The sequence below is a fragment of the Pseudoalteromonas sp. SG43-3 genome (genome assembly GCF_014164385.1).
GTDB lineage: Bacteria > Pseudomonadota > Gammaproteobacteria > Enterobacterales > Alteromonadaceae > Pseudoalteromonas > Pseudoalteromonas distincta.
The window spans coordinates 1-44,785 of record NZ_JACJFC010000030.1 but is presented as its reverse complement, the minus strand read 5'-3'; the positions used below and the strand labels follow the sequence as shown (position 1 = coordinate 44,785).

39 protein-coding genes and 1 pseudogene are annotated in these 44,785 nt (G+C 38.1%); 28 read left to right on the top strand and 12 right to left on the bottom strand.

Annotation, left to right across the window (positions count from 1 at the left end; all coding sequences use genetic code 11):
- The 4 genes and pseudogenes from H5157_RS19290 to H5157_RS19275 all read left to right on the top strand — a co-directional run.
- Positions 1-130, top strand: a pseudogene (locus tag H5157_RS19290) (elongation factor Tu); the annotation flags it as partial.
- Between the two features lie 787 nt (positions 131-917).
- The gene (locus H5157_RS19285) at positions 918-1,469 is read left to right on the top strand and encodes an AHH domain-containing protein (protein ID WP_259399375.1); all 552 of its coding nucleotides are present in this window, start codon (positions 918-920) and stop codon (positions 1,467-1,469) included.
- Positions 1,469-2,056, top strand: a complete 588-nt coding sequence (locus H5157_RS19280; protein ID WP_182725318.1) for a hypothetical protein — start codon at positions 1,469-1,471, stop codon at positions 2,054-2,056. Before H5157_RS19285 ends, H5157_RS19280 begins: the two co-directional genes overlap by 1 nt.
- Before the next feature lie 263 nt (positions 2,057-2,319).
- Positions 2,320-2,475 (top strand): winged helix-turn-helix domain-containing protein, encoded by a 156-nt coding sequence (locus tag H5157_RS19275; RefSeq protein ID WP_240915919.1) that lies wholly within the window; start codon positions 2,320-2,322, stop codon positions 2,473-2,475.
- A gap of 82 nt (positions 2,476-2,557) precedes the next feature.
- On the opposite strand, the gene H5157_RS19270 is transcribed toward H5157_RS19275, so the two are convergent.
- The 4 genes from H5157_RS19270 to H5157_RS20980 all read right to left on the bottom strand — a co-directional run bounded on the left by H5157_RS19270 (position 2,558) and on the right by H5157_RS20980 (position 6,127).
- Positions 2,558-2,815, bottom strand: a complete 258-nt coding sequence (locus H5157_RS19270) for a helix-turn-helix domain-containing protein (RefSeq protein ID WP_165724394.1) — start codon at positions 2,813-2,815, stop codon at positions 2,558-2,560.
- A gap of 623 nt (positions 2,816-3,438) precedes the next feature.
- On the bottom strand, positions 3,439-4,452 hold the full coding sequence (locus H5157_RS19265; protein WP_182725317.1) for a virulence RhuM family protein: 1,014 nt from the start codon (positions 4,450-4,452) through the stop codon (positions 3,439-3,441).
- Positions 4,453-4,686: 234 nt separating this feature from the next.
- A complete protein-coding gene (locus tag H5157_RS19260) occupies positions 4,687-5,631 on the bottom strand; it encodes a hypothetical protein (RefSeq protein WP_182725316.1) in 945 nt (314 codons plus the stop codon).
- Positions 5,632-5,992: 361 nt separating this feature from the next.
- A complete protein-coding gene (locus H5157_RS20980; protein WP_259399374.1) occupies positions 5,993-6,127 on the bottom strand; it encodes a hypothetical protein in 135 nt (44 codons plus the stop codon).
- A gap of 249 nt (positions 6,128-6,376) precedes the next feature.
- On the opposite strand from H5157_RS20980, the gene H5157_RS19255 reads away from it, so the two are divergent.
- The 5 genes from H5157_RS19255 (at position 6,377) to H5157_RS19235 (ending at position 11,303) form a co-directional block, all read left to right on the top strand.
- Complete coding sequence (locus H5157_RS19255) at positions 6,377-6,871, top strand: hypothetical protein (RefSeq protein ID WP_182725315.1); 495 nt, start codon at positions 6,377-6,379, stop codon at positions 6,869-6,871.
- The gene (locus H5157_RS19250) at positions 6,777-8,345 is read left to right on the top strand and encodes a hypothetical protein (protein ID WP_182725314.1); all 1,569 of its coding nucleotides are present in this window, start codon (positions 6,777-6,779) and stop codon (positions 8,343-8,345) included. The genes H5157_RS19255 and H5157_RS19250 overlap by 95 nt, the downstream gene beginning before the upstream one ends.
- 250 nt (positions 8,346-8,595) lie before the next feature.
- Positions 8,596-9,255, top strand: coding sequence for an OST-HTH/LOTUS domain-containing protein (locus H5157_RS19245; RefSeq protein ID WP_182725313.1), 660 nt, complete (start codon positions 8,596-8,598; stop codon positions 9,253-9,255).
- 212 nt (positions 9,256-9,467) lie between these two features.
- Entirely contained in the window at positions 9,468-10,139 is a 672-nt protein-coding gene (locus H5157_RS19240) for an amino acid adenylation (RefSeq protein WP_182725312.1), read from the top strand.
- 492 nt (positions 10,140-10,631) lie between these two features.
- Positions 10,632-11,303, top strand: a complete 672-nt coding sequence (locus tag H5157_RS19235) for an inovirus Gp2 family protein (protein ID WP_182725311.1) — start codon at positions 10,632-10,634, stop codon at positions 11,301-11,303.
- A 53-nt stretch (positions 11,304-11,356) separates the two neighbouring features.
- On the opposite strand, the gene H5157_RS19230 is transcribed toward H5157_RS19235, so the two are convergent.
- The 4 genes from H5157_RS19230 to radC all read right to left on the bottom strand — a co-directional run bounded on the left by H5157_RS19230 (position 11,357) and on the right by radC (position 14,530).
- Entirely contained in the window at positions 11,357-12,817 is a 1,461-nt protein-coding gene (locus tag H5157_RS19230; RefSeq protein WP_182725310.1) for an ATP-dependent RecD-like DNA helicase, read from the bottom strand.
- 118 nt (positions 12,818-12,935) lie between these two features.
- Positions 12,936-13,496, bottom strand: coding sequence for a tyrosine-type recombinase/integrase (locus H5157_RS19225; protein ID WP_182725309.1), 561 nt, complete (start codon positions 13,494-13,496; stop codon positions 12,936-12,938).
- Positions 13,497-13,562: 66 nt separating this feature from the next.
- Positions 13,563-13,982, bottom strand: a complete 420-nt coding sequence (locus H5157_RS19220; RefSeq protein ID WP_182725308.1) for a DUF2787 domain-containing protein — start codon at positions 13,980-13,982, stop codon at positions 13,563-13,565.
- A gap of 71 nt (positions 13,983-14,053) precedes the next feature.
- Positions 14,054-14,530 (bottom strand): DNA repair protein RadC, encoded by a 477-nt coding sequence (gene radC, locus H5157_RS19215; protein WP_036957230.1) that lies wholly within the window; start codon positions 14,528-14,530, stop codon positions 14,054-14,056.
- Between the two features lie 187 nt (positions 14,531-14,717).
- On the opposite strand from radC, the gene H5157_RS19210 reads away from it, so the two are divergent.
- From H5157_RS19210 to H5157_RS20820, 5 genes are all read left to right on the top strand, one after another.
- Positions 14,718-14,942, top strand: coding sequence for an AlpA family transcriptional regulator (locus H5157_RS19210; RefSeq protein ID WP_182725307.1), 225 nt, complete (start codon positions 14,718-14,720; stop codon positions 14,940-14,942).
- The gene (locus H5157_RS19205) at positions 14,939-15,733 is read left to right on the top strand and encodes a hypothetical protein (protein WP_182725306.1); all 795 of its coding nucleotides are present in this window, start codon (positions 14,939-14,941) and stop codon (positions 15,731-15,733) included. Before H5157_RS19210 ends, H5157_RS19205 begins: the two co-directional genes overlap by 4 nt.
- A gap of 141 nt (positions 15,734-15,874) precedes the next feature.
- Positions 15,875-16,063, top strand: coding sequence for an AlpA family transcriptional regulator (locus H5157_RS19200; RefSeq protein WP_036957223.1), 189 nt, complete (start codon positions 15,875-15,877; stop codon positions 16,061-16,063).
- Positions 16,063-16,704 carry an inovirus-type Gp2 protein gene (locus H5157_RS19195; RefSeq protein WP_182725305.1) on the top strand — a complete coding sequence of 214 codons (642 nt, stop codon included), beginning with the start codon at positions 16,063-16,065 and terminating at the stop codon, positions 16,702-16,704. Before H5157_RS19200 ends, H5157_RS19195 begins: the two co-directional genes overlap by 1 nt.
- Positions 16,705-16,966: 262 nt before the next feature.
- The gene (locus H5157_RS20820) at positions 16,967-17,164 is read left to right on the top strand and encodes a hypothetical protein (RefSeq protein WP_220496889.1); all 198 of its coding nucleotides are present in this window, start codon (positions 16,967-16,969) and stop codon (positions 17,162-17,164) included.
- A 66-nt stretch (positions 17,165-17,230) separates the two neighbouring features.
- Here H5157_RS20820 and H5157_RS19185 read toward each other — a convergent pair whose 3' ends face one another.
- The gene (locus H5157_RS19185) at positions 17,231-18,889 is read right to left on the bottom strand and encodes a TIGR04141 family sporadically distributed protein (protein ID WP_182725304.1); all 1,659 of its coding nucleotides are present in this window, start codon (positions 18,887-18,889) and stop codon (positions 17,231-17,233) included.
- A 195-nt stretch (positions 18,890-19,084) separates the two neighbouring features.
- Here H5157_RS19185 and H5157_RS19180 point away from each other — a divergent pair, with 195 nt between their 5' ends.
- From H5157_RS19180 to H5157_RS19130, 11 genes are all read left to right on the top strand, one after another.
- Positions 19,085-20,602: a hypothetical protein gene (locus tag H5157_RS19180; protein WP_182725303.1), complete on the top strand. Its 1,518-nt coding sequence runs from the start codon at positions 19,085-19,087 to the stop codon at positions 20,600-20,602.
- Positions 20,592-21,005, top strand: a complete 414-nt coding sequence (locus tag H5157_RS19175; RefSeq protein WP_182725302.1) for a hypothetical protein — start codon at positions 20,592-20,594, stop codon at positions 21,003-21,005. Before H5157_RS19180 ends, H5157_RS19175 begins: the two co-directional genes overlap by 11 nt.
- Positions 21,006-21,095: 90 nt before the next feature.
- On the top strand, positions 21,096-23,222 hold the full coding sequence (locus H5157_RS19170) for a class I SAM-dependent DNA methyltransferase (protein WP_182725301.1): 2,127 nt from the start codon (positions 21,096-21,098) through the stop codon (positions 23,220-23,222).
- Complete coding sequence (locus tag H5157_RS19165; RefSeq protein WP_182725300.1) at positions 23,222-24,775, top strand: restriction endonuclease subunit S; 1,554 nt, start codon at positions 23,222-23,224, stop codon at positions 24,773-24,775. The genes H5157_RS19170 and H5157_RS19165 overlap by 1 nt, the downstream gene beginning before the upstream one ends.
- Positions 24,775-26,118, top strand: coding sequence for a hypothetical protein (locus H5157_RS19160; protein WP_182725299.1), 1,344 nt, complete (start codon positions 24,775-24,777; stop codon positions 26,116-26,118). The genes H5157_RS19165 and H5157_RS19160 overlap by 1 nt, the downstream gene beginning before the upstream one ends.
- A complete protein-coding gene (locus H5157_RS19155) occupies positions 26,118-30,443 on the top strand; it encodes a hypothetical protein (RefSeq protein ID WP_182725298.1) in 4,326 nt (1,441 codons plus the stop codon). Before H5157_RS19160 ends, H5157_RS19155 begins: the two co-directional genes overlap by 1 nt.
- Positions 30,444-30,556: 113 nt before the next feature.
- Entirely contained in the window at positions 30,557-31,270 is a 714-nt protein-coding gene (locus H5157_RS19150; protein WP_182725297.1) for a hypothetical protein, read from the top strand.
- Positions 31,267-32,400, top strand: a complete 1,134-nt coding sequence (locus H5157_RS19145) for a hypothetical protein (RefSeq protein WP_182725296.1) — start codon at positions 31,267-31,269, stop codon at positions 32,398-32,400. The genes H5157_RS19150 and H5157_RS19145 overlap by 4 nt, the downstream gene beginning before the upstream one ends.
- 2 nt (positions 32,401-32,402) lie before the next feature.
- Entirely contained in the window at positions 32,403-34,088 is a 1,686-nt protein-coding gene (locus tag H5157_RS19140; protein ID WP_182725295.1) for an ATP-binding protein, read from the top strand.
- A complete protein-coding gene (locus H5157_RS19135) occupies positions 34,081-34,656 on the top strand; it encodes a hypothetical protein (protein ID WP_182725294.1) in 576 nt (191 codons plus the stop codon). The genes H5157_RS19140 and H5157_RS19135 overlap by 8 nt, the downstream gene beginning before the upstream one ends.
- Positions 34,656-36,185 carry a serine/threonine-protein kinase gene (locus H5157_RS19130; protein WP_182725293.1) on the top strand — a complete coding sequence of 510 codons (1,530 nt, stop codon included), beginning with the start codon at positions 34,656-34,658 and terminating at the stop codon, positions 36,183-36,185. Before H5157_RS19135 ends, H5157_RS19130 begins: the two co-directional genes overlap by 1 nt.
- 111 nt (positions 36,186-36,296) lie before the next feature.
- Here the strand turns inward: H5157_RS19130 and H5157_RS19125 are convergent, their stop codons facing one another.
- The 3 genes from H5157_RS19125 to H5157_RS19115 all read right to left on the bottom strand — a co-directional run bounded on the left by H5157_RS19125 (position 36,297) and on the right by H5157_RS19115 (position 42,333).
- Positions 36,297-39,935, bottom strand: coding sequence for an AAA family ATPase (locus H5157_RS19125; protein WP_182725292.1), 3,639 nt, complete (start codon positions 39,933-39,935; stop codon positions 36,297-36,299).
- Between the two features lie 113 nt (positions 39,936-40,048).
- Complete coding sequence (locus H5157_RS19120) at positions 40,049-41,275, bottom strand: site-specific integrase (protein WP_182725291.1); 1,227 nt, start codon at positions 41,273-41,275, stop codon at positions 40,049-40,051.
- 197 nt (positions 41,276-41,472) lie between these two features.
- Complete coding sequence (locus H5157_RS19115; RefSeq protein WP_182725290.1) at positions 41,473-42,333, bottom strand: YicC/YloC family endoribonuclease; 861 nt, start codon at positions 42,331-42,333, stop codon at positions 41,473-41,475.
- 179 nt (positions 42,334-42,512) lie between these two features.
- Between H5157_RS19115 and rph the strand changes: the two genes are divergently transcribed.
- The 3 genes from rph to H5157_RS19100 are packed head-to-tail and all read left to right on the top strand — an operon-like array spanning position 42,513 to position 44,326.
- Positions 42,513-43,226, top strand: a complete 714-nt coding sequence (rph, locus tag H5157_RS19110; RefSeq protein WP_002958890.1) for a ribonuclease PH — start codon at positions 42,513-42,515, stop codon at positions 43,224-43,226.
- Between the two features lie 18 nt (positions 43,227-43,244).
- On the top strand, positions 43,245-43,889 hold the full coding sequence (gene pyrE / locus H5157_RS19105) for an orotate phosphoribosyltransferase (RefSeq protein WP_002958891.1): 645 nt from the start codon (positions 43,245-43,247) through the stop codon (positions 43,887-43,889).
- Between the two features lie 56 nt (positions 43,890-43,945).
- Complete coding sequence (locus tag H5157_RS19100) at positions 43,946-44,326, top strand: diacylglycerol kinase (protein WP_182725289.1); 381 nt, start codon at positions 43,946-43,948, stop codon at positions 44,324-44,326.
- Positions 44,327-44,785: the final 459 nt, after the last annotated feature.

The following is a 44,785-nucleotide window of genomic DNA, read 5'->3' as shown; positions in this document are numbered from 1 at the left end:
GCCTGGTGATAACATCAAGATGACAGTAACTCTAATCGCACCAATCGCGATGGATGAAGGTCTTCGTTTTGCTATCCGTGAAGGTGGTCGTACTGTAGGTGCTGGTGTTGTAGCAACTATCGTAGCGTAATTATTAGCCTAGCTAATTATTACCAAAAAGCCCGAGCTTAGTCTCGGGCTTTTTAATGTCTAAAATAAAGTACGATTTAATACCAATACGCTTAATTAAGTGATCTATTTTGAGGATGGAAAAACGTGTGGATAGCTAGGCAAAAAATTCGCTATTTAGTTGTTCTAATTGAGAATTTTTTAACACAGGTAGCGACACGTTTAGCCCCGCAAAATGATTAAGTATTATTACGGATTGGTATAAGATGCCGCTTTAACCTTAGGTGAAGATACTTGGTAACAATACTCAAAGTATTATTAGTGGTATTACTAAAAACCCGAGCTAAGCTCGGGTTTTGATAAGTTATGAATGTGTCATACTTAGCTGAAAACTATTCAACATTTTGAATTTGAATATGGAGTCGCTATTTAAATTTCATTATTATCAATGACTTAGTGATGATTGAAAGTGTTTATGTTGTATTTGGTAACCGCTATAGTAACCACTTGGAATAGGTTTCTGATAAATAGAGATTATTTTACTAAAGAGGAAATAAGCTTAAATCAGTACCGAATAATATACATAAAAATTGATTAACTGTTTAGTTTTTGTATTATACACCCAATCATAATCAAATAATCAAGGAAGAGTGTTTTATGAAACCGCTGCACGCATATCCTCATCCCGAGAGACCTCAAAACCCTTCACCATTAGAAATGGCTATTTATAACTATGAGTTAAAAGCTAAAGAGTTCCATAACAAGCGAATAGCTCAAAAAGGGCGACGAGTGAAGAGCTTAAAAATAAGATGGCTCGTGATTTTAATCATTTGCAAAAAGAGAAAGAGAGAATTACTGCTCATGCTCGCTTACAAACAGATTTAAAAGAATACCGTGAGCTAAGTGCAAGTTCTACAGTTACACAATTAAAACAAGAAAAGCATCACCCAACACAAAAGCTTGCTCGTCACTTGGCTGCAATAGGGGAACCTAAACCAACTAAGCTGCACGAGGCTCATCATATTATTTGTGGCACAGGGCAATACCAATCAGCGAATATGTTACAAACAAGGCTTAACCTTCATCTGCATGGAGTTGGTATTAACGATCCAATCAACGGTGTATGGTTAATTAATTTTGAAAAAAATAAAGAGCAAAATTGGGATAGCCCAGCTTCGCCACCTCATCGAAAGCTACACAGATATAACTATGAGACATGGATTAATACTAACTTTGGTAATGCGGCTACGCCTAAAGCTTTATTTTTGAATAGATTGAGAACCGTTAAAGTTAAAATAAAAACGGGTACTGTACCTGCAGGTTTACTTGAACCAAAAAATGAAAATTGGAAGGCTTTATAGTGACTGTATATCAAATTAAAAACGAAGCTTACACATACGACGTAATCGACTTTGATATTGTTGAGCTCTCAGAAACAATTTCGAAAAATAACGACCTTGATACAGATACTGTACTAAGGATGTTTATGTCATCCTCACTAAATAATATCGAATTTAGCCCTCTATGGCCTCAAGGGTTAAATTTTGACTATTTTGGTAAAGCTAAAAAGCAAGACTATGACATATCGCGGCTAGGTCATTTTTTAATAATGAAGATGCCAGTATATGAGTTGTTAAAAGAGCGCTTAGCAAATTTTGGAGAGTTTTTACCCGTTAAAGCTGAAGGCAACAACATGATATTGTTTAACTTGCTTACCTTCGGGCAAGAGCAAAAAGACATGTGTTTAACCAAATACGAAGATGGCTTCGAAGACGGTTTAGAGTTACTTACCTTTGAGCAAGACGATATACAAAATAAACTGCTATTTAAATCTAAGCTGGAAGGTGCTCAAAAAATTTATTGTACTGATGAGTTTAAAAATATTATCCAAAGTAACAACCTTAAAGGTTTAGTATTTGACGAAGACTTATTAGACCCGTTTGTTTAGTATCGCTCAACACAAAGGCGAATATATTAAGTAGCCAAAGAATCATTAATTGTGAATACAATACTTTCAGACTCTTTATAAAATAACACTCCTCCCGCTACCCGTAAGCTCAGCGCCCTGCGAGGGGGTAATTGTTTATAAAGCACAGTAAAGCTGCTTACATAACCTTTGCCCCATAATTTTAATTTGTATATTATCTCAACTAATAAGAACAATGGATTAGCTTTATAGTAACAAACTAATACGGCTTGGCAGGGAATAGTATGTCGTTACCAGATTACCAATCATTCATGACCCTATTACTGCAATGCTTAGCTAACGGTGAAACAGTAAAGCTCAAAGAGATTGAAGCACACGTTTATCAAAGCATAGGCTTATTTGTAGAGCAGCTTAAACTGCGCATTCCTAGCGGCAAGTAAACTTATGCCTACCACCGCTTAAGTTGGGCTAAAACTTACCTTGTTAAAGCAGGTTTATTTGGAAGCTGTGGTGTGCCACTCATTAGCCATCCTCCGAGAATATATCTTCAATGGTATCCCAGTCTGGTAGAGAGTGTTGTTTTGAGGTAACTTCAAATTGTAAATCAACTGCATCAAGCAGTCGCTCAAATATATCGAATGAACCCATAAAGCGACCGTTCTCAATCTCGGAAATCGTCGTTTTATTAATTCCCGCGATCTCTGATAGCTTTTGTTGCTTGTAGCCTAAAGCTTTCCTGCTAGTACTTATTTGTTTGCCAATATCTGCTCTACTCGACATATATTCACTTATTTGATGTTAGCTATATAGCTAATAAAAATTATCAATATTTCACAGGCATTGCATTATTTATATAAGACGGTTTAGCTTAAAAAACCAAACCGCCAACCGTTGACGGTTACTACCAATTAAACTTAAAGGCTTTATTAATAGGTAAAAACTGTTTTTTTGCTTCTTTACTTTTATCTTTAAACCAGTCATTAAATAGGTCATTCATTGTTATAATAATGTCTGTCCCTGCCTTACCTCTTTCAGCAAGCGGATCTATACCATTTTTAATTTTTTGTTTTGGTTTCTTTTACATTAATTGAGTTGTATGAAAATGGCTATCAAGGATTTTAAAAGTGGTTACGGTGATATCAAGTAGTTTGGTAACCACTTGGACACGTACAATAGGGGGCTAGTATGAACGGTAGAAAACAAAAAGCCTATAAAAATATAGGCTTATTAATGAGTTATAAACAAGTTGAAACAGGCTAAAACGCTATTCTATGTTTTGGATCTGAATATTTTTATATTTAACTTAGTTCTTATTTATCAAGTGATTGTGAACTTATTTTGCCGGAATATAGAGTGGTACTCACCAATTAACTCACCACTGTAATTTAAAGCGCTTTGGTGAACTATTTTTTCTGAGTTAACTGCTTTTCTTTATTAACTAACTCATCAAAATCGCTGACTTCATTTGTCAGTTCAACCCTGCGTATTTCGACAAATTTCTCGTATTCATTTTCAGCAAGTTGCTGTGCGACCTTGTGGGAAATTTTTCCTGCGTTAGTTAATACATTTTGATCGTTAAACTCTAAAAATGCATCCAGCTTAGTCGCCCACTGGGCCATTGTCATAGGAACTTTTTTCTTAGCTTGTAAGTCAGCAAAGTCTAAGTACATTGTGACAATTTGATTTAACTCACTCAACTCTTCTTGCGTTAAATAGTTTTTAGCGACCGATACATCTTTTTTAGTAACTCGTGCACAGCCCCAAGACTTGAGGCCCATATTTGGTAGCTCGCTATTAGCACGTTCTTTAACTAGTTCAGCAGCCGTATGTCCATGTATTGCCCAATGAAGCTTATTTTGAACAGTGGCGAAGAAGCTTTGACTTTCAGGAGCATTTTTATTGTAATCACTTGCAGTAGCGTAAATATCAGTGATTTTTTGATAAAATCTGCGTTCTGAAGCACGTATATCGCGAATGCGTTCAAGTAATTCATCAAAGTAGTCTGAACTAAGATCTTTATCAGGGTTTTTAAGGCGTTCGTCATCCATAGCGAACCCTTTAATTAAATACTCTTTTAGTACTTGATTAGCCCACTGCCTAAACTGTGTACCTCGTGACGAACGAACTCTGTAACCAACAGAAAGTACCGCCTCTAAATTGTAATGATCTAGCAGCCTTTCCACTTCCCTTGAGCCTTCCAGGGCAACTGTCCGGAATTTCCGGATAGTTGAAGTGGGGTCTAACTCACCTTCATCGTAAATATTATTGATATGTTCACTGATTGTTTTATTTGAACGCTCAAATAGATCTGCAATTTGTTTCTGCGTTAACCAAAGCGAGTCCTCTTGCATACGAATTTGTAGGCGAGCTTTACCGTCATTAGACGTAAACATTGCAAGAGGTGGGTGCTGGGTCATTCGACTTCCATTAATTAATAAATAAAACAAACTTTTATAAAAAGTTTTTTACAGAAAGCACAGAGCCTTCTACTTAAAAATATTAGCTTACTATAATGACTCTTATGCTGAAATTAGCTAGCAAATTAAATTAACACTTAATCAAATATTATGAACCGCAATTTGATTGTCATTGCCTTGGTAGTCACAACTTTCTGAATCCGCATTGTCACCCACCAATTAACCCACCAGTGGTTATTCTTCTGACAGCGCCAGCTCTTCTAATATCTTTTTAAGAGGTTTGCCCTTGGCTTTAGCAAGAGCTTTCAAGCTATCATAGATCTCCCTTTTGACCTTAATGTTAACTAATTTTTCAGACTGTTGCCTTCTAAATTCTTTTTGCTTCCATGCCTTATCGATTCTTGAAATAAGTTGCGTTTGTGAGGGAAGCTCCTTTTGCTTGGGGTTCTGAGCTATATCCGGCCTTACTTTGTTTAACTTTATATCCCAAGTATAAACAGTGGCAAAAACACAATAATAAATTTCTTCTTGTGTCATTGGCTGAAAATGAAGTGGCTCATATTGATGTTCACACAAATATCGCCATGTATCCTCATGTCTAACTGCATTTTTTTTATTCAACCAATCAATTCGAGAGTGGTAAGCTATTACAGCGCTCCAGTTGGTTTTCAGATCCTCGATATATTTTAACTTATCTAACCTTGATGACTTAAAGTCTCTAAATATTTCTTCTTTTACTGCATTTAAGCATTCGATTGGACTAGATGGCTTATAAGTAGAAGCGCTATATTTTGTAGCTATAAAGTGAACTTGCAAATAAGACCAAGACCAGTACCACATTTCTGGCTGCAAAGAATCTAGCCAAGAGAGTTGTTCTTTGTTTATAAACGAATCTCTCAATGCCTCCTGCAAAGACATAATGATCTCTTTAAATTGAATCTGTGGGATGTTCCATTCGTTATTCAAAAAGTTGACTACAAATTCTTTTTTTAAATAAAAATCTAAAGGATATTGAACCCTCATTTCTTCGGGGTAATTAACGCTATTGAATGGTTGACACTTATTGGAAAGGAGATAAAACGCAAACTCAGTAGCATCATTATTGCCTGAAAGCTCACGTTTAAGGCTTTTAACTTTTAACTTAGTTCGAGCATCATCCCAATTATTATCTGCAGTCATACTTCTCTTTCTCAAGCGTAAAAAGATATCTTAATAAACCACCTTACCATGAAGTAAAAGAAGTGTAAAACTATGGTTTTATCACGAGAATTATGTAGTAATAACGTAATGTAAAAGCAATTGAAATCTATGATTTTAGAGGGCTCATGTGTTTTTTATGTAAAGTATTTTATTTAATAATATACTTTTGAAATATGTTAGCTTTAATTCATGAAAATAGCGGTGAGTATAATCACCGCTTTGAGTGGAAAATTACTTACCTTTAGGTGGATTGTTTCCCCTTCCAGGCCCTGAAGGATTTCCTGTACGGCTTGGCCAGTTAGGATTTTGTCCCATTTCTACATATTTAGTTAAGTTCATTTTATTCTCCTAAGTAATCATCGTTGTTTGGGTTATGACCGTCAGCCCAGTCGTCCATATCAGCATCATTGTTTGGGTTGTTAATGTCAGACCAAAGGTCTAGTTCGTCGTTAGACATGTCATGAGTATTTGGCATGTTAAATTCCTCTTTAAGTGGAATTAAAAATTCCGGATTAATTATTCAAATAGCTCAACTATTTGCCGGTCCTATTGGACCTATCGATTTTCTCGATAAGTGGAATATTAGAAGCTGAGGTAGTCGTAAAACATGAAACTAATTGTCCCCCCTCTTTTTTAATTGTTATTGGGGGAGGGACAAGATGTTTCATGGTAGAGTTAATTTCTTAAAGGAATAATTGGGAAAAATTAACAAGTAAGGAAGCTTATGAACACCATCCCATCAATTGAATCAATTTTATTACAAGTACATCAAAGCCTCGAATTGCCTCCTTACACAAGTAAGCAAAAAGCTTCTTTCGCACAACTTAAACGGCCCTTAAGTAGACATTTTGAACAGATGAATGAAATACTTGATGGTATCTATCGCGCACTTGAAATTCATAACGATGAATCAGCCTGTGCAGATCTAAGTAACCATATTGTTAATTTCGCATTATTTCAGAAGGCGCTAGAGCTGAAAACTTGGACCTTTAATGCAGATGCAAAGCAGGTTATTTGGCAGCTAGTTAGCCACTCATATGTTCCTGGTATTGCGAGATTTATGGCGTTTTGGAATTTAGATGATATAACTGACAAAGGAATGCCTGGGGGGGCGTTTCTGGTATTTGCCAACAGAAACAGAAGATCGCTTGAGAGTAATGATGCCTGTAGAGCAAGTTTGTGTTTGGCTTCTCGACTTAATTGGTATTCCATTAGATAAAATACGAGAAAACCCCTTAAATAATACCGACCCTGATAATTTAATTCGGAATATATACAATTGGAAGAGTGGTAAAGTCCCGCGATTTGAAACGATTAAAAACAGCTTTTCAGACGCGAGCGATATAGAGTTCGCGGGTTGTTTATTCATTAATAGCTCAGCTGAAATTGAGGTTCAACTAAAAACAGTTACCAATTTTATAAAGTTTAAGCATCTATCTTCGAAAGATTTAATCCGTGAAATCCCCATTAGAAACCCAAGTGAGATTGATAAAATCATTCAAGGTAATGGCGACTTAGAAAATACCAAAAAATTCATCAGCTTGATGGCTGTTCGATATGCTCAACCAACGTTTAAAACTATCAGACAACGAATGCATATTGCTAAAGCAGTGCAAGATGGCTACAAGCGCTTACTTAAATACCTTTGCCCAGATGTTTCACCAACAACCCCGAACCTTGAACAAAACAAAGTATTACAACTTTGCCACATCTATAAATATATCTATAACTTAACTATTGAAGCGCATCGCTTAAATCACGGAGAGTTAGCCGAAAATGAGTGGTTTGACAGCAAACTGTCAAAAATAGATAAAAACGGTTTGTTTCTATCTATAGCGCCATCAAGATTTTCAAGTTCGTCCTCCTTACTTGGGGAAGTACTGACCAGACGGTTTAAGGATATAAAAGCAAGTGATCCGTTAATGGATCTTTTTGATGAAAATAAGGATACGGCGATTGATTTATTTAAGTATAAAGTAGATGAGCAAGCGAGATGGGCCAGTGAAACAATAGCTATCGGTGTGCTGAAAAAAAATATTATTAAAGGCTCACCGTGGAGAGCATTTCAAAAAGAAGACAGTTACTGGGTATTGACGCAAGTTATTCAGAGTTTAGCCCATAACCCTAAAGCTTTTGATGCAGGGCTTAATCGTTTAAAAGAAGTAGCAACTAGTCCTCTTGAGAAGGCGGGAGTTATTCAGCTTGAGCTTAACTATTTAGTCGACATGGATAAAAATAAGCGCCCTAAGGATATCCAAGAAAGAATAGAGTGTTTGTTTGCAGAAATAGAAAAAAATGAAGGGTATCAAATATGGCAAGCACCAGCATTGGCAGCCAAAGCCAAACACTGCATAGCCTTAAATGAGTTTAAGTCAGCAAGTCGCCTTTTTAAGAGGGCATTAGATGCTTGCAGTGAGAGGAGTTATGGTTATTTAAGAGGTTTTATAGCCCGAGATACTTTGGCTACCTTACTGCAAATTGAGAAGCTTAACGAAAATAATCATGAACGATATTTACGTGAAATGATGGCCAACGATGTTTTTGAATTAACAACCCCTTTTGTAGAGATAAAACTTGAAGCCGTTGCACATGACTTGGATATTCACTTTTGGTCAGAACTATATAAGCCTTATCGAGGGATTAAAAACTTGAATCTTCGAAAGCATGTTTGTGACAGTGATATTCAACGATAAAATTTTAAGTCGACAGTACAATTCATTGTTAGCGCTAAGATTAAAAATCGAATAATGATAAAGGATTAACATACTTGAAAAACGAAAAGTTTGTAGATGATGTTTTAAGAAAAGTCGGAAGGAACGTTGTTCTGTTTCAACAACTTGAAAGGCTGCTTAAGTTTGTTGTTGCTAATGGTAACTTAGCTGGCTTTTCAAGTGAGATCAAAACACTAAAACAAGACCAAGAAAAAAAGTTCATAAGCAAACTTTGGGGACCCTGGTTGGGCAATATGTTGAAAACTCAAATCCTGACTCAAATGCACAATCATCTGAACCAGAAGATTTAGATGAAGCATATATATCATTCAGTTTCAGAATTGAGTGTGATGAAGATTATTATAAAAGCCAAAAAGAAACTCTTGCTCAATTAGTCTGTGATCGAAATGACCTTATTCATCACCTATTGCCTCGCTTTGATATGAATTCTGCTGAAAGTTGCGAAGCACTAGGCCAAGAACTTGATGATCAGGCGGAAACGATTAGGCTAGAGATTAACAATGTACAATCCATTGCTAAGGCTTTGCATAAAGGCCGTGAGGAATTAGGTTCTTACTTACAATCTGAGCAAGGCAGAAAAGAGCTTGAGCTATCGTTTATAAGGCAAAGTCGTTTAGTACTGATGCTTGGTGATATTGCTACCCAGATGAGCCGAGAAGATGGATGGGCTCTAATAAGCACCGCTGGAAATATCGTTAAACAACATGCCCCAGAAGAGCTGGTGGGTATGAAAGAAAAATATGGCTATAACTCATTAATGAAACTAATCCAGGCAAGTGAGTTATTTGACCTTTATGAAGAGGTTACTCCGAAAGGAGGACGTAGAATTTTATATAGGTTAAAAGCTAGTTGGGAGATTTCTTCGATTTAAAGGCGTTTTTTAAGTAGTCTTTTTGATGTATTACGGTGAAAAGACAACTTCAGGCGGCTAATTACACTAGAGGCCTTGATATATCTGGCTTCGTAAGGGCTCATTATATCAATAAAGGACCTTTCACACCGAAGGGCATTTAATTGTACTCAATTATCATTTTTACTTTAGAATATTAGCCATAATCAAACAAGCGTCTTATCATCAATCTCATGCAGTTACTCTACTCAACAAGCAAAGCTCTGGATAAGTGGTTAAAAGCCGAACTGCCTACCTTAGAGGGAACTCAGAAGGGGCGAAATACCATAGTATCTGATGCCAATACATTTAGTTGGCAACTGCATCTTATTGATAATAGCTACAGGTCATCTCACAAGACCGTTATAGCAACAGAAGCACATAGCCGCTTTACCTGCTTTCTTCCCGTATACGCTCCACTGAGCCTGGCTGAATTGAATCAACAGTTATCAATGCAATGGCAACAGTTATTAGTCGAAATGATAAGAGCCAATCAACTCCTACCCAATAGTGATGCGGTTTTATTACTAAGTCAGTTAGATGAGCTGAAATTTGATATTCGCTGGGCTAAGAATACTGATTTAAGCATAAATGGTCATATTACCGATGCCGCCTTATGGGTAACGCAAACACTAGAAGAGCAAAGGTTAGATGCTATGCCATTAGCACTAGCAGATGATTTAGCTATATACCTTAATGGGCAAGTTAAACGTATCAAACAACGTAAAGAAAAATTTATCCCTTTAGATAGGCTCTTTGAGTATTGTCAAAGCATGACTCAACATGATGATGTTATAGCGCCTGAGATTAAGTCAAACGATGCTTTACCTGCAAATGTTCTAAAGTTTAGTGATTATAAAAAATAACTCAGAAATATATTTTCCTATCAATAGTTTATTGAATTTAGCTTTATTATTTAATTGATATTTATAGGGTAGACTTTAAGAGTCTACCTAATGGTTTATTGTTAATATTTAAAAAAGAAATAATGATGGTTTCATTGCATGAAACGCTATTAAAGACTTTTCACCCCCAAACCCCCATTAAGACATCATGAGCAGTTTTCATATAATAGGAAAAAAATGTAAAAAGTTAGGAGGGTCAACACCTTCTAGCCAGCAAGGTTGATACTTCTTTTGCTATTAATGATTTAGCACACAAGTAAATCGAACTTTGTATTTGTTATCAGAGTAATCTGCAATCAGTAAAACCATTTAAACACGGGAATTTAATTTTCTTCACAATAGTTATGACCTGAACTCAAAAACAACTAACTGTCTGATTGTTAATATATAACACTTCTCTTAAATATTACCCAAAGGTTACTTCTAATGATAATTAATCAATAGGAGTCAATCATGACTAAATACTCAAACAATCGAAATCTAACTATTCACGATGAACCTAAGTTTAATAACTGGGATGTACTAACCAATTACCAGTTAAGCCAAGAGTATCTTGGTAAAATACAAAACGTATTAAATAACTCATTACAACAATACCCTAGAACCTTTGTGGTCCGAGTCGATTTGCACTTACCTAAAGTTATGTCCTGTCCTGATTACCCTTCAGGTTTTAGCACTGAAGCTATTACTCGATTTATTGAATCGTTAAAATCTCAACTTAAAGCACATCAAGAACGAAGCAGGCGTGAGCACAAGCGAGTTCATCCTAATACTCTGCGTTTCATCTGGGCTAAAGAGCAATGCGAATCAGTGATGCCTCATTACCATTTAGCGCTATTGCTAAATAATGATGCTTACTACACATTAGGTGACTACAAAACTGTTCAAGACAACCTAGCCGGTAGGATATATACAGCATGGGCAAGGGCCTTAAATATTGAATCAGCAAAGGCAATGGGCCTGGTGCATTTTCCTGAACGTAACCCTACATATCATTTGAATGCTAATTCATGTGATTTTGCAGATAGTTTCAACAGTATTTTCATTCGTGTTAGCTATTTAGCTAAGTTTCATACCAAGCATTTTGGTGATAGAACAAAAAATTTTTCATGTAGTTGGCGATGACTAATTAAGAGAGGGATAACCCCTCTCTTATGCTGACTTGATATTTAGTTGATTTATTGACTGATGTACAGCTTATCTGATGTTCTTGTAATCGCAGTGTATAGCCAACGATAATCCTTAGTTATTTTACCATGGTGATAAGCATCAACAAAAACATGTTGCCACTCGCTACCCTGAGCCTTATGGCAGGTAATAGCATAACCAAACTTGAGATGAAGAAAATTTAAATAAGGGTCATCCTTTTTTAATTCTTGGTAATCATCACCTTGCGGCTTGTAATAAGTGAAAAATCGTTCGTTAAAATCTGCACGTAAAGCTTGATATAAAACCCCCTCTAACCTAGGAGTTGGCTCATACATCAAATTTAACAGAACTTTATGCTCAAGAAGAAAAGGTTTTCCGTAGTCATCTCTAAACTCGATTGACAAGTCCACAAATTGCAATTCGATTGGCGTGACCAAAATCCCACTAGGCAATTTCTCCTGAACGTTAATGCACCTGCATTCAACCGCAGAGAGAACTTTAATTACGCGACCAAATTCACCATTAGATATAAATGTATCCCCAGCATAGTAGTTGTTTGTACACATTACCTTTTCATTTACCTGAATAGGAGCCCTAGGAAAAAACAACCTAGCCCTAATATCACATACATAGTCATAAACCTTCTTGTTAGTGCGAGCGATAATAGTCAGGTTATCAGTGTTCTCAACCTTTCCGTCACAAAGGTCAAAATATTTATCAATAAAACTAACGCTTGGTAGGCGGCACACGTCTTGGGAAGAAACATCAAATTCAAAGTCAATATAGTCCTCAAACTCCATAGCATCTCGCAAAGTTTGAGCATTTTTCATTACGCCTGATTCAGATTTTTGTCTGACAACTTGTGTTAGTTCAAACGACCGACATGCAAGTCTATAAACGCAATTGAGAACATTTTCACTAAGTGCTGGAGAGTAAAAATTTCTAACAGGAGGTAGCTGCGCGTTATCGCCTATAAAAATGACTTTTCTTTGAGGGTTATTTTTAAAGTCAATATACTGTATCAAATCTTGCAATAAGTACCCTGAACCAAATTTTCCTATATGAGAAGCGCTAAACTTATCTGAAATCATTGATGACTCATCAACAATATAGATGGTATCAGGCTCATCACTGTTGGCGTTAAGGTAGGAGAAACTATCAGGCTTCTTCTCAAGGTATTCATCTATTGGTTCCTCGTCTTTTTCATAGAATTTGTAGATAATCCTATGAATGGTTGTAGCTTTGAATTTAGTCTTATTGGCAATTACTTTTGCCGCCTTACCTGTTGGGGCAATAATCACAAACTCCTTACCCAGCCAACTTAAGTATCGTGTAACTCCTGCCATAACGTAAGACTTGCCTGTCCCTGCATAACCTTTCAATAAAAAAACGGGCGCATAACGGGCCTCCAAGAAAGACTCCAACTCCGTAAGTAATTCCTGTTGGTCATTGGTTAGTTCCTGACCATTAAAGTGATTTAAAATTGACATGCAATTCTCCTGGTTAATTCAATCAGAAAAATTGTGTATTAATTAATTTTTGGATTAATTGCGGTTTACTCGCCGCCAGAATGCCAGTGGATATTAAAAAAAATAGAGGCCGAAGCCCCTAGATTTCAAGCTCAACAAAATCGGTATCTATAACTTCCTGGTCGATGCCTATATAACGCAATGTTACGCCTTCAGAGCTATGCCTGAGCATCTTCATTACTCGGGCAATATCATTAGTTTTCTTGTATAAATGAAAGCCACGTGACTTGCGCATGGAATGGGTACCTAACCTAATGCCTAACTCTTCACCCACTAGCATAAAGGCTTTAGTGACAGACCTCCTATTCAGTGGTTTAGGCTTTCGGTTGATAGATTGCCGATTTCGAAAGGATTGAAATAAATAGATGTGGTTGCGGTGCTTCAACTGAATGTTGTTAATTAAAAGCTGCGCTTTGTCATTTAACTTTATTTCAGCTCGCTTGCCAGTTTTCCCCTCGAAGATGATTAAACGACCATCTCTGATATCAGTAAATTTAATTGATAGTAAATCTGATATCCGTAATGCCAAGTTAAGGCCAATGTTCCAAATATCTGCCATCTGTTTTGAACACCGTATTTCAAGCAAGTGGCTTATAAGGCGAACCTTGTCCAGGTCTTTTATTGCTTCAACTTCTGCCATAATGTTAACTCCTCACATAAAAACGCCAGCATCATTTAAAGTAATAATGCTGGCGCTATAGGTTGCTTAATCAAAGCTCACGCTTACCTGGTAACAATCATTGATGTAGTACTCAATAAAATTGTTAACAAACAGGGTAAGTAGTTCTTTGGCATTTCTGTTTTGCAGCCAGCCAATAAACAAATTGAACACTTGCTTATTAATAAAACAGACATCAATTTCTTTAACCAGCTCGGGGAAAGGTCTTCCCTGGTACGAAAAGTCTGTTATATAAACGAGTTGCCATAACTCATTTTGTTTCTCCATACGTATTTCAACCGGATGATATCCACCAGCATCAGCAGAGTAATCGGGGTCCCGAAAATTAAGTGTAATAGCGTTAAAGGCATTGTTCGGTACAGAACTGTCAGCTAGTGATTGGTTAATCAGTTGATATAATTTTGCAGGTACAGGAAAACCCTGCACCTCATTAAAGTTCAGTTTCATGGTGTTGATCTCTTAAGTTGTATGCCAGGGCTCGTCCGGCATTAAAGAATTAATTTGAGGAAGTAAGAAGACTAAAGCAGTCCACGTTCGGCAAATGACGTTGCACCATTACCAACAACAATGTGATCAAGCACCTGAACATCTATTAAGGCTAAGGCATCTTTTAATCGTTTAGTTATGGCAATGTCAGCTTGTGACGGCTCTAGCTCGCCAGATGGATGATTATGCGCAAAGATCACAGCGGCACCATTTTGATGTAATACTTCTTTCACTACTTCTCGTGGGTAAACGCTAGCGGCGTTAATGGTGCCAAAGAATAGCTCCTTGTACTCAATCAACTTGTGCTGACTATTAAGCACCAAAATCGCGAATACCTCCTTTTCATATCTACCCAGTTTAAACTGTAAAAAGTCGAGAGTTGCTTGGCTACTAGTAAACGCTTCGCCAGACATATACTTGCTCTGCAATATCTCAGCAGCTTTTTCCAGTACCTGTTCAGCTGTCATGGGTTCTTCGGTGATGTATTTAATTGATAGGTCATTAGGCATAACACACTCCTTTAATGATTCGTTGATCTATGCCTTTTAGTAATATGTGTTTGATTATTTTTGGAATCGATAAATTGGCCTTGCAGACCTAGAGTAAACACATCAGGACGTCTACGAACAAAAATTACATAACATGCTCTTTTGATGAGTGAGTACAACTCGCAAAAATTCAAATGAGGATAATGCAATGCAAACAAGATTAATTAGATTAAAAGAAGTCATGGCGCTAACAGGCTTAAGCCGTTCAGGAATTTACAAATATATCAGTGAAGATAGATTTCCAGAAAATGTCAGCCTTGGCGGTCGAGCTGTAGCTTGGGTAGAAAGTGAAATTCAGCAGTGGATTGACAATGTTATCGGCCGTCGTGACGACAATCGATTAACAGGCTACGACATGGAGACTGAACTATGATTTTTTCAGATAAATATAGCGGTAATAAAAATGAATTAGTAAAGAGTGATAAGTATAAAGAATTCAGTTTAATTCAGAGTGAAGTTGAATACACAACGCGTTCACTAGGACTAATTTATGATATGTATTGCAGATGGCTTAACACTAATCACGGGATTTATTTGGTAAAGGCTAACCTGTCTATTCCTGATGATTCTGATGAATGTAGCGAGTCAGTAATAGACTACTTATTTCATATGGTTCAAGGAAACATCAAACATCGAAATGTACGTTCTGACAATTCGATAGGTTTGATATGGAAAACTTATCGCAAAAATTTTTCAACAATTCATGAAGGGTACTTTTTGATATCAATGACTGAGGCTGAATATGATAAGCCACGAGATAAGAAGATGTCCTTATTTTCATTGGATGTTTTTAACTCTGTTGGAGATACCATGTCTCAACTTAAAGCGAAATTTGATAAAGAGTTTGATTTGGAACCTGATAAAAAAATAGGACTGTATTTTGAGTTCTTATTTAACAATAACGGGAAAGGTGGGTTATTTCATGATTCAAGCTTTGAAGTACATGAACAAGGCTTTGCTACGCTTTGTGAAATAGCTCAACTTTCAATAGATAAACCAGATACTGAGTTTCCTCTATTGAGAACTAGGTATGGTTATAGCCCAGTTCACTGGCATTTTGGTAATGATTCTCTTGAACCATTTGTCGCTCAAACTCAACGAGCTAAACCATTCTTAGATAGTGACTGGGGAGAGTACAAGGTTAACAGCCAACAACTTTGGTGAGCTTAGTAACGCCAGGTTTATTCCTGGCGTTATTCGATTAAGTAAAACATATCACATAGACATCTACGAACAAAAAATACGCAACTCGCTTCTCTATTGATTAAAGGCAACAAAGCCGAAAACAACCAATAGGAAATTAACATGGCGAGTGAATACATCAGATTACCAGAAGTTTTATATCTAACAGGATTAAAACGAACCAGCATATATAAGCTAATGAAAAATAATGCCTTCCCCCAGGCGACTTCGTTTGGGGCAAGACGTATTGCATGGAAGCGTAGTGATATCCAAAACTGGATTGAGAGCAAAATCCAAGCGAGGAAATCATAATGAGCAGCAAAAAAAGTGCAGTGGCAAAGCGTCTAGAGCGGGGGTATTACAAAAGCTACTCAGTTGATATCGATTCGGGAGAGCTGTCTATCCCCCTGTTACAAAAGTTAACCGCTGGCTTTGAAAACTCCATCCGACGATTACCAAATTGTTATGTATTCAGGTTTAAGTTAAGGGTTCCTAAAGCCTATCAACAAGATGCGAATAAAAAATTAAACAAATGGTTTTATTATTTATCTAAAAAAATCTCAGTATCTGAGGCCATAAATATGATTTGGGCAAAAGATATGTCTGATGACGGCTCAGTATTTTATCATATAGCGCTCTTTTTTAGGGCACCAAGAAATGCAACTGAACAGGGGGCACTTAACGCAAAAGCGTTTTTTACAAAGACAATAAAAGCAACATGGCCACATATTTTATTTATCAGCGACTCTAATGCTGATTCGTTGTGTTCATTCACAACCGCAAACATAATTCCACTAAACCCTGGCAAGAAGTCTTACAACCAAGACGCTCGTTACTGCTTCTTCATTTTAAGCAAGCTAGCAAGAAAGTCTCGCTACCCTACTAACAATCTTGACGATGTATTTGGCATCAAGTACAGCAGAAATCCGAATAAACGAAGGAGCCAAAGTTAAAAACGACGCTTATCAGCCATACAGTGAATTACATTAAGGACCTGTATGGCTCATTCTCACATCAACTCAATAGACGTTGGCATTTTGACCATAAACAAGAAATACAATTCTCTAGTGCGAGACCCGCTGAAATTGTAAAGTAAATGGCAACCCCCACCAGCTGTATTCAAACAACTTAACGACGAATTTATGCTTCATCCTAGATGCGGCCGTAGAACCAGAAACAGCAATATGTAATAACTACTTTACCGTTGTGGTGTAAGTGCCCGCAAGCACCGATACACGCGTTTTTCATGAAAGCGTGGCTGGTGGCAAAGTTAGGTTTATTAAAGTTAGGCTCAAATTCCAACAAATTGGCAAAGAGCAAGATGCAGCACCATCTCCCAGTATGGTGTGTGTAATGGGGCTAAAAGTTAAAGCTAACATGAGAACAGTAAGCAAAGAGCAGCTGGCAAAATAAACTAGAGGCGGCTTAACTGAATTTGGAAATAATAAACATTCAGCTAGGCCATTTTGCCCGCCTAAATTAAGCCGCGTTTTTTAACTTAGGCCCCTGCTGAGAGGCTTTAATCTTGACTTTAGCCTTTTTCGTTGAAGCCACATCTATATGAGCGAGTGCAACTTCATAACCTAACAACTGTAACCTTTTATAAGCATTCTTTAAGTTTACCTTTGAAAAGAACGGCAATTTTGTTGGTAAAGCAGCAATGTCATATATAGCGTAAACCACACGATAATTACTGGCTGTAGGCATAATTACTGGATCCGTTAACGGCATAACCCCCGGGTGTTTTGTATATAGTTTTTTACGTGCCTCTTCACTACTTCTAAAAATTTCAGCAGACACCACCCCTTGGCTGAAAAGGTGGCTTAATGTGGCTGAAGACGTGTAGTGTTTTACGTGTATTAAATCAGTTAATTTATCATGTCCATTTTTTTGATGAACTAAATCACAAAACTCAAAACGACTTTGCCCACCGCCGATATAGATGTTTTTAGTATCCATACACTTAATGTTAGCATTATTATCTGCCACATCTTTGTTGTAAGCTCCTTCAGAATCATGGTTGTATTCTGGTAAGCTAACCATATAGGTAGGTATGCTTTCCATTACCGCATTGATTTCTTTTACAAAATCAATGTTTATTTCATACCAAACACCAGCTCGCAATTCATAATGCTTATTCTTATAAATAACCTCACAGTAAATGCACTCGTAACCAGACCAAGTTTTAAGCGTTGTATGGTCTTCATCTTTAGCGTATATCTTGTAGCCAGTTAACAAGTGACTCACATTTAATACTTTTTCTTTCGACATTACGTAATTCAAATAGCGACCTAAACATAAAAGATCAGAGCGTTCTTTGTTTCTTGAGCCATAGCTAAACCCAACCACTTGATCTGATTCATATATTTCAGGTGCTAGTAACGCAAGATTGTCACCTATTACCGGACCACATGTGTGGAAATTATCCAACAGTTGCACTAATTCATTGTCTAGCGCGGTTGTGGTTGATGACTCAGTGACTTCACGTATATTCTCAACCCATTTAAACTCAGCAGGCAATGCTGCCTTATATTTCTGATAAGCACTCAACAAAAGCTTAGGTAGATCAGATAACTTACCTTTAAAGTTAACCTTTAGCGCCTTACGACGACCGCTCACTCGAGAACCAAACACCTTTTCATTACTTAGCCCTTCGATAGCTGACAGGAAATCTTCATCTATATCTATCGGAAAATCAGACACCTCAGCACCCAAACCGCTTTGAATGCGGTTATTAAGCGGCGTGCTTTTGTTTGAAGCGGTATCAATACCTCGGATATTTTTCGCTTCAATTAAGTTTAAAGCAGTTTTAAGACCGAAATCAGGCACCATATAGCTAGTTTCTATCATGTGATAGCCCTTGCCGAAAGCAATCAAATAGGTATTCCCTGCATGACTCAACTGTAAAACAGCTCCGGTTGATTGGTTGGTACCAAAATCTAGCCCCTTTAACTCTTTATTGGCAGTAAAGAGTTGTGCAAAGGTCGGTGGATTTGACGTCGGTATTTGTAAATGTAACGTACTTGTCGTCCCCTCAATCTCAACGGGGTAACTTTTGGCGTTGAGTAAATTAAGAATACTCGTATCTGCTTTAACGTCATTTTTTAACAGGTAAATCGAAAGTGGTGTAGTAGGCATATTGGCTCTCCTTATAAGTTAGTTCATCGCTCTTGACTCGCATTTATGTACTGCAGATTGAATATTAATCTAATTGCTTATATTTTGTCAAGTTTAAATCAAGTTAAATCGCTTTGCACTCGCATTTTAATATATTTGACTGATTGGTTTGTGTGTATTACAGTATGGAAAATAGAGGTGAACTGTGGAGAAAATATGCAGGCAGTAAATATCAAATGGATATCAGATGAAGATATGGTGGAGGCGAATGATTGGCGAGCTGATTATCATTTATCAACTGCAGCTCTTCTTCCTGTGCTTGCAAAGCAAAGAGGATGGATGACTTTAGTTGATCGCAATGTAAGTCTTGTTGATGGCTGGCGTTTTAGTGAGAGCCCTGAATCAGAATGGTATATGGCTAATATTTCACTTTTAGATACAAGTCGGCGTGACCCAGTTACTCTCAATTATTTGCCAAAGAAAGTTGATGATGAAGCCAAACGTTTAGCGAAAGCCTTTGAAGCTACCGTTCTGGGAGAACTTTTTTACCGAATGAGGCATATCTCAGATATGAGGTTAAACCCAGAGGCAGCTCAGTATTCATCCCCTATTATTTCATTAGAGTCCTGCATCAAGCCCTCAGATGTTGTGATTCGTCGGGTCGGCAGCGCATTAGCTGCATATGTATCAGAATTTGACCGACAACATCCCATTGATGCCAACATGGCCATTATTCGAGGGTTAAACCGATATGATGCACTGTGGTTAACTTATTGCTTGCAGCAACCAGTGTATGTTGACTATCTAGAGCAGAGAATCGTATCAACTGATATGGTTCGAGTTGGTTTATCAAAAATTAAAAATATGCCGTTGGGACCAAAGCCTCAGGAATTTAATGAACTCACAGATCAATATATAGCTTGCTTAGAAACACTTTATTTTTCTCAGATGCATTTACACGAGCTTCGCGAGCAGGTTTCAAAGTGGCTAGATGAGTATTTAAAAAATAATTCAATTGAGTGGAATAAGAAACAACTTAAAACCGCTTGGTTTAATGCAGAAGCCTTAACTGAGCGGTTAGATTTCGGTTTTTCAGAGCAAAGTAAAGTCAGTCGTCAATTAATTGCTATTGGTGGTCAATATTTAACTGACCTAGCTGTTATTGATCCCCAAGATAATCAAATATTACCAGAGCGTTATCAGTTGGTGAAAATAAGGGATTTGAAACCCAATTTAACCTTATCCGAGAATCTCGCCACCATAGACGAGAATGTCAAAAAAACAGAAAAGTTAAATAATAAAATTAAGAAGGTAAAAAAGAGGTTGATACAGAAAAATGATGTATTAATCTCAACTTTTGCACGAGAGAGTAAGGTCTTGTGGATAAACCAAAAGTTAGACCAAAATACCTTAGTCAGTGAACATTTATCAACCTTGTTTTTTCATCAACATGCTGGGGCGTATACCCTTTTATTGGAAACTCCATTAATGAAATGGCAATTGAATCAATTGGTTACGGGTAACGTTCAGTCATTTATTAACTTGTCAGATCTTGCCAATATAACGTTTCCTCAATTACCAAACGAAAAAGCAGCCGATTGGCACCATGAGCTAGACAACATGCTATCCAAACAAAACCAATCTTTGGCAGATATTAAACAAATACAACAAAAGATGAAGCAAGTTTATCACAGTGTTCATCCTACAATAATCGAGGTTAACCATGCTGACTGATTTAGAACTGCGTCAAGCCTTACAACAAACCCTTGAGGGGGTAGCTACACACCCTCAAACCCTCGATGATATTTGGCTGAAACAAAACCATATTTGGCAAGAAATCGGCTGGCAAAAGTCACAGCTATCTTTATGGTTAAATTGTCAAAAATCATTAGTTAAAAACCCGGATAGCGAAACGTTCAACATAAAAGGTGGAGCAAAACCTAAGGCTGACAACAGTAGCCAGAACTTAGGAGATATTTTACTCGATATGGTGGGAGAATTTGATCGACCTATGCCAGTAAAATTAGCGTTAACAAAACTGCCAAATTATATTGTAGCTACCGAAGGCATGCTTAAAAGCGCCGTACAAGAACACCCAAAATTAATCATGATGGGCCCGTTGATTAAGCTAACTTAGTCAGCTCTATCAGCAGTAATTAATTTATAAATTTGAGCTTAGCTCAATTAAATGCCTCGTCGTAAGAGGCGAGTATTAGGAAAGTTTATTATGAGTAATGTCACAACAAAATTTGCAGCAATTAACACATCAACTCGAGAAAAATTTCGTCAATTTAGTGAAACTTTGCCGCTAGATGCGGCTCAAGAGTTTTATCAAGCCGAGTTGATTTGGGGAGTAGTTGAAGGTAACAAAACACCAAAAATATTATTGCTAACTTTAGAGGAAGGACACTGGCATTACTCTGAGCCTGAAACATTAGATGAATTAATCTTTGAGCTATTAAGCCATAACAATATGTTGGGTGATGAAAGCCAATGGCCAGCATTTATTTACCTTACTGATGCTAACAATCATCGTAATTATGAATTTAAAGGTTTTAGCCAAGCGGTACCTGAAATTCCAAGTATTGAACTGATCCGTGACTATGAACGTTTAAGTGGTGAGCAGAATTTGGCATGGTCTGCCATGGTATATCGAAATCTAATGCAAGATTTAGATGCTTTCCATGAACAGGTTTACCAAACCGTTAAAGATAAAGTCTCAGATAAAAACGACATTATTGAAGAAGTAGCCAAAATTTTATTTTTAGAGTCTTTCCGTGTTCACCATAAACAAGGTAGCGACCTGGGTTTTGAGCATAATGGCCAGGCTTATCAGTTGCCCGAAGTATTCACTCACCAATATGTTGAAAACAATGGAGATAAAGCGGTTGAACTGATTCAAGCGGCTTTTGACCATTTTAAATTACACCCTGATTATGTCGTTGTTAACGATGCAGGTGAAGCTAACCCTATTTTTGACGTTAAAACACATCTTCGATTAGAAAAGCCACGAAACTACGAAACCTTATTAAAAGCAATTCAAGAACTAGGGTCATTTAACGATGAAAGAAGCGGCGAAACCCGCCAAGGAACGCTTGCTGATGTATCTGCAGATTTCCTTGGTCGTGTTTTTGATGTCTTCTTACGTGCTAATTTTGAATCTAAAGGTGGTTTAGGTATTTATTTAACACCCAAACCGGTAAAAGATGCCATGTTAGATATGGTTTTTCATGATATTGAAAATGACACCAACGCCGTAGCACAAATTACTTCGGGACAATTCCGTTTCTGTGACCCTACTTGTGGTTCATATGGTTTTGGCTCAGTAGCCTTAAGTCGCGTGAAAAACTTTCTGCACACAGTTGCTGGATTATCCGACCAAGAGCGTGAACAACAATTTAACCACTTACTAGAAAATGGCTTTGTTGGGGCTGATGCTGCACCACGTATGGTCATGCTGGCGCGTGTGAATATGGCGCTTCAAGGTGCGCCAAAGGCGAAAATATTCTACACCGGTAACTCACTTACAACACCATCTCTCAAAGCAAATAGTTTTGATTTAATCTGTACTAACCCACCGTTTGGTACCCCTAAATTTAAATCAGATAAACGCGGTAAAGAGTCGAAAAAATCTTATGAAGCAGATATGGAGCAAGTATTAGGTGGCTTTCGTCCTGCTGAAGAGGTTGTTGATTCATACAACGCTTATTACGACCACACCAAGATGACCTGGGAAGATACGGGCCCACTTGAGTTGAATGACGATGGCTCTCCAGTATGGGCGGGCTTTCGTACCGACTTACGCAATGTATCCACAGGTAAAACGGCTAAATATGAATTATTTCCAAGTGTTTCAGGCTTAGCTCTGGGCAGTAAGCCCAGTAAAAGTGGTGAATGGAAACCGGTTAAAGGGGGCTCTATTGACCCTGCGGTTTTATTTATTGACCGCTGTTTACAGCTATTAAAACCCGGTGGCCGTTTAATGATAGTACTACCAGACGGTATTTTGTGTAACTCAGGTGATCGTTATGTTCGTGAATACATCATGGGTAAGAAAGATGAAAAAACGGGAGAATTCAGTGGTGGTAAGGCAATAGTTAAGGCTGTGATTTCTCTGCCATCAGATACCTTTAAGCTATCTGGTACAGGGGCAAAAACCTCAATTCTTTACTTGCAAAAGCGTCCTGCTAGCGAAGCACAACCTGAGCAGTTTTTACCTGAGCCGCAAACTGATGTATTTATGGCAGTTGCTGAAACCCTAGGTTACTTGGTAAAAAATAACATCGAAGATTATGCTGCTGGTGTAAGCAATGATTTAGACCCAATCGTCGCCGCCTACAAGCGAGGTGAGTGATGTATTACACTAAAGTGTTATCATCATTAGATGATAGGCTTGATGCTGAATTTTACAACCCTGAAGCGCTGCGCTCGATACAACGAATGAAGGATGTAGGAGAGGTTGTCACATTAGGCTCATTAATATCAGAAGGTTATCGTGTTGTTTACCATGGGACTGACTCGATTAATGGCCTTGATAAAAGTCAGCTATTACCCTTTTTATCTCCTACTCAAATAGATAAAGAGGGAGCAATTTCATTTGAAATTACAGATCAACTCCCTATGCACTATAGAGAATCTTATCCCAAAGGCCTTGCGAAAGAAGGAGAGTTACTCGTCGAAGTCAAAGGGAATGTGGCTAAAGTAGCCGTTGTACCAAGTATTTTCCCTAAAAACTTAATGGTAAGTGGATCGCTTTATAAAGCTTCAATAGACTCAAGCAAAGCTGATATTCATTACGTATTAGCATTTTTAAAATCGGCTAATGGACAGGTACTAAAAAACCGTTTAACCAGTAATACCATCATCAACTACATAGCAAAAGAAGCGTTATATTCAATCCCTGTATTCAAGATCTCGATGGTTGCTCAAAGATACATTGGCAATAAAGTTCGTCAAGCTGAGGCTATACGTATATGGGCTAAGTCTGTGGAAAAAGAAGTTACTGTTTTCCACCAGCAATTTATTCCCTCACAAAATAATTTGAATTTCAATAAGAAGTTTAGGCGTGTTAAAACAGGTAACATGACAGAGCGTTTCGATGCACACTTTTATCCTGCTGTTGTTGATGATTATTTTGCCGATAAAGAAATGTTACCACTCTCTAACTTGGGGAAAATTGCACATATATTTAATGGTCAAACTCAGCCTGAATCTTCTAATACAAATACGTGTGAACAAATAACAGTAACAAACCTTTCCCCAACTTTTTTGATTAAGGAACCAAGAGTAGTTGTAGCACCAGGTTCCAAGGATAAATTTACACATCAACACGATTTATTGATGTGTAATGCGGCCCACAATAAAGCGTATATTGGTCGAGATCTCACATACTGCAGCGCAGATATAGGCGTGCTGCCATCTACAGAAGTGATGGTGATACGTGTAAACAGAAACTTTGTGCCTGCTTCTTACATCAGAACCTATTTATTATCGAAGGTTGGTAATGTCCAGATCCAATCGACTATTCGCGGTATCACTGCTCACTCATATCCTAATGATGTTGCTACATTAGAGATTCCTCTGCCAGTAGTTCCAAATGAGCTAAATGAGCGCTGGTTTGCAATGGATAATTTATTAGCACAAGCCGGATTAGCATGTGAAATTGCGACAAAATTGAATGCTACAGCTAAACTCCTTGTCGAAGCTCTTATAAAAGGCACTGTTAATGAAGCTGAGTTAACTGCGACTCAAGAGGCATTGGACGGAGGAGAAGACTCACTAGAACGAATCCTGTTTAAGCGCATAAATACTGATGGAGTTGATGGTGAAGGTGAACAGTTGTTTGACGACATTGACCAAATTTATGACTTACTGGCACAAGTTACTAAAGAAATGCAGGAGGCCTAATGACAACTCCATCATCACAAATATTTAGTGCCGAGTTGCTGCTAAACGGAAGTGATTTGCTAACGAAGTTAGTTAAACCGTTAGAACGTTTATTAGCTAACGGCTGCGCTATTATTCAAGATAAAGCGTTATGTGATTTACTACAAGGCTTGGCTTACCCCTGTGATGATGGCAAACACTGGGTCGCCAGCGAACAACTATTAACGGGGATCGCTGAACTCGGCTCTAGTTCGCAATTAATTGCTGCAGTTATGGCGTGTGATAGTCACTTTCGCCAGCCTTGGTTAAATATTATGGCAGCGCGCTGCAAAGAAGCAGCAGAATTGAGTGACTCACTACAATTGGTTGAAAGAGTTCATCAACTTGGCGAGGCAAGTGATTGGGTTGTAGCCGCTTTGCCCAACGCTAGTCTAAATGCTACTAACTATAGCGCCATTGAACGTGAAATGTTGGGAACACAAGCTGAAAGTATCAGCGCCGTACCGGTGTTAACTAGAGTGCTCGCGATGGCGAATCAATTAAGCCAATGGCGAAGTCAAACTTTACCCCTATTAGCGCCTACTTCGCCTAATGGGCAACGTCCCGATATTGATTGGGTGACAGGGCGTTTATTGCCCACACCAAAAACAACGTTAAAGCTCACCCCTTATCTACTTGCTGCTCTCTTATCAAAAAGCGCGGAAAACTTATCTGCGGTTGAATCAACCACGTTTAATCAAAAGCAATTTGATCAATTACCACATGATGATGCGAAAACTCGTAGTGATGTCGCACTCGACTGGGTATTAACTTCTCCTTGGGCATTTTTACTTGCCGCCATTAGCTATGAGCAAGACATATGGGCTAGTGAAGGACTCGGAGGGTTTATTTTAGAGCTGCCTGCGGGACAAAATAGTGTTAAACCAAGCCTAGTTCAGGTCTTGGTCCTTAACCGTGAAGGAGATGAAGTATTGTGCGGCAGTTTAGCACAATTTATTCGACGTATTTTGGCCGAGTTATCTATGGCAATTTTTCCTGCTGCAATTGGTGACAATGAATTAGAGCAACAACTTGGGGAGGTTATTGAGCTGTTAATCAAGCGACAAGTATGGCAACACCGTGATGGCGCTAGTGGCGAACTTGATTATTACCAAATTAACCCGCAATTTGCTGATGCTTGTTATCGGATGAAAGGCCAACGAGCTTTTGCCTTATATGGCAAGAAATTACGTGAAGCTATTCGCACTCAAGCATTGCGTTGGCGCCAAGAACAGCAATCATTAGTCAACCAAGCTAGTACAACAGATGTCACAACAAACTACACCAGCAGTAGGCCGGTTAAGTTTTTAAAGGATGTATCGTAATGACAACAAAAAATACTATTAATGAATCTCAAGCCGTTTGGGATGTACTTTCAGGACAACATAACTGGGCGGCTACCGGTGTCTCTGATTATCCTTCTAAAGATCCCTTAGTTGGACAAAGTAAATTTTTTAATCGTTACCGTACCTTTATTAAAACGATTGACCATGAAGATGATAAATTTGCCCATGTATTTGCTGTTGAAGGTGAATGGGGGCGCGGTAAATCACGATTAGGCTATGAACTTATTGCGCAGATTAATGACTGTTCTAAAGGGTGGTATGTTCGAAATTCTGCTGGAGAATTAGAAAGCGCTGAGTTATTTGATGATGACAATAAGCGAGATGAATATTTAGGTTTGTATATACGGTATTCACAAATTGTCTCTAAATTTCAAAATACGGATAACTGGTTTGCTTATGGTTTATATCAGGCATTAATACCCCTGGCGACCAAGCAGTTTGATGGATCTATTCAATCGAGTATTGCTAAACAAGCATTACAGCGTATTGAACCCGAGGGGTTTGATGCAAAAGAGCTGGCTAAGCTTTTAATGCTGGAACAGCAGTTTTCAGATGAAGAACTTTATTACAACTTAGCGAAAGATGAGCAAGGTAATGCCATTACCGTTACCCAGCTGGTGGACTCCGCATATCAATACCTACAAAAGTTCGGAATACAATACATTCTGATTGTGCTGGATGAGTTAGAAACGGTTGCAGAGGCTGCAACGTATGGTTTAGATAGAGACGATGCGTGTCAACTTGATGGGGAAGCTATTCGTTTAATTGGTAAAGCAATTAAAGAAGAAGATCCTCGACGTAAATTACCCTGGTTACGCTATGTCGCCCTTTGCTCGCCATTATTAGGGCAGCAACTACGAGAAATTCAATCTACGGCACGTCGTTTTGAGTTAGTTGAGCTAGAGAACAATGCTTTTGCCGATGTTTCAGATTACGTTATAAAACTCCAAGAAAGTAATAAGCTTCGTCATCAGTATCCACTTGGTTTAGTGGAAGCTGCATACGCCATGAGTGGCGCTAACTTTGGTTGGTTCAATGTAGTGATGGCAAACATTGATGTAGAACTGGACAAATATGCCGATAGTGGCCAACAATTCGGTAATGTTGGAGAGTTGTTTGACAAGGTACTAGAGAATTCTGGTCGTATTTCAGATCATGTATTAGATCACAACGCTATTGAGGGCATTCAAACAACAGATAAAGCCTTGCTCAAGCAGGCACGTGATTTACTCTTTGCACAATTACCAAAGGCTTTAGATCAAGAGCATCAACACTTAATTAAGTTACAGCCACTGGAAAACGAGTACAACGAACCAATTGTTAGTTTATACCGCAAGGTTGAGTGGCCAATGTTGGATTGTCGGCAAGCACTTGAACAAGGTAAGTTCCGTCGTGATCGCGATGAATGGTTTTACCCAAGTGTCGACCAAGGGCTAAATTTACAGGCCTTACGTCAAAATTTGCGAACTTTTGCGATAAATGAGAGTGGAGATGAAAATACATTTTTACTGCCTCTAGACATCCAAGAATTTCGTCACCTTATTAGCCTACTGTATAGCCATCCTGCGGCTGAGTTTGCCGCAGATGCACTTTGGAAACGCTTCTTCGGTGATACACAACAACTAGATGCTGAAGATAAAACCCATATTGGACCAAGTGTGGCTATGTTACTGCGCTTAGATATGCGTTATCGCTCTCAACAGCAAAACTCAATGATCTTCCGTGAAGTGGGTTTTGCAGATGCTCATGAAAAAGCGATGTCACTATTAAAAAGTGAAGCTGAACGGTCGCCATTAGCAAGGCGCCGCACTCGGTTATTAGGTTTGTTTCGTTTACTCGATAGAGATTGGGGCTATAACCAAGAGGCATTTGCTAATAAGAAAGACTTGGCTATTCAGTTTACTAAAGCTGGAGGCGGACGAGGAAGCTTTTCGGGATTACAGTATTGCGAAGGATTGAAGTTACACCCCCAAGGTAAAGCAGCATTTGCTTGGGTGGATAGTAAAGATGAGCTTGCACAATTAAATACAGAAATTTCTCGTCAATATGCTGATATGGGCAGAGTTCCTGTTGTAGCATTTACCGGTTCAATTGGTGTGATGGATGACTATGCCAAAGGTAGTGTTAATGATGATTTAAAAGAGAATATTTTACTATATTACCTTAATACTAGTGAAATCGATGTCATTGAGCGAATAGGGTTGGATCTGCGCCTGCAAAATGGGTTTGACCTTAATGAAAAGGTGTTTACTTCTAAGTTCAAAAATCGCCTAAACAATATTCGTGATTATGCCTATAACCGTATAAATGAGTGGAGACAGTGGCTTAATGAGCGAGGTTTGATTGCCTGGCCACTCAAACCTTCTGGACGTATTAATGAAGATGACCGTGATAAGCTATTTCAAGCCTGGCAATTGCTCCTGATTAAAGGAGGTACCAAAATCAATGGTCTGAATGATATTTTACCTGAGCACGGAATTGATGCTGCTGATATCCGTTCTGTTTTTAGTCGTTTAACCTTAAGTGGCAAAGTTCTTCAAAGTGGGTACCAATCTCATGAACATGCTGGTTTATTTAGTGACATTGATCAACCAGCTCAAGCCCAAGCTCGGGTCCCTGCCTTTTTAGCGGAAATAGCTAACCCTAAGAAAGCAAAATCTTGGACGTTAGACCAAGCACAAGAGCAATGGTATTGGGGTTATCTTTGGTCGCCAGCAAGCCAAGGCTTATCAACTAAAGCGGTATTTAGCGATTGGATGTGGCTTTGTAGCCAGTTGAATTTAATGAAGATAGACGATCTATCTGCTAAAAAAGTTAAATGGATGCCGATTACACGCTTTGATATTGAAGATGGTGAGTTAGGTTTTGCAAAAGCATGGTTTTATGGCGAAGCAAGTGATAGTTATACCGCCCGAGTAGAATCACTCAGAGAAGTATTTGGTGAAGACAAAATACCGGGCTTATTTGCAAGCCTGAAAGCCACACAACATGGCACTGAAACGACTAAGGCAGATAAGCGACTTAAACTGGCAACTGAACAGGCAGATATACTGCGCCACAAAGAAGAAAATCTCAGCCAAAATTTAGCCGATGTAATCGCTGAATTCCCTGAATTATTGCGCTTACGCGAACAAGTGTTATTCCATGTAAGGTCGGTACGAGACAGTAGAGATTCAAGTGTAGATATGCGTGGTGAGCAAAGGATTCGATTAGAGGATGACAAGCGTTCTTTGTTTGTTCGTATTGAGCAAGCTAATCAATTTGCACAATTTATTCAATCATCTGCTGAGCGTATAAATACAGCTTGTAAAAATGTGACCGAAAACATTACGGATAATCCATTAGCTGAAGCCCCTTTTCCCCGTAAGCTTTTTACCATATCTTTAGGTAAGATCAGCAATATACTTCAAGGTGCGATAAAACAATCACAGGCAACAGAAACCCAGCGTATTGAGTATCAAGGATCAACTGAGACGTTGAATTTCTATCTGCGTACATTGCAGCTTGATAAAGTTTCTAATCGTTTAGACGACTTAGCAAGAGAAGTTGGTGTTGATATTCGTAGTGGCACTAATCGCAGCTTTGATGACATCAGTGGTTATATTGTTCATGCTTATCGTAGCTTACTAAAAATGTTTGCAGATATAACGAATGAATTTGAGCTATTAAACGCTAAACTTTCTAGTATAAGTCAACAGTTGGGTGATTCACTGCCAAATGGTTACCCACATACAGAACATCCTAAAATGATAATGACATATCAAGATACCTTGCTTGATATTAGAGAAGCATTACAAGATCTAGATGAGCAAGTAGATGTTTTTTTAGACAAATTTACAAGTGATGCTAGAACAGGACAATTTGCCGCAATTAAAGATGTACCTGCTAGGTTAATGAAGCCTATTACAGCACAATTAGGAGTTTTAAAGGGTAAGGTTAGCATTGTTGAATCAGATGTTAAGCACTATCGAAGTAGCGCGATTGAACAAGCAAATCAAACACTTCGTCCACAAGTATCACCATTGTTGACCTCACTAGGCTCACCAGGGTTGTCTGTGATTAAAGACGAAGATGTTGCTAAATTATCATTATCCGAGCTAACTTTAGAACTAGATTGTCGCACTATTGAATGGCGAAAAATAGCAGAAAAAGCCCTAGAAGGAACAGCAATTTCAGTTGACCGTTGGATTGATATCTCTTCTGAAATGCTAAAAAAATCTCAGCCAAAACTTTCCTCTGAAGAGCAAAAGGCGCTAGTTGATAAAGGTATTCTTAAACTCCAATTTACATTTGGAGGCGCTTGATGAGCTTTTATTTAGCTTTGTCACTGATGAATCACAGGCGTGGACGCTTTTTGACTTCTTTGTTAGGAGCATTACCTTTAAACGAAACTTTACCTAATGAGGGCTGCGTACTCATGATCGGTAAAGATTTTCAACAGTTAACAACAGGTGAAAAGCAAATTTGGCAGGATTGGGTTCAGTCATCTGGGCATGTATTAATGTTACTGCCTCCTTACAATTCAGGACTGATTGATGAAAAACTTGATTGGCAGATTAAGTTTACCGAGCTGGTATCTCCATTGGAGAGTTCATTGACTCAGTTACTGGGATCTGAAGTAACACAAGAGCTATCAGCTAGGAAAGGCGTTAGTGAACGTAATATGGGTCACTATTGGGGCGCATCAGCTTTTAATACTCGTTACGATAAACATCATGCTGCATCAGGTGTTTTTGCCGCAACTTGTTTACCTCTTTGGTCTATTTCACTGCTTGATAAGTCGGACCTCTTATTAGAATGGTTTACATTTTTTGAGCAATTAGCCGGGACGCCCAGCCAAATAGAATTGAATGCAACCGAAGAGCTAGTTCAGCTTAAAAATATCGATTATTCAATAATGGCTTGTATTTTAGCGTGGGATCTAACATCCGCTAATAAATTGATGGCGCATCAGGCTGACCAAACATTTCCAATATTTCAGTTTTTACCTTCAGATGTAGAAGCTGGTTTTGAGCGCTTACAATCTATAGGGTACATCGATACCAAAGGATTAACTTCTTCAGGATTAGCAGCACTTAAAGACAGTACATTTTGGCTTTATGCAGAACAGCTAAAGGAGCGAACAGTATGAACAAGCAAAATTTAGCACAGTCTCTCGCAATAGAGTCACAAATAAGATTACCTGGTAGTGCAGGTCGGCTACTTCAACAGATCAGGGATGTACTTGCCGTAGCTCCTTTATTTAAAAAAGCGGGGTTAGTAAAACGCGTTGAACGGCCAAAAATGATTGATTTATCGGTATCTGGAATTGCTACTCATTCTTGCATCAAAAATGCTTTAGGAGGTTATATTTACGCCTCGGGAGCGGTTAGAACGGATATGCGCATTGATCAAAATCAAGTTAGTACTGGTGGTAATGATTCTGTTTCTGAGCTTGATGATATCGACTTTGAAGCTCAAAGAAAGCGCCTTGATTTAGTAGAAATTCGTCAGGCTTACCAGCTTGTAGAACGTCAATTAAAACAAGGAGAACCAAGCCAACTTATTTTATTAGACACACCTTTATTTCTTGACCGAGCGATGACGCCGCTAGATAGAAACCTAAGTCATGTAGCCGAATATCAGCGAACAAAATCTTATATTTCTAAGTTTTGGCTGGAGAATCGTGTGGATTTATTTCCATGGAATACAAACGGTCCAGTTCTGGCCAGCATTGTTGCTGAACGATTCAGCGCCATAATTAGTATTGCCAAACAAGACTTACGTACTGAAGAAGGCCGTAAACACCTCTTGGTGACAGATGAATTAGATAATACCCAACTTGATAAATTAGCTGATTTAGAAAAACGGCTTTCAGGTATTGGTGACAAACGCTTCATTCATGGAATACTAGGTGCGTTTACTCGTACGATGGCTTTTAGAATGACTGAAAACCGCTCTCGTATGGAACCAAGTGAAGCGGTAGAAGCTGGGGTTATTGGCTTTCATTACAGGGGGGGGCATAGTGGTCAAATTCAAATGGTTCAGTTAGCTGGTGAGGCGCAGGATTGGGATACTAAAAAACTTGATGCTGTTGCATGGAAACTAATGTCTCTTGATATTCAAGGGCAGAGTAAAGCTAAGCCTTTGCCTCAGTTATTGGCGATGCAACAACTTAAGATGTTGGATAAATTTGTTGAGTATTATCGCCAGGGACTAAGTGACGCAATAAAAAATAATGATGTTGAAGACACTTGGCTGTCTGGATTGGATGAGGAATAAAAATGAAACATAGTGTATTAGGTAAATTAGTAGGCAATACGGGTGAAGCCAATAAGCTCACTATGGTTGTTGAGAATTCTTTTTCAGTTCGACGTGGGGAGTTTGTTCGCATCATGCATCAAGAGCGAAAAGATGAACCTGATGTTGCTGTTCTTGGCCGTGTAAATAAGCTTCATCGTTCGAACATGCTATTCAATTCGGGTTTTGGTGACAGTGTTACTGAGTTAGAACTTTTGCCTGGCGCTAATATGACCGGCGAGAATATGCATGCAACTATTGAACTAGTGGGTTATCGAGATCCTGCTACGAACCAAATTAAAATACCGCGCCGTCCGTTAGATCCTGGAGCAAAAGTTGAAACTGTTGATTTTCAATTTTTAAGCAAATTTTACGAGTTTAAAGAAGATAGCAGTCTCCATATAGGTAACCTAGTTGGTTATGAGAGAGGGGAAAATACTGTTCCTGTCTACTTAGACGTTAATAAATTAGTGACCGAGCATTTGGCGGTATTAGCTATGACTGGTTCTGGTAAATCTTATACAGTTGGCCGGATTATTGAGCGCTTAGTTGCAATTAATAATGGTACTGTTGTTGTGTTCGACCCCCATGGTGAATACGGTCGAGCTTTATCTAAAGGCGAACTTCAATTTAGTGATGATCTCGATACGGTAGAAGACAGTCGAGATAAAACCGCGCTACCTGAAATTAAGGCGATGTTCGAAAAGCTTCAAGCCGCTGATGCTGGTATTCAAGTATATACCCCACAAGACGACGCCTTTAATCACAAGTACGCCGGGAAAAATCACCCTTTAGCATTGCAGTTTGATAATTTTGAAATGGATGATATTTCAGAAATATTACCCGGCTTAACAGAACCACAACAACGTGTACTTGATGTGGCAATTCGTTATTGGCGTAGTGCTGATAAAAGCACACCACGCGATATAAATCGCTTACGCTTCTTTTTAGGTGATGGTATTGAAGAGTTAAGGAATTGGGATGACTTATCTGAAGCCGAAGCTAAAGCTTTGAATGGTCGCAGTGCTGCCGTTGCTTCAATGAAGCTAAGTCGTGTACTCAATGAAGCTAAAAGTTTTTATTCGGCTGCGATGAAAGAGCCAACCGATATATATCAAATGGTTGGACGTGCTTCTAACAAAAAAGGACGTTTAATTGTTGTGGATCTTCAAGGTTTAAGTGATACCGCCAAGCAAGTTGTTTGTGGTTTGCTTTCAAGTGAGATATTGAGCGCAGCATCAAGTAAAACAGATAAAACCCGTCCATGCTTCTTGATATATGAAGAGGGGCATAATTTCGCCCCTGCTGGTGGTAATGCTGTAAGTCATCGCATAATTAAAAAGATTGCAGGTGAAGGCCGAAAATTTGGTGTTGGTTTTGGTATTGTGAGCCAACGACCATCAAAACTTGATGCTGATGTTACTTCTCAGTGTAATACACTGATTACTATGCGTTTAAAAAATCCAGACGATCAACGCTTTATTGCTAAAGCATCGGATATGGTAAGCAAAGCTGATTTGGATGAATTATCTAGTCTATCTACTGGTGAGGCTTTAGTTTGCGGTCGCTCAATCCCAGCTCCTTTGTTAGTAAAAGTGGGGACGAAGGCACTTATACACGGTGGTGAATCTCCAGATGTTCTTAGTATGTGGGAACGTTTTGATGGCTGATGCAATTTCTCGAATCAAAGCTGAAATAAATCAAAATGCATTCATTGATAATACTTTTCCTGCCTTAACGACTTGGGGAGTAAAAGATGAGGATGTTTTGATTCACAGCTTAGGGTGTAGTGTATGGAATACATTAGGTCACCAGCTAGGCTATATGGCAGTTGTTGAGGCTCCAGCACCATCCGGAGCTGGAAATGAAATACGTTCAGATTCAGTGTGGTTTTCCTATGTCAGTCAACAGCCAGAAGTTGTGATTGAGTTTGAACGATATGAAGGTTCAAAAGCTGATAAATCAAAATTAATATCAAAGCTAATGAACTTGCTTGAAGCCTATCATCGTTGGGGAAAGAAACCTTCGCTTTTAATCTTATCGTTTTGGAGCAAAGAGGTGGTTTCGGCACCTGACATTCGAGAATTAAAGAAAATAGTAAAATTTGGAGCCTGTAACAGTAACGGAGTGTTTATTCCTGGTGTAGAAGATGCTGAGCTATTAATGAATCGGTTTTTTTTTGAAGATAAAACAAATCAATTATTACATTTACAATCTGTTAGTTTTTTGGGGGCCTAATGAATCAATTTGCAGGATTATTTTTACCAAAAGCTAATAAACAGCTTGGTGATAGATATCATTTATTTCAATGTTTAGGGGATGGAACTCATGGTTGGGTATATCGTGCAGAACGATTATCTGATGGTCAAATTGTTGCAATAAAAATTCCTAAACAAAATTCACAACCAGATCGTTTACTTGCTGAAGGCAAAGAACTTATTGGACTGGAACCACATCATAATGTCATTCAAGTTTTTGATATGGGCAGGATCCCTTCGGAAAAACATTTGTATGTGATAGAGATGGAATACTTTCCTAGTGAAACCTTGGCGCAAAAATTAGAAAACCGTTACTTTCATTTATGTAATTCCGACAAAACTTTTCCAGGAAATGAATATGAGTGTGTAGCGGTAAATTCACCTAAATACTATTTCCATATATTCGATCAGGTGCTTGAGGCAATAGAGTACCTTTCAAATTTAAATCCACCGATATCTCATGGTGATATTAAGCCGCATAATATTTTGATAGGTCAGGATGATTTAGTAAAGTTAACTGACTTCGGTAGTTCAGCTTTGCCATTAGAGTTTTATGTCCGTACTCGTGAAAACGGAGGGACAGTTCTTTATTCTGCTCCGGAGTTTTGTGATTGTGGCTCACGAAAAGGTACTACTGAGGAGCTATTGTCAGGTGATATCTATAGCCTAGGAGTATTGTTGTACCAACTAATGACTGGATGCTTACCACATGACACCCAAATAGAAGTTAGAAGTCATGCTCCTTTTGCTAAACCGAGTGAGATTAACTCAGGCGTGTGTCCTGAGCTTGAAATAGTGATATTAAAATGTTTAAGTAAATTGCCTAAAGATCGCTATTTATCTATTCAGACGTTAAAGGCTGATTTCGAATTTTCCAAACAAAAACAAGCAGTCTATACCGCACCAAAGGGAGCTTTAATAGCTTCAAATTCTCCACGGAAAGATTGGTCAAGCGAAGTAACTCAAGCGCTTGAAGATACTGATTACCAAGCTGCGGCAAGAACAGCTGAACTTGAATTTAAGCGAAGTCATAATTGCTATGCATTATTTCTTCAATGTCATTCTCTATATCGTGATGAACGATGGAAAGATTTAGAGAAATTGATAATCGAAAATCTTCCAACCTTTATGCAGCTTGACGATAGTGATATATCATCAGCGCGTGTGATTGCTATAAAAGCGATGTTAAAATGGAGAAATATCGATTTAGCCCAAGAACTTATCGATGTTGCTAGGCAACAGGATCCTGATGACTATGATATTTCTTTGTGTTATGCATCATTGCTTGGCATGAACGCGAAATATGATGATGCTAAAAAAGAATTGGAAAAGCTAAATCGTGTTTACCCAAGGCAACAGAGTATTCTAAAGCGCTTATTACAAGTATGTGAGCAACTGAGAGATTACAATACGTCAGCAGGTTATTTGCGTGTGCTGTTAAAGATAGTTAAATCAGATGAAAAGTTAAACCAAAAACGACAGCAGTATGAACGTTTGGGGGTTTGGTAGCCAATAATTAAATTAAAAATTGTAGTAGATCAGACCTGATCTACTACAACTAATTCACCCCTGCATTAATACGAGGTATTTATTACTTCGCAGACAACTTATAAAGACGATTTAGCCGTTCATCCAGCTTTGAACTTTATTTTGGATTATTAATGCATCTAAACTCCCATCCAGACCATCATTAGTAACTATCAAGTTTCCAACAGATTCTGATATACCTGCACTTTCATAAACAGATTTCTTTTTGTCCCAACGATCTTTATACGACTGTAGACCTAACATTCCTAAGTGTTCTAAATAAACTGTCTTGCCCTGATGGCGTAAGGTGAAGTCAGGCTTATAAGCTTTATCCCCTATAGCTAATGGTTCCTCGTAGTTATATTCAACACCTAACTTGTCCAAGATGTTAGCTACAATTACTTCAGATTTAGACCTAACCATTTCACCGCGAATCGTTTTGTGGATTAACTTACTTTCAAAGTACCTTTTTTGATTGTTTAACTCAATTTCAACGATGTTAGGAATTTCAAATAAGTCGGTATATCGTTGTTTGGTATCTGAATGCCAGTCATGTGCATACTGTACTAGCTCCTCTATAGGCAAGTCACATAAAACGATTAGATTTTCTCTTTGACGAGAGAACGCCGTGTATAAAAGCTCTTTAGTTACTAATGAGCTTTTACCATAGATCACTATTATGGTTTTTCCAAAGCTTGAACCTTGTGATTTATGGACTGTGAGAGCATAAGCCAATTCCAATTTAGAGTCGCTGTTATCGCCACCAAAATCAGAGCTGCTATATGAAAAAAGTTTTCCTTCAAATGAGCCAAACATAAAATTATATGAAGCAGGGTATTTCACGTTCTTAATAGCTCTACTTAATATTCCAAGTTCCCCATTTGCTATATATTCGGTTGTTTTATCCCAGGCACTGCGCTTTTCATTTCTATTTGATATAACTTTGTCACCTACAACTATGTTTTGAACTGACTGTGGTTCATATTTATTTTTCCGTTTCCATTGTTGCCAGTTTTCAACTGTAGGTTGTCTATATTGTTGATGTATCTGGTTGTTCAAATAATAGCTTCCAGCACCAATAAACTTTGTAGGAGATAAGATTTGCCAGTCTTCTATGTGTTTCCCTGTATTAAAATTCGTAAATTTACCATTTTTTTCAGCTCCTAAGCTCCTATTAAATCCTTCAAGATCATCCTTATTATCCATATCGGATACTTCCACTAGCTCCTCAAATAGCTTTTCTTCTAATTCATCTAAATTAGAAAATTTAACATACTTAAGACGATGGTCAGTTAGTTTGTTTTGAATGCGGTGAATAACATCTTTATCAGGTGAGTCTGTATTTGAAAATATCTGAGCAAATGATAAATCATCCCCTCCAATTCCTTGCCTCATCTCGGTTTCTAATATCGCAACGTTATCAAGATGATTATTTTCAAAATAATTGATTAAATCTACGAATGGACGTCCGGCCCCTATTGGTGGGAGTTGATTTGGGTCTCCGACAAAAATAACTCTTTCAGCATGGGGGTCAACAAGCTTAAGTATGCCAGCAAACATATCTTCAGTAAGCATCGAGCTTTCATCAATAATTACTGTTTTAGCAAAGCTAGAACTAGGTTCGCTTGGCAACTTATAATTCATAGTATTCCAGCTAAACCCTTTAGAACGAATCAAAAATTGGGCAGCCGTCATAAATTCGGCTTTAACATTACTATTTTTAAGTGAGTTTTCGAGCTGAACTCGTGCTTTACCTGTTGGAGTGATAGCTAGCACTCCCCCAGCTTTGATATCCTGTGAAGAAGTAAAAATTCCTAATGCTGAAGTTTTCCCAGTTCCAGCTTTCCCTAATAGCACTGATATTTTTGATAACTCTAACTTCTTTAAAGCTATGGCTTTTTCGTTTCTGGCTTGCTTGTCCTTTTCTGCATAATTCTCATTAATATCACCAAACTTTTCATCAATAATATTTTTCCAGTCTTGCTGACTTGAAAAAGAAGAATTAATGCGACTTTTAATAACCTCTGTTACCAGTTTTTTATAGTCTTGATATTCATTTAATTTAACGTACTGGTTGGATTTATTGACATATAAATCACCCTCTTGTAAGAAATCAAGAATACCTTCAATTTTTTCTGTCTGAAAATCAGTTTTAGAATCCAAAGGAAGTTCGTTAATCTTATTAACAATCTGATCATAGCTAAGTAATGTATGTCCTTTGTTTTTAGCCCCCATCAAAACAAAGATCATCATGGCTCTAAATCTATGCTTATCGCTCTTTGTTCTCATCTTAGTAGGTTTGGTAAGTGGGTGATTATTTTCTACTAGGGAGTTAACAAAAAGGGCATTATCTATTTGGGCGATAGAAATTTGATGTTCTTCTTTTTCATACCTACTTAGTTCAAATAAAAGATAAGGGTTATCAATGATCTTGAGAGCATTATCTTTCTGTGTACTCCATACATATTTAGATTGTTCAATTGATAGGTTTATTCTTGATAATAATTCAAATAGCTTTGTTTTATTGTCATCTTGTAGTACTCCAAAAAACTCATCTTCCTTCTCGGCTAAGCTATCATCAAGTTTCTCATTTTCAGTTTCTTTCTCTCCTGAAAAGTACAATTTTAACTCTGGGATCAAATCGTTTTTAGATGTGTCAATATAACGAGAAACATCATAACCATAGCGTACTCCAAAAGCTGACAGCACTGATCCCAAACCAGGAAAAATCCCCCTTTGATTCCAAGTTCTTTTTAACTGTTTATCAATATATTCAAGATGAGTATTAACCCACTCTTGATTAGCCGTTTGTAGGTTAAGTTTAGCTATGTTTACTAATACGATTTTCGCTTGATTTAGAACATCTATAGCTGCATCAAAACTAACCCATTCTGCGGTATATGAGAATTCAGCTCTAAAACCAGAGGGTTCAAACAGAGTAACTGTTGGAACATCAAAGTCAGGATGGCTTTTCAAGTATTCAGAAATTTCATGATAAGGCATTAAAAAGCCTTCTTTTCCGCCAACTCTTATTGAATGAGCAGCATTTGTTTCCCAAATATAGTTTTTCTCATCGCTAGTTCCATTGGATACATATTCACTAATTTCAATACTAGAGATCAAATTGCCTATACCTGCAATGACTCGTCGATTATCCTCGATAAATGGAACTTGTTTATAATAGGGAAATATTAACGACTGATTAGGCCTAACACCTGAGAAAAAATACTCAAATATACCTTTTTGCGACTCTCCATGTGATACCCATGCACTTGACCAGTTCAGCATCTGTTCAGTTTTATCTAGGTCAAAGTAAAAGTTGTAATATTGTTGTTTTTCACATGCACTTTCTTTTAAGGTCCATGAAAATGGGCGCAATAAGAATGAATACGGTTCCAGTTCAAAAGTGGTTTCTTCAAAGTGCTTAAACTTCTCATTACCGTTCTTATAAGGGTGGTTCATGTGAAGAGTAAGATTGTTCTCACTCATAAATGCAGCATTTTCAGTAATCCAACTTTGCATTTTTTCACTTCCAACTGACTTATAACTCGCTCCTTTATTTTTCTGTTCAAAATCTAGATCGCGAGATGCGGCAATATTAGAAATGACTTGAGCTGCTACGTTATATTTAGGGTTATTATCAACTCGACCTGTGTAATCATTATCTTTCCAAGGAATTCTTGTCGAGAAGTGTTGTACATAATTTACTTTTGACTTTACCTTGTCACTCATTTGGTTCTCCTTATAGAAATTCCTAGGACTATAGTCTTATTGCCTTTGCTAGTAGCTTATATTTATTGATTTTTGCAATCAGCTCTGTACAAAGCAACTTAATTTAATTTTTCTTATTGGCTGCTCAAACTATTTATTTTTAAAGCGAGCTTTGAAAGCGCTTCTTTCCGCTCATCTAAATAATCATGCTTATTATAAATTCCTTCGACACCTTTGAGCTTATGATTAAGGCAGCGCTCGGCGACATGACCTGGTGTTCCTTGCTGGGCTAGCAACGTACGGCACGTGCGGCGTAAGTCATGAACAGTAAAATGAGGCATATCATCCATTAGGTTAGGTGGTTGCTTCTTTTTGCCGGCTTCATGACCAAAGAGTTTTGTAATGGCACGATTAAGTGTGTCTGCGCCCATATGAGGTTTTTTACTAGTTCTGCGACTAGGAAACACATATTCAGAACCGAAGGCTCGTACTTTTAACTCTTCAAGCCAGGTAAGCACTTCAGGTGCTAAAGGAACGGTAAAACCAACATTGGTCTTACTTCTTTCTGCCGGTAAGTTCCATACCTCGCTTTCTAAATCAAATTCATCCCACTTAGCTTCGCACAACTCTGATTTACGAACGCCTAAGCAAACCAACAATAAACAGGCTAGGTAGTTCTCTCGACTAAAACTGTCGTTATGTTTTTTGGCTGTAGCAAAAAATTGTTTGAGTTCATCTTCACTCAATGCTCGTTCTCTGCTTTTTTCTACACCGCCAGCATCCTTAAAAGTAAAGGCGGCAGCAGGGTTGTAGGCGAGTAAATCGAGTTTTATGCCGTGATTGAATAACTGTTTACAATAGCCTAGTGCATCATTAGCAATAGCCAATCTACCTGAAGCCTTTATATCTTCTATCGTGGTACGGATATCTCTGGCGGTTACCTGGTCAATTTTAAATTCACCAATATGTGGGGCAATATCTTTGGTATAAATGCGTTTGGGAATTTTTGGGTGCTTGAGTCTAGCTTCAAGTGTTGGATACCAGTCTTCGAATAGGTCATCCACTGTTTTAATGCTTTCTTGCTCGGCACGTTTTTTTGCTAACAGCGGATCAAGGCCTTCTCTGAGTTGCTTCATTTTAGAAGCGGCTTCAAATCGAGCATCTTTTAACGAAAGATCTGAGTACTTACCCAGCGTCATTTCTTTACGTTTTTTATTGGAAGTGTAGCGAACCATCCAATAAGCTGAGCCTGACTTTGGAACAACAAAATACAACCCACCACCATCGGCGTAGCGACCTGCCTCTTCTTTTTTTATTTTAGACTCTAGTTCCTTAACCGTTAGGTTACCCGTAGTACTCATAGTGCTCCCCAAGCCTGATATCTCTTGGGATTCAGTTTACCCACCACTAGTGCTTTTGTAAACACCCACCTACCCACCAATTAACCCACCACTTAGGTATGGATTTTGGTGGGTAACTGTGAACGACTACGAACTGAGTTTTTAATTAATCCCTTTAAAATCAGTAAATAAAAGGAAGTTATGGAGCTTGTCGAATACTATTCAATATTTTGGATCTGCTCACGCATTTGTTCAATTAGTACTTTTAGCTCTACGGCTGCAGTAGTGATGTCACTATTGATAGACTTAGACGCTAGCGTGTTAGCTTCACGATTAAATTCTTGCATCATAAAATCTAAGCGGCGGCCACATGCACCTCCTTTTTTAAGGATTTTTTTAGTTTCTTTAACGTGAGACTTTAAGCGATCTAATTCTTCAGCCACATCTTGTTTTTGCGCAAGGTAAATTAGTTCTTGTTCAAGGCGTGACTCGTCAATGTTTGCTGTTAAGTCTTCTAGCTTTTGAGCAAGTTTTTCACGCTGCCATTTAGCAATCTCAGGCATATGCGTTTCTACAATTTCTACTTGCTCTAGAATTGCATCAAGGCGTATTGCTATCATTTCTTCAAGGTTTGCACCTTCATCGCCACGTGCAGATTTAAAATCTTCGATTACTTGATCAAGACCAGCTATTAATGCTGTATTAACGCTATCCATATCAAGCTCCTGTGCTTCCATAACGCCAGGCCAACGTAATATATCAACAGGGTTAATATCGCCATTACTTTGTTGTTGAACCCATTTAGCGCTATTTATTAGTTGTTCAGCAAGTGCTTGGTTAATTGATAGCTCGCCAACGTGGGCAGGATTTGTCACAAACTTTAAAAAGACCTCAACTTTACCGCGTTGTAAGTGTTTGCGTAAACGCTCACGAATAACTGGCTCCATGCCACGAAATTGCTCTGGTGCGCGTATAAATGTTTCAAGGTAACGCTGGTTTACTGAGCGAACTTCCCAAGTGCCAGTACCCCAATCGCCTTTTATTTCGCGACGCGCATAAGCTGTCATACTGTGGATCATGGATATTTTCCTAAATTTATAAATACAATATTATGATGATTATACCGTAACACTGCTTAAGCTCTAGGGAAAATTTAATACACTGAATATTTTGCATACAGCTATTTATTTAAATCAACATGGTATCTATACCCACATACACTTATAATGTCGCAAATTCTGAATTAAGGGGATCGTCAATGCGTCCAAGCGAAAGAACACCTAACCAAATTAGACCTGTTACATTTACACGTAATTATACTTTGCATGCTGAAGGCTCAGTACTTGTTGAGTTTGGTAACACTAAAGTACTTTGTACAGCTACTGTTGAATCGGGCGTTCCTCGTTTCATGAAAGGTCAGGGTAAAGGTTGGATCAATGCTGAATACGGTATGTTACCGCGAGCAACGCATACGCGTAATGCTCGAGAAGCTGCACGTGGTAAGCAGGGCGGTCGTACTATGGAAATTCAGCGCTTAATTGCACGTGCACTTCGTGCTGCTGTTGACTTAAAAGCACTTGGCGAAAACACAATTACCATTGACTGTGACGTTATTCAAGCTGACGGCGGTACACGTACTGCTTCTATAAGTGGTGCATGTGTTGCACTTGTTGATGCTCTAACACATATGCGTGCAAAAGGTATGATTAATTCAAACCCACTTAAACATATGATTGCAGCTATTTCAGTTGGTATTTACAAAGGCCAAGCAATTAGCGATTTAGAATACATTGAAGATTCAGCAGCAGAGACTGATATGAACGTAATTTTAACCGAAACAGGTAAAATTATTGAAATTCAAGGTACAGCTGAAGGCGAACCTTTCTCGTTTGATGAGCTAGATGAGTTACTTACTTTAGCTAAACATTCTATTCGCGAAATTATTGACGTACAAAAGCAAGCATTAGCATAAATAGGTAGGCCACAAGATATGAAAGATTATCAAAAAGAGTTTATAGAATTTGCTCTAGAGAAGCAGGTGTTAAAATTTGGTGAGTTTACATTAAAGTCTGGACGCACAAGTCCTTACTTTTTTAATGCTGGTTTGTTTAATACTGGTCGAGACTTAGCGCGTTTAGGTCGCTTTTATGCATCGGCACTCGAAGATTCTGCTATAGAGTACGATGTATTATTTGGTCCTGCGTACAAAGGTATTCCAATAGCGACAACAACAGCGGTTGCCTTAGCGGATCATCATGATAAAGATGTACCTTACTGTTTTAATCGTAAAGAGAAAAAAGCACACGGTGAAGGCGGCACATTAGTAGGCTCAGAACTCAATGGCAAAATTATGCTAGTTGACGATGTAATTACTGCAGGTACTGCGATTCGTGAGTCGATGGAAATCATTGCACAAAATGGTGCTGACCTTAGTGGTGTTTTAATTGCGTTAGATCGCCAAGAAAAGGGTAAAGCTGAATTATCAGCTATTCAAGAAGTTGAGCGTGACTTTAATACCAAAGTGATTTCAATTGTAAAATTAGCTGATCTTATCAGTTACCTTGAAAGCCAAGGCACAATGGATGAGCATTTAGCCTCAGTTAAAGCTTACCGTGATCAATACGGCGTAGCATAAATAAAAAGCCTTGCAGTGCGGGGCTTTATTTTGACCTTCATTCATAGAGTTTATTAATGAAAGATGTATTAAAACCGAATGGCTTAGGCCTCAAGCGTGTTTTCAAAGCAACCTATTGCTCTTACCTTGGCTTTAAAGCAGCATTTAAAGAAGAAGCAGCATTTAGGCAAGAGCTACTATTAAGCCTTATATTATTTCCTATTTCATTTTGGCTTGCTTCATCACTATTACACTGGGCAATACTAATTAGCTCACTGCTTATTATATTAATAGTTGAATTACTAAACTCCGCCATTGAAGCATTAACAGATCGAGTAAGTACAGAGTTACATGTATTGTCAGGTAGGGCCAAAGATATGGGATCTGCAGCCGTAACACTTACATTAACGATCGTATTGATCATCTGGGGTGTAAGCCTCTATATGAAGATCGTTTAACTCTACTTCTAATATAAAATAGGTTTGAACCCCGTTAGTTGTTAATAATTTGATGGTTATGTTGTATTTTTAACGTGTTTAGCTCAAATTCTCAGCGAACAGCACATTATTTCAAGTTTTCTTCAAAAAAGGGTTGATCTGTTTTTGGATCTCCCTATAATGCGACCCCACTGAGACGGGAAACAGCAACGCATAGCGAGGCACGAACAACTCAGGGTGTTAAGTAAAACTTAGATTGAATCTTTTTAGAAAGTTTAAATTTAAGTGTTGACAAAAAAATGGGAAAGCGTAATATGCGCAGCCCTAGCGAGATAAAGTTCAACTTTATAATCGCAACGTTCTTTAACAATATAAAGCAATCATCTGTGTGGGCACTCGTACAGATTGAGTTCTAACAGCCAACCTACTTAGGTAGCGAGGCAAAAAAATTAGAGTCTCAATTGAAAACTGAGTGACCAA

What these genes read in the sequence shown, in the direction of transcription:
- H5157_RS19285 (WP_259399375.1), top strand. Translation starts at nt 918, where the DNA reads ATGGCTCGTGATTTTAATCATTTGCAAAAAGAGAAAGAGAGAATTACT.
- H5157_RS19275 (WP_240915919.1), top strand. Translation starts at nt 2,320, where the DNA reads ATGTCGTTACCAGATTACCAATCATTCATGACCCTATTACTGCAATGC.
- H5157_RS19270 (WP_165724394.1), bottom strand. Translation starts at nt 2,815, where the DNA reads ATGTCGAGTAGAGCAGATATTGGCAAACAAATAAGTACTAGCAGGAAA.
- H5157_RS19265 (WP_182725317.1), bottom strand. Translation starts at nt 4,452, where the DNA reads ATGACCCAGCACCCACCTCTTGCAATGTTTACGTCTAATGACGGTAAA.
- H5157_RS19260 (WP_182725316.1), bottom strand. Translation starts at nt 5,631, where the DNA reads ATGACTGCAGATAATAATTGGGATGATGCTCGAACTAAGTTAAAAGTT.
- H5157_RS20980 (WP_259399374.1), bottom strand. Translation starts at nt 6,127, where the DNA reads ATGCCAAATACTCATGACATGTCTAACGACGAACTAGACCTTTGGTCT.
- H5157_RS19255 (WP_182725315.1), top strand. Translation starts at nt 6,377, where the DNA reads ATGAACACCATCCCATCAATTGAATCAATTTTATTACAAGTACATCAA.
- H5157_RS19240 (WP_182725312.1), top strand. Translation starts at nt 9,468, where the DNA reads ATGCAGTTACTCTACTCAACAAGCAAAGCTCTGGATAAGTGGTTAAAA.
- H5157_RS19235 (WP_182725311.1), top strand. Translation starts at nt 10,632, where the DNA reads ATGACTAAATACTCAAACAATCGAAATCTAACTATTCACGATGAACCT.
- H5157_RS19230 (WP_182725310.1), bottom strand. Translation starts at nt 12,817, where the DNA reads ATGTCAATTTTAAATCACTTTAATGGTCAGGAACTAACCAATGACCAA.
- H5157_RS19225 (WP_182725309.1), bottom strand. Translation starts at nt 13,496, where the DNA reads ATGGCAGAAGTTGAAGCAATAAAAGACCTGGACAAGGTTCGCCTTATA.
- H5157_RS19220 (WP_182725308.1), bottom strand. Translation starts at nt 13,982, where the DNA reads ATGAAACTGAACTTTAATGAGGTGCAGGGTTTTCCTGTACCTGCAAAA.
- radC (WP_036957230.1), bottom strand. Translation starts at nt 14,530, where the DNA reads ATGCCTAATGACCTATCAATTAAATACATCACCGAAGAACCCATGACA.
- H5157_RS19210 (WP_182725307.1), top strand. Translation starts at nt 14,718, where the DNA reads ATGCAAACAAGATTAATTAGATTAAAAGAAGTCATGGCGCTAACAGGC.
- H5157_RS19205 (WP_182725306.1), top strand. Translation starts at nt 14,939, where the DNA reads ATGATTTTTTCAGATAAATATAGCGGTAATAAAAATGAATTAGTAAAG.
- H5157_RS19200 (WP_036957223.1), top strand. Translation starts at nt 15,875, where the DNA reads ATGGCGAGTGAATACATCAGATTACCAGAAGTTTTATATCTAACAGGA.
- H5157_RS19195 (WP_182725305.1), top strand. Translation starts at nt 16,063, where the DNA reads ATGAGCAGCAAAAAAAGTGCAGTGGCAAAGCGTCTAGAGCGGGGGTAT.
- H5157_RS19185 (WP_182725304.1), bottom strand. Translation starts at nt 18,889, where the DNA reads ATGCCTACTACACCACTTTCGATTTACCTGTTAAAAAATGACGTTAAA.
- H5157_RS19180 (WP_182725303.1), top strand. Translation starts at nt 19,085, where the DNA reads ATGCAGGCAGTAAATATCAAATGGATATCAGATGAAGATATGGTGGAG.
- H5157_RS19175 (WP_182725302.1), top strand. Translation starts at nt 20,592, where the DNA reads ATGCTGACTGATTTAGAACTGCGTCAAGCCTTACAACAAACCCTTGAG.
- H5157_RS19170 (WP_182725301.1), top strand. Translation starts at nt 21,096, where the DNA reads ATGAGTAATGTCACAACAAAATTTGCAGCAATTAACACATCAACTCGA.
- H5157_RS19165 (WP_182725300.1), top strand. Translation starts at nt 23,222, where the DNA reads ATGTATTACACTAAAGTGTTATCATCATTAGATGATAGGCTTGATGCT.
- H5157_RS19160 (WP_182725299.1), top strand. Translation starts at nt 24,775, where the DNA reads ATGACAACTCCATCATCACAAATATTTAGTGCCGAGTTGCTGCTAAAC.
- H5157_RS19155 (WP_182725298.1), top strand. Translation starts at nt 26,118, where the DNA reads ATGACAACAAAAAATACTATTAATGAATCTCAAGCCGTTTGGGATGTA.
- H5157_RS19150 (WP_182725297.1), top strand. Translation starts at nt 30,557, where the DNA reads ATGATCGGTAAAGATTTTCAACAGTTAACAACAGGTGAAAAGCAAATT.
- H5157_RS19145 (WP_182725296.1), top strand. Translation starts at nt 31,267, where the DNA reads ATGAACAAGCAAAATTTAGCACAGTCTCTCGCAATAGAGTCACAAATA.
- H5157_RS19140 (WP_182725295.1), top strand. Translation starts at nt 32,403, where the DNA reads ATGAAACATAGTGTATTAGGTAAATTAGTAGGCAATACGGGTGAAGCC.
- H5157_RS19135 (WP_182725294.1), top strand. Translation starts at nt 34,081, where the DNA reads ATGGCTGATGCAATTTCTCGAATCAAAGCTGAAATAAATCAAAATGCA.
- H5157_RS19130 (WP_182725293.1), top strand. Translation starts at nt 34,656, where the DNA reads ATGAATCAATTTGCAGGATTATTTTTACCAAAAGCTAATAAACAGCTT.
- H5157_RS19125 (WP_182725292.1), bottom strand. Translation starts at nt 39,935, where the DNA reads ATGAGTGACAAGGTAAAGTCAAAAGTAAATTATGTACAACACTTCTCG.
- H5157_RS19120 (WP_182725291.1), bottom strand. Translation starts at nt 41,275, where the DNA reads ATGAGTACTACGGGTAACCTAACGGTTAAGGAACTAGAGTCTAAAATA.
- H5157_RS19115 (WP_182725290.1), bottom strand. Translation starts at nt 42,333, where the DNA reads ATGATCCACAGTATGACAGCTTATGCGCGTCGCGAAATAAAAGGCGAT.
- rph (WP_002958890.1), top strand. Translation starts at nt 42,513, where the DNA reads ATGCGTCCAAGCGAAAGAACACCTAACCAAATTAGACCTGTTACATTT.
- pyrE (WP_002958891.1), top strand. Translation starts at nt 43,245, where the DNA reads ATGAAAGATTATCAAAAAGAGTTTATAGAATTTGCTCTAGAGAAGCAG.
- H5157_RS19100 (WP_182725289.1), top strand. Translation starts at nt 43,946, where the DNA reads ATGAAAGATGTATTAAAACCGAATGGCTTAGGCCTCAAGCGTGTTTTC.